We start from the raw sequence: 54971 nt of genomic DNA, 5'->3' as shown, positions 1-54971 counted from the left end.
GGAATTGAAGGTCATGGACGTCCTCTGGCGCCTGGGGGACCGCACGGCCAAGGAGATTTCCTCCATCCTGGGGGAGGAGACGGGCTGGAACGTAAACACCACCTACACTGTGATCAAAAAATGCGTCGCTAAGGGGGCCGTCCGGCGGAGCGAGCCGAATTTCCTCTGCCACGCCCTGGTCACGAAAGAAGAGATTCAAAAAGCGGAGACGGAGGAGCTCATCGGAAGGCTGTTCGACGGATCGCCGGACCTGCTCTTCGCCTCTTTGCTCAGCAGCCAGACGCTCTCGCCGGAGCAGATTGGGAGGCTTCGGGAGATTGTCAGCGAAATGAGGTGACGCGGCTATGACCTTCCTGGAACTTTCCCTCTCCGGCGGGGTCTTCGTCCTGGCCATCGCGGCCTTTCGGGGGCTGACCCTCCGGCGTCTTCCCAAGGGGACCTTTGTGGCGCTTTGGTGGCTGGCGGCGGCCCGGCTGCTGCTGCCGGTGGAGCTGGCTTCCCGGTTCAGCGTCTACACCCTGCTGGAGGCTTTGGGCCCCAAGGCGGTTCCCGTTGTCCTGGACGCTTTGCTCACCCCAGTGGTTCCTTCGGCCCCTGTGGCCCCAGCGGTCCCTGCGGCCCCCCCGGTGATTGCGATTCCCTCGCAGCCAGCCGTCGTGCCCGCTCCGGCCCCCGCGCCCTTCCCGGTTTGGACAGCCCTGTGGCTGACGGTGGGCCTGTTGCTGGCGGCGTGGTTCCTGATTCGCTATGTCCGCTGGCGGCGGCGCTTCCGGGAGGCCCTCCCGGCGGACTGCCCGGGCCTGGAAACCTGGTTCCAGCTCCGGCGGAAGGTGGAGGTCCGGGTCACGGACCAGATCGCCGCCCCGCTGACCTACGGGCTTTTCCGCCCGGTGATACTCCTGCCTAAGACAATGGATTTTAAAGACGAGGAGGCCCTGACCTGCGTCCTGGCCCATGAGCGGGCCCATATCCGGCGGCTGGACGGCCTTCTCAAGCTGGCGCTGACGGCGGCGCTGTGCCTCCACTGGTTCAACCCCGCCGTGTGGCTCCTCTACGTCCTGGGAAACCGGGACATGGAGCTGCGCTGTGACGAGGCGGCGGTGCTGGCCCTGGGGGAGGACAGCCGGGAGCGCTACGCCCTGGCCCTCATCCGCCTGGCGGAAGTACAAAATCAACAGATGTTCCTGTGCGGCTTTTCCGGGAAAAGCGGCATGGAAGAAAGGATACGAGCGATTATGAGCATTAAGAAAAAATCTTTACTGGCCTGCGTCCTGGCCCTGGCTCTCGTGATGAGCATTACCACGGCCTTCGCTACCTCCGCCAAACCCATAGAGGAGGAACCGGCCAAAGCTGAAGTCCAAGCCCCGGCGAAGAAGACGCCTGCCCCGGCGGAGAAGCCGGAAGCGCCCGCCCCTGAGAAGGAGGAGCCCCCGGCGAAGACCCCGGCCCCCGCGCCGGAGGCCGCGCCCGCCGCCAATGCGGAGGCCCCCAAGGCAGCCGCAAAGGGGGATGTCCCCGTCTACAGCGTGGGAATAGGCGTATCGACTGCCGTCGTAAAGGAAGTGGGTTCCAACGCCCAGGACGGGAACTATGTCCGCATCGCGCTGAACCAGAGCCAGACTCAGGAGGTCCTCTACGCCCATTGCCAGACCATTGAGGTGAAAGAAGGGGACACGGTGGGCCTGAGCCAGGTGATAGCCACGGTGAACAGCGCCACTACGGGGCCCCGTCTGCGCTTTGAGATGCTGGTGAACGGCAAGAAGGTGGACCCGATGGTCTTCGAGGCTGAGAATTGGAGGAAATGTGCCGCTAGTCTCCATAGCGGCTTTGTGGGTGGTGAAGGAGAGCCTATCGTATCGCTTTTGGGCGGGGGAACCGTCCTGGAGGCTGGCGAAAAAGACTATGACCAGATTACCGATTATGGGCGAACCTACCAGAAGGTCCGGGGCGCCTATCTGGAAATCGTGTATGAGAACGGCTACTCCATGCGGTTTGATAAGATAGGGAGCGTCCTGGTGAAGCCCGGAGATACCGTGCAAGCGGGCGACGTGATTGGTTACAGGGCGGGAGATATGAGTGGAACGGGCCCACTTTCCCCAAGTCACCGGGAAGATTGGAAGAGAGCGGAGGAGGAGGCCGAGGAATGGCGGCAGCAATGTATCAAGGAGTACCTGGTCAACGGGGACTATCGCCGCAACAAGCTGGGATTGACCTATGGATACGACAACCTCGCCTCCGTGGTGGGATATCTGCCGGACCTGATCCCCGTCGTGGCCACGAACGGCGAAGAGGGCTGGGCGTCCCGCCTTGCGGTCAATGGCTGCGACATAACGGCGGATATGACGCCGGAGATATTGAAGGAATATGAGGAGTCCAAGAAGGACACGTCGTATCACACATTCTACTATAATATCCCCGTCTACGACGACGAGGGCGAGGAAATCGGCGTATTCGAGTGTGCCATCCAACTGGGAGAGCACGGATACAAAACCGTAGAAGAGGTCGAAGAGGCCATACGCAACGGCGAAATCTAAAACAGAGAGAAACAGCAAGAAGCAGAAAAGAGGCGCTTATGACGTTTTTGGAACTTTCCCTCTCCGGCGGGGTCTTCGTCCTGGCCATCGCGGCTTTCCGGGGGCTGACCCTCCGGCGTCTTCCCAAGGGGACCTTTGTGGCCCTCTGGTGGCTGGCGGCGGCCCGGCTGCTGCTGCCGGTGGAGCTGGCTTCCCGGTTCAGCGTCTACACCCTGCTGGAGGCTTTGGGCCCCAAGTCGGTTCCCGCCGTCCCGGACGCTTTGCCCGCGCCAGTGGTCCCTGCGGCTCCTTCGGTCCCTGCGGCCCCCCCGGTGATTGCGATTCCCGCGCAGCCCGCCGCTGTGCCCGCCCCCGCGCCCTTCCCGGTTTGGACAGCCCTGTGGCTGACGGTGGGCCTGTTGCTGGCGGCGTGGTTCCTGATTCGCTATGTCCGCTGGCGGCGGCGCTTCCGGGAGGCCCTCCCGGCGGACTGCCCGGGCCTGGAAACCTGGTTCCAGCTCCGGCGGAAGGTGGAGGTCCGGGTCACGGACCAGATCGCCGCCCCGCTGACCTACGGGCTTTTCCGCCCGGTGATACTCCTGCCTAAGACAATGGATTTTAAAGACGAGGAGGCCCTGACCTGCGTCCTGGCCCATGAGCGGGCCCATATCCGGCGGCTGGACGGCCTTCTCAAGCTGGCGCTGACGGCGGCGCTGTGCCTCCACTGGTTCAACCCCGCCGTGTGGCTCCTCTACGTCCTGGGAAACCGGGACATGGAGCTCCGGTGCGACGAGGCGGCGGTGCTGGCCCTGGGGGAGGACAGCCGGGAGCGCTACGCCCTGGCCCTCATCCGCCTGGCGGAAAATAGAAATGTGCCTCTGTGCGGTTTCGCCCATCGAAACGGCATGGAAGAAAGGATTAAGGCAATTATGAGCATCAAGAAAAAATCCCTGCTGGCTTGCTTTATGGCCCTGGCCCTGGTGCTGGGGATCACCACGGCCTTCGCCACCTCCGCCAAACCGGCGGAGACGGACGGGCCCTATAGCGAAGACTTCACTGACCGGGACTTATACGCCCAGTCCTCGGCGGAGTCCGCCGCCCTGTGGGAGGAGACTTTGGCGCCCTACGAGCCCTTCGGCCTCACCTGGACCTTTGACGACCCGGACCTGGACGGAAACGGCCTGACCATGACTTGGGAGGGCCATGAGGTGCGGGGTATCTACGACGGGGAGAAGTTCTATTGGATCACTGAGCACGCCGGAGACGGCGCCTTCGGCCCCGACGCCGTGGAGCTCTATACCATCTATGAAAATGGCAAGCTCACCGGCCTCCGCCTGGCGACGGAGGAGGAGCAGAAGGCGTTTGACCGGGACCGGAGGCTGTCCGCCGACAGTCTGAAGGTAGAGACCCTGGCGGACAGCGTCCGCTATGACAGCGGGCACATCTACTTTACCATCCCCGAGAGCGAGGAGCCCTGGAGCATTTTCATCCGGGGGCGCGTCCTGCTGGAGGACGGCTCCGGGCAGAGTGTCCGCTACCTGGAGAAGGAGAGCGAACAGGCGGAGTGGGTCCCGCAGATGACCTATTCCTTTGAGGTGGCGGACGCCGTCTATGACGAGCTGACCATGAATGTGCGGTACGGAAACGCCGATTATTGCTATCCCCTGACCCCGCTTCTGCCGGAGAAAGCCCCCTTGCCCGTGGAACCTCTGCCGGAGGGCAAGGCGGATATTCCCGAGGGGACGGAGATGATCTGGCCGGTAGAGAGCGATCAAATCAACAATTCCTTTGGGGACCGGGCGAAGCCCGGCGGAGAAGGCGTTGTGACCCATACCGGCGTAGATATCGGAGGTATGGAGAAGGGGACCCCCGTCTATGCCGCCGGAAAAGGGACCGTGAAGGAAGCCGGATTCAACGCCCAAGACGGGAATTTCATCCGCATTGACCACGGGAACGGGCAGGAAACCTTCTATGCCCACTGCGAAAAGCTCCTGGTGAAAATCGGAGACGCCGTGGAGCTGGGGCAGACCATTGCCACTGTCGGCAGTACGGGTATGTCCACCGGACCGCATCTGCACTTTGAGTTTTGGGTGAACGGCGTTGCCCAGAATCCGGAAGCGATGCTGAAATCCGGGCAGGATATGCCGAAGGCAAAACCGGAGCCTGAGAAAAAGCCCGAACCGGAAACCAAACCTGAGCCTGTCCCTGCCGCTGAACCGGAGAGTACAATGGATCCGGTAATCCTGAAAGCGGCGCTGGAGGGGCTGGTGGATGGGGATTATCCCCGCAACAGCTTGGGAGAGACTTATGGAAGTACCCTCAGTGAGAGCATTGTAGGCTATGAACCGGACCTGATTTCCGCTGTTTCGGAGGACGGAACAGAAGGCTACATTGAGCCCCGCCGGCTATTGGGACCATACAACAGTGAGGAAGAGGCGATTGCCTGTTACAATTGGCGGAATGAGAATAAAGTCGGCTATGTCCTTGTTCCACTTTATAACTCCGAGCATGAGGAAATCGGGACCTTTATGCACAAAATTGGAAAAGGTATCTATAGCGGGGTTATAACGCTGGAGGAATTTATGGAGGCCAAGGCCCAGGGCTGGCCCTGCAAGGATGGAAGTACCCCGATTGAAGAAGAACCCATTTTCAAAAGCCTGGAGGAAGCCCAGGAAGCTGTGAAGAACGGCTGGCCTGACAATCAATAACCGGCGGAAGCCGTCCCGAAAGGGACGGCCTCTTTTTATTTTCTAAAAGAAAAAATAAAACTTGACTTTCATAAAATTAAGGTTTATATTTAATATTATGAAAGGAGGCCGCGCCTATGACCACCCCGCCCCCCTGGATAGCGGACCTGGACGAACAGGACCTGACCTTTGTGAAGCGCTTTCTCCTGGCCTCCGGCTCCTTGAAGGAGGTGGCGGCCCAGTACGGTGTCAGCTATCCCACGGTCCGCCTGCGCTTGGACCGCCTGATTCAAAAAATCCGCCTCAGCGACACGGCGGAAGCGGACCCTTACGTGGCTCTGGTGAAGCGGCTGGCGGTGGACGACAAGCTGGACTTCGACACCGCGAAGATTTTGATTGCCGCCTACCGGGAGGCCCAAAAGAAAATGGAGGTTGAATGATGGCTATTGCGTCTAGGTTTGTGATTGTTTCTCTGCTGTTCCTGCTGGTGTTTCTGATAGGCGGTGTCTTTCTTCAAATCTTCCTCTCCAAGCGGGAGAGCCGCTGGCCGGGGCTGGTTCTGCCGCTGCTGACGTTTTTGCAGTCTTTGCTGCTGGTATTGAATATTGTGGATACCGGCAGCGTGTCCCAGAACGTGCTGACGGTGCTGGTGACCTTGCTGGCGGGGAACATCCCCACCCTGGTGCTCCTGGCCATCTACTGGGCGGTCCGGGAGAAGCGGAGGGTCAGAGACCAGATTGATAAGATGAAAATTGACGAGCTGTAAAACGCAAAGCCTCCCTGTTGGGAGGCTTTTTTCATGAAAATCACTGTCAGGCCAAGACCTCCCGGCATACGCTGAGCATGTAAAAAACCTTTGGGAGGGCAAACCTATGGCACAAGTGACTAATTTTTTTGTAGGAGCCAACAGCGGCGAGGGCTTTCGGAACCTGTTTTCCGAGATGGTGGACATCGAAGATACATATGACTTCATGGTCTTAAAGGGCGGCCCCGGGGTAGGGAAGAACACCTTCATGCGGGAGATCGGCCGGGCGATGGAGGAGGCGGGCACGGCGGTGGAGTACCTCTGGTGCTCCGGGGACCCGGATTCCCTGGACGGCGTGGTGCTCCCGGAGCTCCGCTGCGCCGTGGCGGATGGGACGTCGCCCCACGTCATCGAACCCCAATACCCCGCCGCCGTGGACCGCTACGTGGACCTGGGCCGCTTCTACGATCTCACCGCCGCCAAGAACGCCGCGGAGGAAGTCAAGACCCGCACCAACGCCTACAAAGCCGCCTACGTCCGGGCCTACCACAACCTAAAAGCCGCCCGCCAGGTGGAGCTGGACGCCGTGGCCTCCGTGGCGAAGTCCTTCGACGCCGAGCGCCTGGACCGCCGGGTCCGGGGCATCATCGCCCGGGAGCTTCGTTCCAGGGGGGACCAGAGCGGGAGGACCACCCGCCGCTTCCTGGGCAGCGTCACCCACAAGGGCTGTGTCTGGCGCTTTGACAGCGTGGACGTTCTCTGCCCCAAGGTCTATGAGTTCGCCGACACCTGGGAGCTGGCGGGCGGGGCCCTGGCCCGGCTACACGCGGCGGCGGCGGAGAAGGGCTGGAATACCATCGTCTGTCCCGCTCCGGAGGACCTAAGCCGCATCGAGCACCTGCTGATTCCCGGCCTGGGGCTGGCTTTCGTCACCTCCTGCCCGGGGATGGACTACGGCAAAAAGCCCTACCGCCGCATCCGGCTGGACGCCATGACGGAGACCGAGGGCCGGTCCCGCCTCCGCTTCCAGACCCGGATGACCGCCCTGCTCCGGGAGGAGGCGATAGACGCGCTGAAAGACGCCAAGCGGAATCACGACGCCCTGGAAGCGGTCTATAACCCCTACGTGGACTTCGACGGCGTCCGGGCCCAGGCCGCCCTGGAGGCGGGAAGGCTGCTGAGCTACTTGAAATAAATAAAAGAGAAGGAAGCCTGCCGGCGGGCTTCCTTCTCTTTTGATCAGTTTAAAAAATCTTTCAGCTTTTTGCTCCTGGAGGGATGCCGGAGCTTCCGCAGAGCCTTGGCCTCGATCTGCCGGATGCGCTCCCGGGTGACGTTAAACTCCTTGCCCACTTCCTCCAAGGTCCGGGTCCGCCCGTCCTCAATGCCGAAACGAAGCTTAAGGACTTTCTCCTCCCGGGGCGTTAAAGTGGACAGCACGTCCATCAGCTGTTCCTTCAGCAGGGTGAAGGACGCAGCCTCGCTGGGCTCCGACGCCCCTTCGTCCGGGATGAAGTCCCCCAAGTGGGAGTCCTCCTCTTCGCCGATGGGGGTTTCCAGGGACACGGGCTCTTGGGCGATCTTCATGATCTCCCGCACCTTGTCCACGGGCATGTTCATCTCCGCGGCAATCTCGTTGGGGGAGGGGTCGTGTCCCAGCTCCTGGAGGAGCTGGCGGCTGACCCGGATGACTTTGTTGATGGTCTCCACCATGTGGACGGGAATGCGGATGGTCCTGGCCTGGTCGGCAATGGCCCGGGTAATGGCCTGGCGGATCCACCAGGTGGCGTAGGTGGAGAACTTGTAGCCCTTGGTGTAGTCGAACTTTTCCACGGCCTTAATGAGGCCCAGGTTGCCCTCCTGGATCAGGTCCAGGAACAGCATCCCACGGCCTACATAGCGTTTCGCAATGGAAACTACCAGACGGAGGTTGGCTTCCGCCAGCTTCTGCTTGGCGGTCTCGCCGGCGCGGTACTGCTTGCGCAGGGCCGCCTCCAGGGCGGGGTCGATCTCCGCGCCCTCTTCCCGCTGGCGGCGGAGCTCCGCCAGCTTCTCGGCCGCCTCGTTCCCGGCGGACATGGCCTGGGCCAGGCTGACCTCCTCCTCCGGCGTCAGCAGGGCCACCTTGCCGATCTCCTTTAAATACATGCGGACGGGGTCGTCGATGGAGAAGCTGTTGACCAGGGTGTTGGGGTCCACCAGCTCCTCTTCCTCCATGCCGGCGATCTCCTCGGCGGCGGGGCCCTCCTCGGGGAGCTCCGGGAGCAGGTCATCCTCGGCGCTGATGTCGATGTTCAGTGCCTCCAGGGAGTCATAGAGCTGGTCCATCTGCTCGCCCTCGAGGTTCAGATCGTCCACGGCCTCCATCAGCTCGGCGGACTCCACCTTGCCCTTTTTCTTGCTCTTGGCCAGCAGCTCCCGGAGCTTTTCGTTGTTGATGAGCCAGGAGGCGGCGGGAAGGGCGGCCACCTGCTTGTCGTCCAGCCGGACGATGCCGGCCTTCTTGGCCTCCTCGTCGGTCATGATCCGGGGAGGAGCGGGCTCTTCCGGGGCCCCCTCCGCCTCGGCGGCGGCTAAAATGGCGTCGGCCTGACGCTCCAGCTCCTTGGCATCCTGTTTATTAGACATTCCGTTTTTCTCCCTTTTTATCTTTATGTTTTTCTGCCGCCGCCAACAGGGGGTCCGTTTCTACGCCGGAGCGTTTCGCGGCCTCCGCCTGTATGACGCGTATGTAATCCGCCAGGGCCTGCCGCCCGTTTTGGACGGATTCCGGCCGCTGGCAGACAGCGGTAACGTGGTTCATCTCCTCCGCCGTCAGTTCCGCCGCCAGGGCGGGCAGGGCGGGGGCCCGGCCCTCCTCCTTCGCCCGCCACAGCAGGGCGAAGACCCGGCCCAGCAGGGGAGAGGAGAAGTCCGCCTCCTGCAAGGGCGGCTGGGCAGGGAAGAGGCTGTCGTCCAAGAGCAGCAGCCGGAGCACGCCCTCCTCCGCCCGGGCGGAGCGCACATTCTCATAGCGCAGGGCCCGTTCCTGGGGCTGGGACTGAACGGCGGGGTTCAGCTCCTTTCGGAGCTCCGCCCGGTTCTCCCTGGCGGCCTTCCGTTTCCAGGCCCGCTGGACCTCCAGCTTCATGGCGTCGGGGGTGATGCGGGCGGTCTCGGCGGCCCGGGCGGCGTAGATTTCCCGCTCCACCGCCCCGGGGAGGGAGGCCAGCAGTTCGCTGATCTCCTGGCTGTAGGCCACCCGCTGCTCGTCGCTGTCCAGATCATATTTCCCGGCCACTTGGGCCATGCGAAACTCCACGCCGTTCTCGCTGCCGCTCAGAAGCCGCTCAAAGGCGGCGGGGCCCTGGTTTTTGATGAAGTCGTCGGCGTCCTGCTTTACAAGCTCCCCGTCCCCGGTCCGCCGCCGGGGAAGCTGAAGGACCTTGACGGAGAACTCCGAGCCGTTGAGCAACTGCAAGGCCCGCTCCGTGGCGATTTTCCCGGCGTTGTCGTTGTCGTAGCACAGCACCAATTCCTTGGTAAACCGGGAGAGGAGCCGGATCTGCTCCGGCGTCAGGGCGGTGCCCATGGAGGCCACCGCGTTGTCAAAGCCAGCCTGGTGAAGGGTGACAATGTCCAGGTTTCCCTCGCAGAGGATGATGTTGGGCCGCTTGCTTTTCTTCGCCAGGTTCAGCCCGTAGAGGACCCGCCGCTTGCTGTACACCGGGGTTTCCGACGAGTTCATATACTTGGGCTCGGACTTGTCCAGCACCCGGCTGCCGAAGGCCACCACGTCCCCCCGGGTATCGATGACCGGGAGCATGAGGCGGTTTCGGAATTTGTCGTAGAACCCGCCCCGCTTGTTGTCCACAATGAGCCCCGCGGACAGCAGCTCGGCCTTGCTGTAGCCCTTGGCGGTCATCTCGTTCAGCAGTACGTCCCAGGCATCCAGGGAGGCCCCCATGCCGAAATTTTTGGCAGTGCCTTTCCGAATCTGCCGCCGGTCCAGGTACTCCTGAACAGCCCGGCCCTCCGGCTGCTGAAGGAGGCGGTAATAGAACCTGGCGGCGTCCCGGTTCAAATCCAAAAGCCGCTGGCGGCGGCGCCCGGCCTCCCGGTCGCTCTCCTCCTCCGGCACCTCCAGCCCCGCCCGCTTGGCAAGGAACCGCACCGCGTCGGGGAAGGGGAGGTTTTCCTCCTCCATGATGAAGTTGATGACGCCGCCCCCCCGCTTGCAGCCGAAGCAGTAATAAATCTGCTTGTCCGGCGAGACGGAGAAGGAGCCGGTTTTCTCGCTGTGGAAGGGGCAGAGGCCGAAGAGGTTGGAGCCCCTGCGGGTGAGCTGGACATAGCTGCCCACTACGTCCGCAATGTCGCTTCTGGCCATCAGCTCGTCCAAAAAGCTTTGGGGAAACGCCATAGCCCGCCCCCTCCTTTCGGTCAGTTTAGCCAAAATCTGCTCTGGTCATACCGAAAAAGTGAGAACGCCTGGGAAGGCGGATTTTCCGGTGATGTTTTTATATACGCCGCCGCTTTTGATTTTCCTCTTTTTTTCTCGATATTTTTTGAAAACTTTCCGGCGGGGGCTTTACAGGCTGGGGATAAGCGCTTAAAATAAGGGAGAGAAACGAAGTAAGGAGGACCGCCATGCCCATTGAATTGTGGACGGCCCGGATGGAGCGCCCCCTGTCGGAGCCGGAGCGGGAGGCCATCCTGCCCCTGCTGCCCCCGGACCGCCGGGAGCGCCTTTTGCGCATGAAGGAAGTGGAGAAGCAGAGGGAGCCCCTTTGCGCCTATTTGATTTTGTGTTTGGCCCTGCGGCAGAAGTACGGCTGGAAGGAGCTGCCGGAGGTGGCCCTGGGCCGCTTGGGGAAGCCCTATTTTCCTGGATATCCCGACGTGCACTTCAACATCAGCCACTCCAGCGGCGCGGTGCTGGTGGGGGTTTCCGACCAGGAGATCGGCGTGGACATCGAGCGTGTCCGCCCCGTGGGCCAGCGGATGATGGTCCGCCTGGCCCATGTGAGTACGGAGGAGGCCTTTTTCCAGATCTGGGTCCGCCGGGAGGCCCGGGCAAAGCGCAGCGGAAACGGTGTGGGCACCATTATGCGCTCCGAGTCCCCGCTCCAGCCGGGGGAGTACTACTACCCGCTGGACACATTCCCCGGCTACGCCGCGGGTCTGGCTACCCGCAGTAAGGAACTGCCGGGGAAGCTCCACCGCTATTCGCTGGATGATATGCTGTAAGCGAGAAACAGGCAGGGAAACATCCCCGCCTGTTTTTTTGCCCTTCCACGCAACCGGAGGCCTCCGTTTTCCGACTATATAGGTGAAAGCGGCTTTCAAAGGAGGGACCCACGTCATGGAGGACAAGGACATCATCGCCCTGTACTGGGCGCGTTCAGAGGAGGCCATCCGCCGGACGGCGGAGAAATACGGCGCTTACTGCTCCCGGATCATCTGCCGGGTGCTGGGAGACGGCCGGGACGCGGAGGAATGTCTCAGCGACACCTGGCTGGGGGCCTGGAACGCCATGCCGCCCCAAAAGCCCGCCCGATTGCCGCCCCTTCTGGGCCGCATCGCCCGAAACACGGCGCTGGACCGCTACGACTATAACAGCGCCCAGCGGCGGGACGGCGGCTTCGAGGCGGTGCTGGAGGAGCTGGGGGACTGTGTGGGCGGCACGCCGCTGGAGGAGGACTTCGATTTCCGCCGGTTGGGGGAGGCCATCTCCGGCTTTCTGGATACCGCGTCTCCGGCGGCCCGGCTGGTGTTTTTGCGGCGGTACTGGTACTGCGACGGTGTGGCGGAGATCGCCGCCGGGACGGGGTACAGCCAATCCAAAGTGAAATCCCTGCTCCACCGGACCCGGCGGGGTCTGAAGGAGCATCTGAGGAAGGAGGGCTATGACCTATGACCAGAGAAGAACTGTTCCGCGCCGTGGGGGAGGTCCGGGAGGACCAAATCGAGGCGGCGGAAATCGTGAAAAAGCAAATCCACCCCTGGCGGCGCTTCGGCGCGCTGGCGGCGTGCCTGGCGCTGGTGGTGACGGTGGCCGCGGCGCCGGAACTGCGGGAGGCGGACCACTGGAAATGGACGGCTATCGTCAAGAGCTTCAATCCGGGCGCTGAAGCGGGCGAGGACCCCGACGTCTGGAAAGCCGCCGTCCGGCCGTTCAATCCTGGGGAGGCGGATTCCGGCGGCGAAACGGCGGCAGGGGGCCTGGACGGCTCCGATTATTGGACGGACAGCCCGAACCGGCCCACCCATCCCGACTATTCCACCGGCGTGGAGATCGGCCAGCTAAGCGGCCCGGGAAGCGGCGATGAGATGATAGGCATGTCGTCCTGCCTTGCCTGGCTGTCCCCGGAGGAGATTTTCGCCCAGGATACGGTGATTTTCCGGGGAACCGTCCGGGAGCTGCACTATTTTATGGTGGAGCCGGACGCTGGGGATATGGAGCACTATTATACCCGCGCCCTCGTTGAGGTTACAGACTCCATCCGAGGCGGCCTGACAGTGGGGGAGACCTACAGCCTTCTCTGGCTGGGAGCCAGGGGCTATATGTCCACCTCCATCTCCGGGGCCCTGGAGGACCTGGACGTGGGCGGCGAGGCCATCTTCATGCCCGCCCGGACGGACCAGGACACGGGCTGGAAGCAGGGAAGTTCGTATTTCTGCTACGCCGACCTGGCGGACTTCTACCTGGGAGAGGGGACCCGCTACGTTTTTGCCGATACGGCGGAGGGCCTAGTCTTTGACCGGAGCACCTACGAGGAAATCGCCGGGGCGGAGACTCTGGACGAGATTGCGGCCTATATCCGGGAGCAGATCGGGGAAGAGGAGCCCCAGCGGTGGGTCGTCATTGGCGAAGAGGAGGAGCCGGAGTCCGGCGGGTATGTCTTTGTAGAAGGTACGGAGCAGACCCAGCCCGCCGCGGTGCCCGCCGCGCCCCAGACGGAGCCTTCTGAGACGGTGAACGCCGGACCTTCCGCTTCCGGCCCCAGCGGGGCTTTGGAGCTCCCTGGCGGCGCTTATGTGTCCGAGTAAAAACCGGGCGTCAGCCCGTAAAAAGCCCTCGGCAGAGTTTCGCTGCCGGAGCGGCGAAAGAAATTGAAATCTGTTTTTCATGATGGCATGCGCGTCATGAAAAACACATCTCACCCCCCGAAGTGTGCGAAGCCCCCACCCGCCTTAGCGGGTGGGGGCTGAGTGCGCGTGGGGGAGTGCAAGCTTCCCTCGTCCAAAATCCGCAGATTTTGGACGAAATCAGCCCGGAGGCCAGGTCATATCCCGGCCGGACAGGACATGAAAGTGCAGGTGGAAGACGCTCTGGCCCGCCTGTTCGCCGATGTTGGAGACTACCCGGTAGCTCTCCAAACCAAGCTCCTTGGAGAGCTTGGCGATAACCTCGAAGATGTGGGCCACCACGCCGCCGTTGTCCGCCGTCACCTCGGAGACGGAGCCGATGTGGGCCTTGGGGATCACCAGGAAGTGGGTGGGGGCCTGCGGCGCGATGTCGTGGAAGGCGAAACAGACCTCGTCCTCGTAGACCTTATTGCTGGGGATCTCCCCGGCGGCGATTTTGCAGAATAGGCAGTCGGACATGGAAAAACCTCCTTTGTGTGAAGAATTAGATGAATTGATTCCGGCTGGGACTGTAGTGGTAGCCCAGTCCTGCCAGTACGGATTCCAGTTCCGCCCGGTCCGCGTCCAGGGCGGCGCAGAGCTCGGACAGGCTGGGGTATTCGTCCCGGAGCTTGGTATTAACGCAGCTCAGCAAAATGGCCGGGTCCTTGGGAAGCGTCATTCTGCGCAGTGCTCCGGCACAACCGCGAAGAACCGCAGATCCTCGCCGCCCTCAGGGCTGTCGTTCATCAGGCTGTGGGCGTGGCCCTTGGGGCAGTAGTGGCAGGAACCGGGCTCCAGGGGTTCACAGCCGCCGTCATAGAGAATTTTTCCCTTACCGGAGAGGATATAGATGATTTCGCTGCTGGTCTCATGGGTGTGCATCCCGATGGAGGCGCCGGGGATCAGCCGCCCCCGCATGATCTTGTTCTGCGGGTCGGTGTACATTCTGGCTCGTACTTCCTTTTCGCCGCCCCGCATGTGGGGGATGATCTGGGGCTCCATCTTGTCAAATTCAATCAGCATGGGAATACTCCTTTCAGCTCAGCTTCTCAGTTCAGCTTCCCGGCCACAAAGTCGTCCACCATGGCCAGGGCATCGTCCAGTTTTAAAACGTCCGTGCCGCCGCCCATGGCACTGTCCGGCTTTCCGCCGCCCTTGCCGCCGCAGACGGGGGCGATGGCCTTGATGATGTCTCCGGCCTTCACGCCCCGGGCCACGGCCTCCTTGCCGCAGACCGCCTGGAAGGTGATTTTTCCGTCGTTGACGGAGGCCATGACGCCCACCACGCCGGGCTCCTTGTCCCGGAGGAAGTCGCCCATCTTCCGCAGGGCGTTGGCGTCCAGGCCGTCCCGCTGGGCGGTGAGGACCTTGAGGCCCTTCACGTCCTTGGCGCTCATGAGGAAGTTCCGGGCCTCGCCCAGGGAGGCCTCGGCCTTGAACTTGTCCAGGGCCTGGCGCAGCTCCTTGGTCTCGGCCAGCTGCTGTTCGATGCGGCCCTCCAGCTCCGCCGGAGAGGTTTTCAGCATCTGGGCGGCGTGGAACAGCATCTGCTGGTTCCGGTTCACCGTCTCCAGGGTCAGCTTGCCCACGGTGGCCTCGATGCGGCGCACGCCGGAGGCCACAGACCCCTCGGACTTGATGCGGAAGGGACCGGCCTTGGCGGTGTTGTCCAGGTGGGTGCCGCCGCAGAATTCCATGGAGAAATCGCCCATTTCCACCACGCGCACCACGTCGCCGTACTTCTCGCCGAACATGGCCACCGCGCCCTTGCGCTTGGCCTCCTCAATGGGCAGGACCTCCGTCACCACGGGCAGTCCCTCCAGAATGGCGTCGTTCACCAGCCGGTCAATCTCGCTGAGCTGGTCCGGGGTGATGGCCTCGAAGTGGGTGAAGTCAAAGCGGATGCGGTCCGGCTCCACCAGGGAGCCCGCCTGATGCACATGGCCGCCCAGGACCTTTTTCAGCGCCGCGTCCAGCAGGTGGGTGGCGCTGTGGGCCCGGCGGATGGCCTTGCGGCGCTCCGGGTCGATCTGGGCGCAGACCGTGTCGCCGACTTTCAGCACGCCCTCCGTCATCCGGCCGGAGTGGAGGAACTTGCCGCCCTTGTTCTTCTGCACGTCGAAGACCTCGAAGCCCATTTTACCGGCCAGAAGTACGCCGTGGTCCGCCGTCTGGCCGCCCATCTCGGCGTAGAAGGGGGTCTTGTCCAGAACGACGGCCGCCTCCACGCCGGAGACGATCTCGTCCACCTGCTCTCCCTCGGCCACGATGGCGACCACCTTCGCGTCCGGGATGCGGTCCTGTTCATAGCCCGCGAACTCCGTGGCGGGGACCTCGCTTCCGAACTCAATACCGGCCCAGCCCAGGTCGCCCAGGGCCTCCCGGGCCTTTCTCGCCCGGACCCGCTGCTCCTCCATCAGCTGGTTGAAGCCGTCCCGGTCCACGGTCATGCCTGCTTCCTCCACCATCTCCGCGGTCAGGTCAATGGGGAAGCCGAAGGTGTCATAGAGCTTGAAGGCGTCCGCGCCGGAGAAGACGGTTTCGTTCCGCTGCTTGTGGGCGGCGAGGAGGTCGTTGTAAATCCGCATGCCGCCGTCGATGGTTTTGGCGAAGTTCTCTTCCTCGGTGCGGATGACCTTGGTGATATAGCCCTGCTTCTCCCGGAGGTCGGGGTAGGCGGACTCGTTTTCGCGGACCACCGTGTCCACCACGTCGAAGAGGAAGGGCTTTTCCACGCCCAGCAGCCGCCCATGACGGGCCGCCCGGCGGAGGAGGCGGCGGAGCACGTAGCCCCGGCCCTCGTTGGAGGGCAGCACGCCGTCGCAGATCATCATGACGGAGGAGCGGATATGATCCGTGATGACCCGGAGGCTTACGTCGGTTTTGTGGCTTTCCCCGTAGTGGGCGTGGGTGATTTCAGAGACCTTGTTGGTGATGTTCATCACCGTGTCCACGTCGAAGAGAGAGCCCACGTTCTGGCACACACAGGCCAGCCGTTCCAGGCCCATGCCGGTGTCGATGTTTTTGTTTTTCATCTCCTCATAGTGTCCTTCGCCGTCGTTGACGAATTGGGAGAAGACGTTGTTCCAAACCTCGATATAGCGGTCGCAGTCGCAGCCCACGGTGCAGGTGGGCTTGCCGCAGCCGTGCTCCTTGCCCCGGTCGTAGTAGACCTCGGAGCAGGGGCCGCAGGGGCCCGCGCCGTGCTCCCAGAAGTTGTCCTCCTTGCCGAAGCGGAAGATGCGCTCGGCGGGGATGCCGATGTCCTTGTTCCAGATTTCAAAGGCCTCGTCGTCGTCCAGGTAAATAGAGGGGTAGAGCCGGTCCTCCTCCAGGCCGACAACCTTGGTCAAAAACTCCCAGCAGTAGGGGATGGCGTCCTTTTTAAAGTAGTCGCCGAAGGAGAAGTTGCCCAGCATCTCGAAGTAGGTGCCGTGGCGGTCGGTTTTGCCGATGTTTTCAATGTCCCCGGTGCGGATGCACTTCTGGCAGGTGCAGACCCGGTTCCGAGGGGGCTCCTCCTCCCGGGTGAACCAGGTTTTCATGGGGGCCATGCCGCTGTTGATGAGGAGCAGGCTGGCGTCGTTGGCGGGGGGGATCAGGGAAAAGCTGGGCAGGCGGAGATGGCCCTTGCTCTCGAAGTAGCTGAGGAACATCTCCCGCAGCTCGTTCAGGCCGTGGTAGGGGTGTGACATGTGTTTCTTCCTCCAATATTGAAATGATGTGGGAAAAATAAAAATGCCCCGCCCCGGCATAGGGGCGAAGGCTTGCTTCGCGGTACCACCCTAATTATCCCCGGATAAAAGGGGGACATCTTGAGCCATCCGATAACGGGGATGAGCCGTTCCGCTCTTCGCGGACCGCTCCAAAGTGGCGGCCTTGCGGCGTGGACGAGGGGCTTTCACCGTCCCCCTCTCGCTGAGGAACCGTCTCGCAGGGCTGGCTTTTTCACGGCGTTTGGCTTTTTGAACCGTAGTTATTATATCGTATTCCCGGCGTTTGTCAATGGGGAGATTTGAGTTTTTTCCCGCGGGAAAAAGAACCTGCGGCCAAGGTCCCGCCGGTCCGGAAAGAACGGCGGATAAGATTTGGCTGTCAGGGAGGAGCATACTGGCATAAAAGCGCGTTGTTCCGATCGCGGCGGAGGCAGGCGGCAGGATTTTTTCAAAAGATTAACTATTTTTACCAAATGGCGGTTGGTGGTATTTACCGTGCAAGAAATTAAAAGATTTTAAAAACCGGATAAAAATGGAAAAAAAGAAGGAATAAGCGCCCCCTTGCTGCCGGAATCAAGAAAAAATGGAAAAAGCTGTTTTTCCATTTTTGCACTTTTTCAGGCAAAAAACGTTAATTTTTTAAAAAAGCTTGATAATTTCGACATTGTTCGCTATAATAATGAAATAGAGTTTTCGTAGTGAGGCCTTGGACAGAGCATGAGGTCCTCCGGAAAGCGAGGCCCGCTGCCGGCAGATTCAAAGCGTTGACGGAGATTCAAGGGGGAAGGTCAAGATGAAAAAACGGCGGTTGAAGGTGTTCGCACTTGGAGCGGCGTTGGTATTTTTTGCGGCATTGCTTCCGGTGACGGCGCTGGCCGTCGAAGAAGAGGAGCTTCCCGCGTCCTCCGGCGGTTTGGAAGACGGCCTCCATGGGTCTGCGCCCGAGGACGACAATTCCGGAGCGCCGCCGGAATTCGGGGAGCCGGAGGGCGGCAATCCCACGGAGCCCGCGCTGAAGCCGGAAACGCCGGAGGGCGGCGCGGAAAGCGGCGGATCTGCGGAGTCTGCGCCGGAACCTGAAAAACCCGGAAACGGAGCGGAGGACGGCGGATCTGCAGAATCTGCTCCGGAGCTTAAACCGCCGGAAGACGGGGAGAAGGAAGACGGCTCCCCGGAACCCGCGCCGGAACTGCCGGGGGAGGGGGAACCGCCGGAGAATATGATAGGTCCTGAAACGCCGGAGGGCGGCGGGGAAACCGGCGGCCCGCCGGAGGAAGCGCCGCCGGAGGACGCGGAAATCGGGGAACCGCCGCCTGAGGGGCCGGAGGCTCCGGTAGCGTTCCTCTCCGCCGATACCCAGGGCAGAATTACGCTGGACGGCTCTTTGGAGGATTGGGCAATGGTCCCGGGGATGGACCATGGAAATCCTAAGATTGAAAGCTGGAAGGCGGCCCGGGATCTGGAGGGAAATGTGTACGTATGCTATACCGGAACGGCGGAAACGCCCTACGACACGCACTATAAGTGGAATCCCATTGTCGTTACCCAGGACGGAGTTACGCGGCAGGCTGTCCAGGACGACCTGGCCCAGGTTTTTCCCGGCGCGGAGATGGCGGTGAAGAACCTGGCCAACGGGCAGAGCGCCGCGCCGTACTATGTGGAGCTGATGATTCCCGCCGTCCATGTTTCCGGGGAGGGGTGCGTTCTTTCCCTGGGCTGGGCGGGTCAGCCCGTGCCTGTGTCCGGCCTTCCGGTGCTGGACGGGCAGGAGCTTCCTAAGGAAGAGCCCGTCTACCGCGGCATTGTCATCGACGGAGATTTCTCCGACTGGGACGCAGTGGGGAAGGTCCCCATCCGGGATTCCAACACCGTCAATAACAACCTGGACAGCGCCGCCTTCATCTTTGACGGCGATCTGTACATTTACATCAAAGAGACGCCGGGCGGCGACGCGGCGTCGGCAGGGTCCCACAGCACCGGCAACTATGTCATCACGACGGACCTGGGCCGGGCGCTGAAGTTCCAGCTGAAAAAGGAAAACGGAGGCTCCGTCTACGGCGTGAAGGGGGCGGAGGCCCGCCATGTGGGCAGGCAGTGGGAGATTCGGATTCCCGCCGGCGAACTGCCATATTACCAGAAGACCGTGTCCTTCGGCCTCTATCTGGAGGAGCCTGCCATCTCCGGGGTTTCCGATTTGCAGGGCGGCGGCGGAACGGGCGGCAGCTTTACCGGAATTGAGATTGACGGCGCTTATGATGATTGGAATGCCTACCCCCATAGCATCATTCAATACGCCACCCCCGGCAGCCAGGCCGAGGACACGGACAGCCAGGGGGCCCTGTATTTCGAGGATGGCATCCTCTATGGGCATGTGGCGACCACCATGCCGGAGCATCTGAATTCCTGGGGCGGGGATTTCCTGGCGGACATTGAAATCGCGTTTAACGGCGACCGGGAGTACAAAAGCTTCTTTGAAGAGGGAAATTTCTATCCCCATATGATTACGGAGGACGGATACAGCGTCAACGAGTATACAAAGCTTGAGCCCGGAATACATACGTTTCTCATCTGTGACGGGCGTACCTTGGGCGATCCGGAGAAGCAGATATTCGGCACAATGAAGGTAAAAATAGACGGGGACAGGCTTCCTGGGCGTGGTGTGCAACCCTATTTCGTTCTCTAACGGATACCCGGAGCTGGATACCGTGGACGGCCTTTTAAATACGGACCTCTTCCCGCCCGGGCACACCGACTGGGACTGCGTGTATCTGGAAGGGCTGGACCAGTGCTGGGGAACCGTTCTGGATGATGGACTGGAGCTTGATTTTTACGGCACCGTAAAAAACGAGAATCTGATTGTGGTCGGCCTGAACCTCACCTATTTTTTCAGCCTGACGAAAGATCCCGTGGTAGAGCGGCTGCTGAGTTATGCCATGGAGCTGCCCCCCGACCTGCTGCCCCAGAGGGAGATCGTTCCTCTAAAGGTGGAGATCGCGGGGCGGCGGATTACCGTGGACTCTCCCCGGCCTGGGGTCAGCACGACCCTGGCCTATCACGAGAACTTTGAAAGCGGCCGGGCGGTTTCTTCCCGCAATCACCTGACGGTGGTGGGGGAGGGCGTGACGACGATTACGCTTCGCTACCCATATCTGAAGGAGGGCGCGGCGGGGGCGCTGCTGCTGGTGCTCCTGCTGTGGCGGAAAAGAGGAGATGACGCATGGAAAACAGAAGAGAAAACGGAGCCGGAACAGACGGATCGGCCCGGCTCGGCGTCCTGATTCCCGCCTATGAGCCGGGCCGGGGACTCAGCGGCCTGGTGCGGCGGCTGAGTGAAGCGGGCCTTCCTGTGGTAGTGGTGAACGATGGAAGCTCTGCCGCGGCGGAGCCGGTCTTTCAGGATCTGGGGGCCGCGGTGGTTCTGCGCCATAAGAAAAACTGCGGCAAGGGACGGGCCTTGAAGACCGGAATCGCCTATATGGCGGCGCAGGGCTTTGAGGGCGTCGTCACGGCGGACGCGGACGGACAGCACAGTCCGGAGGATATCCTCCGGGTGGCGGAGGCGTTGTCCGCCTCCGCCACTCAATTGGTTCTGGGGACCAGGGACGTGTCCCGGATGCCGCCCCGATCCAAAACGGGCAACGGACTGACAAGAGTGCTGTTCCGTCTGCTGTATGGTGTCCGGCTGCGGGACACCCAGACCGGCCTGCGGGGCATTCCGCTGACAGAGCGGAGCCTGCCCGGCCTGCTGGAGCTGCCCGGCGAGGGCTATGAGTATGAGATGGAGATGCTGGCCCAGTCGGCGGCGCTGTTTCCGGCGGGCGTTGAGGAGGTGGAAATCCAGACCATCTATTCGGAGGATTCCGACGCCGAGTCTCACTTCCGCCCGCTTCGGGACGGTATGCGGATATACGCCGTCCTGTTCCGGCGGTTTCCCAGGTTTCTGCTCTCCTCGCTGCTGGCGTTCCTGGTGGACTACCTGGCGTTTAATCTGCTGTACTACCTGGTTTTGGGCCGGAGCGTTCCGGCGGCGGTGCTGGCCCGCGTCATTTCCGGGACGGTGAATTACAACGTCAACCGCCATATGGTGTTTGGCGGCGCTTATCACCTGGGCGGCTATTTGAAGATTCTGCTCCCGATTCTGCTGGCGGATTGCGGGCTGATATACCTTTTGGTGGACTGCCTGGGGCTTCCCGCCTTCTTGATAAAGCCGCTGGTGGACGGGGGGCTGTATGCCGTCAGCTTCGTGTCCCAGAATCGGATGGCCCAAGGAGAAAGACGGCGGCCGGACGTGCTCAGCGGGCGTCCGCGGCAGTGTTAGCGTACCAGTAGGCGCTGTCCTTCAGGATGCGCCGCTGGCTGGGGTAGTCCACATACACCAGCCCGAACCGCTGGCCATAGCCGCTGTACCACTCGAAATTGTCTGTCAAGGACCAGTGGAAGAAGCCCCGGATGTCGGCCCGCTCCGCGCCCCGCCGGAGGGCGTCCAGGTATCGGGACAGGAAATCGATCCGGTCCGGATCGTGGACTTTGCCGTCCAGGAAAATATGGTCGCTGCAGCTCAGGCCGCATTCCGTGACGTACAGGGGCAGGCCGTATCGCTGATAGAGATCCGCGTAGCCGTATTCCATAATCTCCGGCGTGATGGGCCAGTTCAGCGCCGTCCTGGGAAAGCCGGGACAGCGGGGGAGGTATATGGGCTCTCCGTCCGGCCCGGCGGCGATTTCATGCCCATTATAGGAGTTGACGCCGATCATGTCGGGCACGACGTGCATGATTTCCCACTCCTCCGGCGTTATGGCATCCATCAGCGCGGCGAGGCGGGGGCCCTCCGGCTCCACCCGGCCGAAACACGCCGCGTCCAGCCCGCAGGGATGGGTAAACATCCAGTCCTCGTCCGGCATGGCGAACGCCGCCTTTGTGGATGCCGCCCGATCCTCCGGGGCGTGGGGCCAGCAGAGCCGCCCGGTAGAGGCCAGGCCCACCTGGGCGGCGGGATCGGCCCCGCGGACGGCCCTGGCCGCCAGGCCGTGGGCCATCATCAGGTGTTTCCAGCAGCAGGCCAGCCGGGGAAGATCGTACTGCTTTCCCGGTGCGTGCAGTCCCTGGGCATAGCCCAGGCTTAAGACAATCTGCGGCTCGTTAAGCGTGAAATAATGGCTGACGCGGCCGCGGAAGTGGGCCGCCATCATCCTGGCGAAGCGCCCAAAGGACGCGGCCGTCTCCGGAAGGAGCCAGCCGCCCCGGTCCTCCGCCGCCTGAGGCAGCTCCCAGTGGTAAAGCGTCACCCAGGGAGTGATTCCCCGGGCGAGGCAGGCGTCCACCACCCGGTCGTAGTAAGCCAGGCCGCCGGCGTTCCAATTCCCGTCGCCCAAAGGGTCCACCCTGGCCCAGCTGGTGGAGAAGCGGTAGTGCCGGATGCCCAGCTGGACCAGGATGTCCAGGTCCTCTTCGAAGTGGTGGTAGGCGTCGCAGGCGATGGACCCGCCGCCCGCGTCCGCAATGGCTCCCGGACGGCGGCAGAAGGCGTCCCAAATACACTCTCCGCCGCCGTCCAGCCGGGAGTGTCCCTCCGTCTGATAGGCGCTGGAAGCGGCGCCCCAAACAAAATCCTTTCGAAATCCCATGGCGTTATCCCATAATGACTCGGACGGATACGGTTTTTCCCGCTTCGGCGGGAGGGATTACGGTTCCCTTAAGCCGTGCGCCGTCCGCATAGAGTTCTTTCACGCCGTGCTGCACGCCCTTCGGGTTTTCCACCTCGATCTGGTAGACCGCGCCCCGGAAGCGGCGGCTGACGGTGAATCCGGGCCAGCCGGAGGGAATGCACGGGTCGATCCGCAGACCCTCCAGCTCCGGATGGATACCCAGAATGGCCTGGGAGATTGCGGTAAAGCTCCAGGCGGACGCGCCTGTGAGCCAGCTGTTCTTGGCCTCGCCGAAGACGGCCGCGTCCTTTCCCGCCACCATTTGGCTGTAAACATAGGGCTCCGTACGGTGGATTTCACTGACATTTTCCAGATAGGCCGGACAGAGCTTTCGGTAGGTTTCAAAGGCCCGGTCCCCGTGGCCGAGCCGGGTCTCCGCCCAGGTAATCCAGGGATTGTTGTGGGAGAAAATGCCCGCGTTTTCCTTATAGCCCGGCGGATAGCTGCTGATTTCTCCCAGCTCCAGCCGGTAGCCGGTATAGGGAGGCTGGTGAAGCACGATTCCAAATTGGGTATCCAGCCGCTCTTCCACACTCTTCAAGGCCCTGGCCGCCTGCCCGGTTTCTATTCCGATGCCCGCCATGACGCACATGCCCTGCGGCTCAATGTAAATCTGGCCTTCCTCGCATTCCCGGCTGCCTACCGGAGCGCCGAAGGCGTTATAGGCCCGGAGAAACCAAACGCCGTCCCAGCCGGAGGTGAGGACGGTTTTTTCGGCGTCACCGACTTCTCCAACGCCTATCCCTATACGGTCCAGGCGGCTTCCGACGCCAGTGGCGTGGTGAAGGGCGTGTCCTTCCAGTGCTGCCCCGCCGCTATGATTTACCGCCGCTCCATTGCCAAAGACGTGCTGGGCACCGACGATCCCGCCCAGGTCCAGGCCGCCGTCTCCGATTGGGACAAGTTCAACGCCGTGGCCGAACAGGCCGCCGCCAAGGGTTACCTCATGACCGCCTCGGAGGCCGCCACCTACCGGGTGTTTTCCAACAATGTCTCCGCTCCCTGGGTAGACGGGAACAACAACCTCCAGATCGATGAGAATATCCAAACGTGGATGAAACAGGCCAAAGACTTCTCCGATAAGGGCTACACCCAGGACTGTGACATTTGGTCCGACGAGTGCACCGCCCAGATGTTCGCCTCCGGCAAGGCCATGTGCTACTTCGGCCCCGCGTGGTACTTCAACTTCTCCATGGGCAACGCGCAGGACGCGGAAAAGGGCTGTTCCGGCGACTGGGCCATCTGCCAGGGTCCTCAGGCCCACTTCTGGGGCGGCACCTGGCTGCTGGCCGCCGCCGGTTCCGACAACCCCACCATGCTGGCGGACGTCATGAACACCTTCATCAACGACGAGGAAGTCTGCTCCCTGCTGGTGGAAAAGGAAGCCCAGTTCTCCAACAACAAGGCTGTCAACGCCAAATTCGCCGAGGACCCCAACTTCGGAAACGATTTCCTGGGCGGGCAGAACGACACGGCCATGTTTGTCGAAATGGCCGGAAACATCAAATTTGAGAACCAGACCATCTATGATCAACTCCTCAATGAAGGCCTTCAGTCCAACTGGCGGGAGTACTGCAAGGGCACCGTTTCCGAGGAAGAGGCCATGAGCAACTTCTACAAATATGTCAATGAGAAGTATCCCAGCATCGTTACCCCGTAAAATCGGATAAGAACCCCTTAACGGGACAAATCGCCGGCCGGGGCAGGGGAAAGCCCTGCCCCGGCCGGCCATATCCCCGCTGATTTTCAATAGAAGGAGGAATCCGCCATGGGAAAGCAGCCGCTGCGCCGGAAGGGCGTCAGCTATGCCAAGTGGGGTTATATCTTCATTGCGCCGTTCTTTATCGCTTACGCGGTTTTTCACCTGGCCCCCCAGGTGCTGACCGTCTACAACAGCTTTTTCGAAAACTACCGGGAGGGCCTGACCCAGGTGGGGCCGAACTTCGTGGGGCTGAAAAACTACGCCACCCTGTTTACGCCCGATTCCAGCGGCAGTGTGGACATTTTGAAGTACGCGGGCAACACCGTGGCCCTTTGGGTGGGGGGCGCGGTGCCTCAAATCCTCACCGCCCTGTTGCTGGCGATTTTCTTCACCAGCTGCCGGCTGCGGATCAAAGGACAGGCGTTTTTTAAGGCGGTCATCTATCTGCCCAATCTTATCATGGCCTCCGCCTTCTCCATGCTGTTTTACACTCTCTTTTCCAACGTGGGCCCGGTGAATCAGCTTTTGATGCAGCTGGCTGGTCGGACCATGTGATTGACTTTTTCGCCGTCAAGTTTACCGTCCGGGGTTTGATCTGCCTGATGAATTTTCTGATGTGGTTCGGCAACACCACGATTCTGCTGATGGCGGGCATCATGGGCATTGACCAGAGCCTCTTCGAGGCGTCCACCATTGACGGGGCCAGCTCCCTCCAGACCTTCTTCCGGGTGACGCTGCCCCTGCTGATGCCCATTCTGGTTTACACCATTATCACGGCCCTGATCGGCGGCCTCCAGATGTTCGACGTTCCCCAGGTCCTCACCAACGGCTTGGGCACGCCTAACCGCACGTCCACGACGCTGATTATGTACCTGAACAACTACCTGGGCACCAGCAAAAACTACGGCATGGCCGGGGCCATTTCGGTGGTGGTCTTCATCCTCACCGCCCTGCTCAGCATCCTGGTGTTCAAGTCCCTGACCCGGCAGCGGGAGCAGTGAGGAGGCGGAAGAGATGAAACACGGGAATACCTCCGAGAGCCGCCGGGCTCGGGCCATGCTGACAGCCACCCGGGCCGTGGTTTACGCGATTTTGATTTTCCTAAGCGCGCTGTGCCTGTTTTCCTTCTATCTGCTGATTGTCAACGCCAGCCGGAGCAACGCGGACCTGCAGGGCGGCTTCCGCTTTCTGCCCCAGGGAAATTTCCTGACAAACCTGAGGAACTCCTGGAACGACGCCTCCATCAACATCCCCCGGGGAATGCTGAACAGCTTCGTCGTGGCCCTCTGCACCTCCGTGCTGACCATTTATTTCTCCGCCCTGACGGCGTACGGTCTCCACGCCTATGAATTCCGGCTGAAGCGGGCGGCCTTTACCTTCATTATGGCGGTGATGGTCATTCCTAAACAAGTCTGCGCCGCGGGCTTTGTGCAGCTTTGCTACAAGTTCCATTTGACCAACAGCTATTTGCCCCTGATTCTCCCCGGCATTGCCGCTCCCATCGTGTTTTTCTATATGAAGCAGTATATGGAAAGCACTCTTCCGATGGAAATTATCGACGCCGCCCGGGTGGACGGCTCCGGGGAATTCTATACCTTCAACCGCATTATCCTGCCCATGCTGAAACCGGCTTTGGCGGTGCAGATGATTTTCTCCTTCGTGGAGTCCTGGAACAACTACTTCCTGCCCGCCCTGCTGCTGGACAGGGCGGAGCTGAAAACGGTGCCCATCATGATTGCCCAGCTCCGGGCGGCGGACTACTCCAAGTTTGACCTGGGCAAGGTGTACATGTTTATTCTCCTGGCAATTCTCCCGGTTTTGGTGGTCTATATCTTCCTATCAAAATCCATCATTAAGGGTGTCACCGCAGGGTCCGTCAAGGGCTGAGGGGTGAAAAAAAGAACACGCCGCGGGACATGTTCCGCGGCGTGCTTTTTGCGCGCAGTTTTCTCCGGTCCGCTTTTAGGACCGTTAAAGTGAATCCTGAGGCTTTTTATCTAAGGACTTCTTCTGGTTTTTCAGAAGCACGCATTCCCCGGTTCGGACGCATTCCCCGCAGCCGATGCAGTGCGTGGCTCCGCTCTTATCGGAGTAAAGAAATCCGCAGATGATCGCCGGAACTGCCAGAACCGCCAGCAACAACAGCCAACCATACCAAGCCATGACAGTACCTCCATTCTTTACTGAAAATTTACCATAAGAAAGGCGGTTCTGTCAGTGGCATCTGCAACAGGCGAAGCCCCAGAAGAGGAAGTATTGCTTCCGCCGGGCCGGGGAGAGACGAAAGTGGGAATTCCTGCGCGTCAATGATATGCCCATCCGGCCGGGGAAGGGCCCGCTGGACGCAGAGCACCGGCGATCTCAAGCTGGAAAGGGTAAGGCTGTCCCGAGGGGAGAGGCCGTAGGAAATTACCGTCTCCGCCTGGAGGCGGGGAGGAAGAGCCTGGAGTTCTCCGGGGGCCAGCAGGAGGCGGCAGGCGATTTTCCCGTCATCGGCTTGGTTTTCCGCCAGCGCCTGGCAGCCTTCCGGCGTCAGAGCCAGCAGGGGCCAGATATGCTCTGTCAGCTCCCTGTCCCGCCGGATTGGGCACACTCCCGGCGGGAGAAAACGTACCCATTCCATGGGGCAGTCGAAAATCGCAGCGTCCATCCCATCCCCCCCGTTTCTTTTGACGGAAATTAGTGTTTGCGCCGGCGGAGATTCCATGCAGAATTTCCTCGTCTTTTTCCGCCGGATGTGGTACAATACAGAAAACAGGCTTTGGGGACGCCGGAAAACCGCACAGAAGAGGGGACTCTGAATGGATGGAAACATCTCGGTTCGATATTTGCAGGAATATATCAGAAAAAAAGATTATAAGCCGGAATTGCTGAAAGACTACTTTTTGAAGCTGTCGGAGGAAGTGGGCGAGTTGTCCCGGGCGATGCGGAAAGGGCTCAGGGCGGCGGACAAAGGAGAAATCAGCGGCACGGTTGACGAAGAAGTGTGGGATGTCATGTACTATGCCATTGCGATTGCCAATTTGTACGGCGTGGATCTGGAACGGGTCATCCAAGTAAAGTCGGAGATAAGTCAAAGCAAATATCCCTCCGCCGCTGTGTTTGAGGAAAACCGGTAGGCTTTATAAAAACAACCAGACCGAGGGGACGCAGTATGGACTTTTGGAAACACTTAAAGACCGTAAACCGCCACCGCGCCCTGGTGCGGAAGCATTGCTTTCGGCTGGGGCTCTACTGGCAGGGGCTGACCCATGACCTCTCCAAATACTCCCCGGTGGAGTTCTGGCCGGGGGTAAAGTACTTCCAGGGGGACCACAGCCCCAACGACCAGCAGAGGCGGGAGGAGGGGTGCAGCGCTGCCTGGCTCCACCACAAGGGGCGGAACAAGCACCATTTTGAATATTGGACCGACTACCAGATGGACGGCAGCGGCATCGGCGGCGTGGAGATGCCGCCCAAGTACGTGGCGGAGATGTTCTGCGACCGGCTGGCCGCCAGCAAGGTCTACCAGGGGGAGAATTTTGACACCGGACATCCCTACAAGTTCTTTGAGCGGGGGAAGGGGCGGCGGCTTCTGCTTCATCCCCGTACGGCGGCGCTGCTGGAAAAGATTTTGATAATCCTCCGGGATGAGGGGGAGGATGCGGCCTTCGATTTTGTCCGCCGGGAGGTCCTGGGAAAGAAATGACGCGCGGAGGGTTGACCTCCGCGCGTCATTCTCATTTGATGTTCGCCCCGAAGACGGCCAGCAGCTTCAAAAGCGGTTTCCAGAGGCTGGGGTGGTGCTCCAGAAGGAACGCCTCCACCTCCGGCTGGGTCAGGCCGTTTCCCCAGAGGAGAACGTGCTTTCCGGCGGCGTCGTAACCCACGGCGGTTTCCCCAACGGCGGCCACGCCCACGGCGATCTTCCCGCCCAGGGCGGCCACGCCCCCGGCGTACCACAGGCCCAGCGCCACCGGGCCGAAAGCCAGCAGTCCGGCGGCCACCGGCCCCAATGCCGCCAGCCCAAAGGCCAGAGCGCCCAGGGCGACAGCTCCTATGCTGAAGGCGCCGATGCTGAAAACACCCAAGCTGAGGCCCCCCAGAGCCACCACGCCGACGGCGATATTTCCAATAGCGATGATGCCCCGGGCAGTTTTTCGACTGCCCAGCATATGGGGATAGAAGGACAAGCAAATGGAAATCAATGGAAGGCCAAAAAGCGTGGCCTTGCTTTCCCAGGTCCAGGCCCGGAAGAACCGGGAAATTTCCTCTATCTGCTCTTCCAGCTTTGCCGTGGAGGGAGGCGGAGCTTCCGTGGGGCGTTCGGGATTCTCCAAGCGGTCCTTGACCAGATAGTCCACGCTGACGGAGAACAGCTCCGACAGGGCGACGAGCTTGGACAGCTCCGGCGCCGCCGCGCCGCTCTCCCATTTGCTGACGGACTGCCGGGTCACCCCCAGCCGGTCCGCCAGCTGCTCCTGGGATAAGCCTTCCCGGCGGCGGAGCTCCAGCAGTTTTTCAGAAAATGTCTTCATGGAATCCTCTCGCTTTCTCTTGAGTTGGCCTTATGCTAGCCCGCTTTACCGAAAAAAGCAAGAACGCGGCGGGTGGAACTTTGTCAACCGTTGGTTGCGGCCGCTGCGGCACAAGGGTTTCCGGATTTTTAGGAATCAGGCGGAAGAGCCGAAGGCCCGGACGGGCCTTCACCGCTATTATAGAAGCTTTCCCGGGAAAATCAAGCGTCCTGCGTCCCTTTCCCGGCACGGGCGGAGTTTATGGACATTATGTACAAAGGTTTTCCGGCATTTTTTGAATTATCGGAAAAAAATTTCTCCGGATTTTGGATTGGGCCCTTGTTTATTTTCGCCGTAAATGTTACACTAAAAGCAACACCCCTAGGGGGGATTTGCGGATACCTTATGTTTTAGAGGAGGATGTTTATATGAACGCCTATCTTTCCAGTGTCATCGAGCATGTAAAGACCCGGCACGCCAACGAGCCGGAGTTTGTCCAGACGGTGGAGGAGGTTTTGTCCTCTTTGGAGCCCGTCATCGAGAAGCACCCTGAATATGAAAAGGCCGACCTGCTGACTCGCATGGTGGAGCCGGAGCGGATGTTCACCTTCCGGGTCTGCTGGATGGCGGACGACGGCACCTGGCACACCAACATCGGCTACCGCTGCCAGTTCAACGGGGCCATCGGCCCCTACAAGGGCGGCCTGCGGTTCCAGAAGAACGTGTACCCCGGCATCATCAAGTTCCTGGGCTTTGAGCAGGTCTTCAAGAACAGCCTCACCGGCCTGCCCATCGGCGGCGGCAAGGGCGGCAGCGATTTCGACCCCGCCGGGAAATCCGACGCGGAGATCATGCGTTTTTGCCAGAGCTTCATGCAGGCCCTGTACCGCTACATCGGGCCCGATGTGGACGTGCCCGCCGGAGACATGGGCGTGGGGGCCAAGGAAATCGGCTACCTGTACGGCGAATACCGCCGCCTGAAGGGCGCGTTTGAGAACGGCGTGCTGACCGGCAAGGGCTTCAGCTACGGCGGCTCCCTCATTCGTCCCGAGGCCACGGGCTTTGGCGCGGTGTACTACTTGGAGAATGTCCTCAAGCACGAGGGCGAGGAACTAAAGGGCAAGACCATTGCCTGTGCGGGCTTCGGCAACGTGACCTGGGGCATCTGCAAGAAGGCCACGGAGCTGGGGGCCAAGGTCGTCACCTTGTCCGGTCCCGACGGGTATGTGTACGATCCCGACGGCGTGGCCACGGCGGAGAAGATCGCCTATCTGGTGGAGATGCGGAACAGCGGGCGGAACGTGGTGAAGGACTACGCGGACAAGTTCGGCGTGGAGTTCCACGCGGGGGAGAAGCCCTGGGGCGTGAAGGTGGACGTGGTAATGCCCTCCGCCATGCAGAACGATGTGCACATGGAACAGGCGAAGCAAATTGCCGCCAACGGAGTGAAATACTATATCGAAGTGGCGAACATGCCCACCACCAACGACGCGCTGAAATTCCTGATGGAGCAGCCCGGTGTGATTGTGGCTCCTTCTAAGGCGGTCAACGCGGGCGGCGTGGCCACCTCCGCCCTGGAGATGGCCCAGAACAGCGAGCGGCTGGTGTGGACCGAGGAAGAGGTCGACAAGCAGCTCCACCAGATCATGGACACGATTTACAGCATGAGCGTGGAGGCCGCGGAAATGTACGGCCTTGGCTACAACCTGGTGGCAGGCGCCAACATCGCGGGCTTCCAGAGAGTGGCCGACGCCATGATGGCGCAAGGCGTATTTTAATCATCGTTCAGATAATAAAGCAGCCGGTCGATGTCTTTATCGACCGGCGCTTTTTTTATAGGTCAGATAGCCCTCCAAGATTAGGGACGCCGCTACGGCGTCTACAGTCTTCTTCCGCTGTCTGCCGTTTTTTCCGGCGTTGAAGAGAATCTGGTGGGCGTCAATGGTGGTCCTGCGTTCGTCCCAGAGGACCACCGGCAGGCCGGAGACCTCCCGGAGCAGCTCCGCCAGGGCCTCCGCCTTCTCGGCCCGGGGGCCCCGGGTGCCGTCCATGTTCCGGGGATGGCCCAGCACCAGTTCCTCCGCGCCGTGCTCTCGGGCCAGGGCGGTGATTTGCTCCGCCACCGTTTCCGGCCGGTAGGCGGTGATGGTAGTAGTAAAGCCCGTCAGGAATCCGGTGGGGTCGGAGATGGCGATGCCGGTGTGGGCGTCGCCGTAGTCGATGGCCATGATGCGCATGGGAGCCCTCTTTCCGCGGCCTGGGCCGCTGGTGATGCCGCCGGACCCGGCGGGAAGGGAAAAAGAGGCCATGGCGGACTGCCACGGCCTCTTTTGAATGTGCGGATAAGCGGAATTACTTCAGCTCGACCTTGCCGCCGGCTTCCTCGATCTGCTTCTTGAGAGCCTCGGCGTCGTCCTTGGAAGCGCCTTCCTTGATGGTGGCGGGAGCGCCTTCCACGGTGGCCTTGGCCTCGGCCAGGCCCTGGCCGGTGATCTCGCGGACAACCTTGATGACCTTGATCTTGGCGGCGGCGTCGAAGCCGGTCAGGACCACGTCGAACTCGGTCTTCTCTTCAGCGGCGGGAGCAGCGCCACCGGCGGCGGGAGCGGCCATGGCGGCGGCGGAAACGCCGAACTCCTCCTCCAGGGCGTGGACGAGCTCACTGAGCTCCAGAACGGTCAGGCCCTTGATCTCTTCGATCATGGCGGTAACTTTCTCAGACATTGTATGGAACCTCCTGATAGTAAATTTTTATGAAAGGATGGGAGGCCGCTTACTCGGCGGCGGGGGCTTCTTCGGCGGGCGCGCCCTGCTTCTCGGCAATCTGCTTCAGGACCACGGCCAGGCCGGTGATGGGGGCCAGCATGGTGCCCAGGACCTGGGCCTGGAGGACGGGCAGAGCGGGGATGGAGGCCAGGGACTTGATGGTGGCCAGGTCCACGGGCTTGCCGTCCATAAAGCCGCCCTTGATCTCGAACTTGTCCTTCAGTTTCTCGGCGTAGTTGTTCATGACCCGGGCGGGAGCCACGGGATCATCGCACAGCGCCAGGGAAGTGGTGCCGTTGAGCAGATCGTCCAGATCGCTCAGGCCGGTGTTGTTGAAAGCGAAGCGGAGCAGCGTATTTTTGATAACGGCGTAATCCACCGCGTTCTCACGGCACTCCCGGCGCAGGGCGGTATCCTCTTCGACGGTGATTCCCTTATAGTCGACAATGACGCCCGCGGTGGCCTTCTGGATCTTCTCGGTCAGTTCGGCGACGATGGCCTGCTTCTCGGATAAGACTTTCGCGTTAGGCATGGTTGTTTTCACCTCCATAGGAATGGGAATGCGCGTTCTAAAAAAAGGAACGCCCCTGTGTCCGCGAAGACACAAGGACGCATAGCAAATACACATTTGCCGCCCTCGGCAGGATTTACAGGCAAAGCCCACCTGCTGTCTTTGGAACGCAACTGTTATTATATGCATGCGGAGGGGAATTGTCAATACCCAAAACAAAATTTTCCGTAACGGGTTGTAAAAAAATGTTACCGTTTTGAGATTACAGCGGAGCGGGCGGGACGTATACTGCTGATACAATATTATTATAAAGGAGCGGGGAGCATGAAAAGACTGCTGGGCGTTTTGGCGCTGGTGCTGCTGCTGGCGGCTTGCGGGCAGGCGAAGATGTCGGAAACGCCGCCGGAGGAGGTGGACGAATATGAGGCTCTGATTGCGGCTGCGCCGGTTGCCCAGGTAGGAGGGGAGCCTCTTTCGCCGGATGGACGCTTTGAGGCCAGGGCCGAGGGGGCCAGCGGTGAGTATGTCAGCGGCATACAACCCCCGGAGCATCTGCAAATCATAGACCGGGAGACGGGGAAGGTGCTGTGGCAGGATCATGGCTGGCTGGAGCAGTCCATCCTTTGGTCCCCGGAGGGGGGCTTTGCCGCCCTGGCCCGGAGCGCCCGGACGTGGTGCTGTATCACTATTCTTGAGACGGAGAACTGGACCAGCTGGGACGTTGCCCTGCCGGACGGAAGCTCTATCCCGGAGTATACGTTTTTGCCGTACAACGAGCCATGGGGAGAGTGGAAATCCGAGAACAGCCTGGATTTGACCATTGGCTGGGGCGGAGACGCTGGAGAGCAGAGCTTCTATCAGTGCGATGTTTGGGTGAAACCAGACGGTGTGACCGGGGAGTCCCGGGAGAGGACCCTGGAAACCCTGGGAAGCTGGGATTTTACCCACGACGGACAACCGGAGACGGTGGAGCTGGAGACGCTCCTGTTTCCCGGTGGAGAAGCGCCGGAATACTTGGAGCTGCGGGTCCTGGACGGAAAGGAGGTTCTCTGGCAGGATACCGCTTCGGCGCATCATGTGGGTGAAAACAGCTTTTACGCCCTTCAATTGGACGGGCAGGACTACCTGCTCCAGTATGTTCCCAGCATGGGCCAGGGATTCGGTTCCTACCAGTATCGGATCTTCTCTCTGGACAGCGCGGGGGAGCCGGTGATTTTCCGGGAAAACCATATGGAGTTCGACATCAACTTCGGCAGTCCGGTCCATGAGAGCTTTGACAATCCGAAGATCGCCGCCTTCTTGCGGGAGGTCCACGGGTATCTGGACCAGGGCCAGGAGCTGGTGAACACGCTTTGGGGAGAAATCGACTTGGGCAATGTGGACTACAGCGATGTCACCGCACTGGAACAAGCGCTGAAACAATTTCAGAAAGAATACGGGGGACCAGTAGAATAAGAGACTGCCGCCCAAGAATCCCTGGACGGCATTTCTCCTTTACACCGCAAGCCCATACTGGGACAACGCGGTTTTTATGCGTTCCAGATTTTCGGGCACAGGCGGGCACATGGGAGAGCGGAGCGCTCCGACCCGCCAGCCCAGCAGAGAAAGGGCGGTCTTTACCGGGATGGGGTTCACCTCGCAGAACATGGCGTCGCAGAAGTCCTTTAAATGCACCTGCAATTCCCCGGCGGCGGCGAAGTCGTTTTTCAGGCACAGCTGAGTCAGCCGGTGCATTTCCGCCGGGAGGATATTCGCCGCCACGGAGATAACCCCCTTGCCCCCCAGGGCGCAGATAGGGACGGTTTCGTCATCGTTGCCGGACCAAATGGTGAAGTCCTTTGGGCAGAGGGCCCGGGTCCGCTGGATGTTCCCCAGATTTCCCGACGCCTCTTTGACTCCCGCGATGTTGGGGTGTTCCGCCAAGGCGGCGTAAGTTTCCGGGGCAACGCTGACCCCGGTGCGGGAGGGGACGTTGTACAGGATGATGGGCAGGGAAACCGCGTCCGCGATGGTCCGATAATGCCGGAGCAGCCCCGCCTGGGTGGCTTTGTTGTAGTAGGGCGTCACCACCAGCAGGGCGTCGGCCCCCCGGCGCTCCGCCTCCCGGGAGAGGGTGACGGCGTTTTCCGTAGAGTTGGACCCGGACCCGGCAATGACCGGAACCCGGCCTCCCACATGCCGGACGCAGAAGGCGACGGCCTCCGACCGCTCCTGGTAGGTCATGGCGCTGGCCTCGCCGGTGGTACCGCAGACGACCACGGCGTCCGTCCCGTTCTCCAGCTGGAAGTCCAGCAGCTCCCCCAAGGTCTCAAAGTCCACGCCGCCGTCCTTGAACGGCGTGACAATTGCAACCGCAGAGCCTGTAAAGATAGGATGCTTCACAGATAAAACTCCTTTCTTTGTATAGAAAAAGGCTCGCCGCGCGTCTGCGGCAAGCCTCTTCCTTGGTAAAAACGGACTTATTTCGCCTCAATATAGCCCTTTGCGCACAGCAGTTCGGCCAGGAGTACCGCGCCGCCCGCCGCGCCCCGGAGGGTATTGTGGCTCAGGCCCACAAACTTATAGTCATATTGGGTATCCTCCCGCAGACGGCCCAGGGAGACGGCCATGCCGTTTTCCAGGTTCCGGTCCAGCCGGGTCTGGGGGCGGTCCGGCTCTTCGAAGTAGTGGAGGAACTGCTTGGGGGCGGAGGGAAGGCTCAGCTCCTGGGCGGGGCCCCGGAAGGCGGCCCAGTCGGCCTTAATCTGCTCGATGGAGGGTTTTTTGCCCTCTCGGAATTTTACAAATACCGCCGCCATGTGACCGTCCTGGCAGGCCACCCGGAAGCACTGAGCGGTGATGGCGGGGCCCTGAGCCTTGACGATTTTGCCGTCTTCCACCTTGCCCCAGAGTTTCAGAGGCTCCTGTTCGCTCTTTTCCTCCTCGCCGCCGATGTAGGGGATGCAGTTGTCCACCATCTCCGGCCAGCGCTCAAAGGTTTTCCCCGCGCCGGAGATGGCCTGATACGTACAAACCAGGGCCTTTTCCACACCGTATTTCAGCAGGGGATGCAGGGCCGGGACATAGCTCTGGAGGGAGCAGTTGCTTTTCACGGCGATGAACCCCCGTTTGGTGCCCAGGCGCCTGCGCTGGGCCTCGATGACCTCAATGTGCTCCGCGTTCAGCTCCGGTACCACCATGGGTACGTCGTCCGTCCAGCGGTGGGCGGAGTTGTTAGAGACAATGGGGCACTCCAGCTTGGCGTATTTCTCCTCCAGAGCCCGGATGTCTTCCTTTTTCATGTCCACGGCGCAGAAGCAGAAGTCCACCTGGGACGCCAGTTTCTCCGCGTCGGCTTCAGCGTCCAGAATGACCAGGTTCTTGGCCTCCTCCGGCATGGGGCAGGTCATGGCCCAGCGGGGGGCCGCGGCCTCCTCGTAGGTTTTTCCGGCGCTGCGGGCGCTGGCGGCCACCGCCGTCAGCTGGAACCAGGGATGGTTTTCCAAAAGGGTGACAAAGCGCTGGCCCACCATGCCGGTGCAGCCGATCACGCCGGCCTTGTACTGTTTCATAGTATGCTCCTCCCGCCGCGCTGGTGCTTGTACGCTCTCGGATTTCCTGGTTGAATTCAACGCGGTCTTGTATTATAATATGGGCATGTGACAACAATTGTTCCTGACATGTGGACAAATGTTTTCTGTACGTAATGGTATCATGATTTTCCCGGCGCGTCAAGCCGGGGAACATTGGGAGGTTCCATGAAAAATAAGCTGCTGCCCCTCTTTTTCGTTGTGACATTTTTTCTCCTCAGCGCGCCGTCCGCTTCCGCCGTGACCAACGGCGTGGTAAAGGTGGGGCTGCGCTACGGCAGCTCTGCCCTGGCCTCCGCAAACCTGGAGAACGCAGAGGGGGCGGGTTATGAGTTCGGCTATTATGACGGGGACCGGAGGTTCGTGGCCCTGGGACAGACGGATGTAACCACTATCACCATGAGCCCCTCCGGAGGCTCCGCCGTTACCGTGACCCGGACCGGCACCTCGGAGGTCCTCTATGAGCACTTTGATCGAGACCATCTGCTGGGCGTCCGCCCCTTTGGAACGATTACCTGGTTCAAGGGCTGCCGGTATGCCGGAGGCTTTGAGTATGTCCCGGAGAGTGCGGGAAGCCTGAGGGTCATCAATGTAGTGGACCTGGAGGACTATGTAAAAGGCGTGGTTCCCTATGAGATGCCGGGGGACTGGCCCCTGGAGGCTCTGGAGGCCCAGGCCGTCTGCGCCCGGACCTTTGTCCAGGGACACAGCAAGCACTTGCGGGAGTATGGCTTCGACGTGTGCGGCGGCGTGGACTGCCAGGTCTACAACGGCCACGGCAGCGGCGGGGCGGGCCCCTCGGAGACCAGTGACAGGGCGGTGGAAAACACCGCGGGGCTTTGCATCTACTACAACGGAACCTTGGTGCAGGACGCGGTCTACCACTCCTCCGACGGCGGGGCTACGGAGGACGGGGCCAACGTCTGGGGCACGGAGACCGGGTATTTGAAAGGGAAGGCCGACCCCTACGAGGCCCAGACCTCCGTTCCCAACAACAGCTATTCCGTCACCTATACCGCCGGGGAGCTGAGCTGGATTCTGGATCAAAAGGGCCATTCGGTGGGCACGGTCCAGGATGTCTATGTCTCGGAGTACACCCCCCTGGGGAACGTGAAGCAGGTGACCTTTGTGGGAACCGCCGGGACGAAGACCTTCACCGGCGACGACTGCCGGATGATCTTTTACAGCAGCACCTATCAAAAATCCGTCAGCAGCATGCGTTTCGACATCAACGGCCGGAGGGGCGGAACCGGAGGCCTCTCCGTCAACGGCACCGGGCAGCTTTCCTCTTTGGACGGCGTTTCCGTGATTTCCAGTGGCGGAACAGTGAGCACGCTGTGGGGAAACTCTGCCTCAGCCATGACGTCCTCCGGCAGCGTGACGGTTTCCGCCGAGGTCCGCCAGCCCTCCGGCGGGGGAAATTCCAACGGGACCTTCGTTATCACCGGCACCGGAAACGGACACAACGTAGGCATGAGCCAGTACGGGGCCAAGGCCATGGCGGAACTGGGCTACAGCTTTCAGGAGATTTTGAACTTCTACTACACAGATATTACCATCAGATAAGGATATGACATGAAGACAAGCGATTTTTACTATGACCTCCCCCAGGAGCTCATCGCCCAGACGCCCATGGAAAAGCGGGACGGCTCCCGGCTGATGACCCTGGACCGCCGGACGGGGGAGACGGGACACCGGCATTTTTACGACCTGCCGTCCCTGCTGCGGCCCGGGGACTGCCTGATTATGAACGACTCCCGGGTCCTGCCCGCCCGGCTTCTGGGGCGGAGGCTGCCAGGAGGCGGGGCCTGTGAGGTGCTGCTGCTGACCGATAAGGGGGAAAATGTCTGGGAGTGCCTGGTCCGGCCTGGGCGGAAGCTGCGCGCCGGGGCCCGGATGACCTTTGGCGACGGCTCCCTTACCGCCGAGGTGGCGGAGGAGCTGGCGGACGGAAACCGCCTGGTCCGCTTTGCGTATGAGGGAATTTTCCTGGAGGTGCTGGAGCGCCTGGGGAAGATGCCCCTGCCGCCTTACATCAAGGAAGAGCTCCAGGACCAGGAGCGGTATCAGACGGTTTACTCCAAGGTTCTGGGCAGTGCCGCCGCCCCCACGGCGGGGCTCCATTTTACGCCGGAGCTGCTGAGGGAACTTGAGTCCAAGGGTGTGAACCTGGGCTATGTGACTCTCCATGTGGGACTGGGAACCTTCCGCCCGGTGAAGGAGGAGGCCATCGAGGATCACGATATGCACAGCGAGTTCTGCACGGTTCCGCCGGAGACGGCGGAGCTTATCAACCGCACCAAAGCGGCCGGAGGCCGGGTCATCTGCGTGGGAACCACCTCCTGCCGGACGCTGGAGAGCTGGGCAGGGGAGGACGGGCACATGGAGGCCCGGTCCGGCTGGACGAATATCTACCTTTATCCCGGCTCCCGGTTCAAGGTGATGGACGGCCTGGTAACGAACTTCCACCTGCCGGAGAGCACTCTTATCATGCTGGTGTCCGCCTTCGCGGGACGGGAGGCGGTGCTGGCCGCCTACCGGGAGGCGGTGAAGGAGCGATACCGCTTTTTCTCCTTCGGCGACGCCATGTTTATCTCGTGAGGGAGGGCTTTTCATGCTCCTGACGGATTTGCCCAACGTGGGCCTCAAGCTGGCGGAAAACCTCCGCCGGGTGGGATTGGAAACCCCCGAGGATTTCCGAAAAGCGGGGGCCCGGGAGGCCTTTCTCCGTATCCGGGCCCAGGTGGACCCCACGGCCTGCTTCCATCAGCTCACCGCCCTGGCCGGGGCGGAGCTGGGCGTTCCAAAGAAAGCGATTCCCGCAGAGGAAAAGGCGGAGCTAAGGGCCTTTTTCGACAACTTATCAATAAAATAGGAGAGACAGATGTTCAAACTGCTGAAGACAGAGGGCCGCGCCCGGCGCGGACAGTTTTCCTGCGCCCACGGCGGCATGGTCCAGACGCCGGTCTTTATGAACGTGGGCACGCAAGCTGCTATCAAGGGAGGCGTGGACGCCTTTGACCTCCGGGAGGTCCGCTGCCAGATTGAGCTGAGCAATACCTACCATCTTCACCTCCGTCCCGGCGACGGGCTGGTGAGGCAGATGGGGGGGCTCCATAAGTTCATGAACTGGGACGGCCCCATTTTGACGGATTCCGGCGGCTTCCAGGTCTTTTCCCTGGCCCCCCTCCGGCGGATCAAAGAGGAGGGAGTCTATTTCTCCTCTCACATCGACGGGCGAAAGATTTTCATGGGACCGGAGGAGTCCATGCGCATCCAGTCCAACCTGGGCAGCGACGTGGCCATGGCCTTTGACGAGTGCGTGGAGAATCCGGCAACTTATGAATATGCCAAGGCTTCCTGTGAGCGGACCCTCCGCTGGCTGGAGCGCTGCAAGCGGGAGCACGACCGGCTGAACGCTCTGCCGGACACCGTGAATCCTGAACAGCTCCTCTTCGGCATTAACCAGGGGGCCACGTTTGCGGACCTTCGCGTCTGGCATATGGACGAGATCGCCAAGCTGGACTGCGACGGCTACGCCATCGGCGGCCTGGCGGTGGGGGAGCCCACCCAGGTGATGTACGATATCATTGACGCGGTGGAGCCCCACATGCCGAAGGACAAGCCCCGGTATCTCATGGGCGTGGGCACCCCCAGCAACATCATCGAGGGCGTGGCCCGGGGAGTGGACTTCTTCGACTGCGTGATGCCCTCCCGGAACGGGCGGCACGGGAAGCTCTTTACCTGGGAGGGGACGGTCAATATCCTCAACGCCAAATACGCCATGGACAGCCGTCCCATCAGCGAGAGCTGCGGCTGTCCCGTGTGCAAGCGGTTCTCCCGGGCTTACCTCCGGCACCTGTTCAAGGCGGAGGAGACCCTGGCCCTGCGGCTGGCGGTGCTGCACAACCTCTACTTTTATAATGAGCTGACCGCAAAAATCCGGGAGGCCCTGGATGCGGGGCGCTTTGGAGAATTCCGGGCGGAGTACAGCGAGAAGCTGGCGGAGCGGGTCTGAAGGCCGGCAAAAATGCCCGGACATCAAGTCCGGGCGTTCTTAGCAGGGAGGACGAATGAAAAACCCTTGGGAAGAAATTTCACTGGAGGATTATGAAAATCACATGAGGCTGGATTCTGTCCTCCAGCTCCAGGCGCTGAACGAAATGATGAAAGGACAGCTTGAGGATTATCCGGCCTCCAAGGTTATGATACTGGGGGTCGCGGGCGGAAACGGCCTGGAGCATATCCGAAGGGACCGCGTGGAAAAGGTGTACGGGGTGGACGTCAACGCCGCTTATCTGGAGGCGGCCGCCGCCCGGCATCCGAATTTGGCGGGCGTGCTGGAATGCCTTCGGGTGGATTTGAGGGAGGAGCCCTGCCGCCTTCCGGCGGCGGAGCTGGTGATTGCGAACCTGCTTGTTGAATACATAGGCTGTTCGTGTTTTCAAAGGCTAATCGGGCAGGTTGGGCCGGAATATGCCTCCTGCGTCCTTCAAATCAACGCGGAAGACGGCTGGGTATCCGATTCGCCGTATCTGCACGCGTTTGACGTTTTGGAGGCGGTGCACCACGACTTAGACGGTAAGGCCCTGGAGAAAACCATGCTGGCGATAGGCTACCGTGTGATTCAGCGGACGGAGCGGGGGCTCCCGAACGGAAAGAAATTCCTGCGGATGGATTTTCGGTGCCCGTAGGGCAGGGGAGCGCCGGTTTATCCGCCCGGGATAAAAAAGCTCCCGGACAAAAAGTCCGGGAGCTTTTTTCGCTCTCATTAGACCGCTCTGGTAACCTTGCCGGAGCGCATGCACCGGGTGCAGACATATACGTGGCGAGGGGAACCATCCACGATCGCTTTGACACGTTTCACGTTGGGCTTCCAGGGACGGTTGGAACGCCGGTGAGAGTGAGAGACCTGAATACCAAAGGTCACGCCTTTGCCGCAATACTCGCACTTAGCCATCCATTGCACCTCCCTGCTGTCACATAATATGTGCGTGCTTCCACAAGCACAAGTGGTATCATAACAGAATCCATCGAAAAATGCAAGAAGAATTTTCAAAAAAACCGAAGTTTTTTTATACCATTTTAATATGCGGCTTTTTCGAGGAATATTTTTGAAAAAAGTGTTGACCCTTACAGAAACGTGTGCTATACTCGATGTTACCTGTGAGCGGGGCTTTTTTGTTGTGCGCTTTTTCGCTTTTCAAGCCACGGCGGACAGGTCCCGGCAGGGAGGCAGTCGGCTTTCCCTGGAGGAAGGCGAATATAAGGAGGTGCCGAAAGAATGCGAGTAAAAGTGACCCTGAGATGCAACGAGTGCAAGCAGAGAAACTACAATACCATGAAAAACAAGAAAAACACACCGGACAAGCTGGAGCTGAACAAGTATTGCCGTTTCTGCCGGAAGCACACGCTCCACAGCGAGACGAAGTAAATGAAGAAAGGGCGTATTTGAACAATGGCAGAAGCGAAAAAGAAGGATCGCGGCCTTTGGTTCCGCGAAATGAAAAGCGAACTGAAGAAAGTCGTTTGGCCCAATAAGCAGACGGTGATGAAAAACACGGGAACCGTGCTGCTGTGCTCCGCCATCATCGGCGCGTTTATCTGGGTGTTTGACTTTGTGTCCGTTTCCCTGGTCCAGATGATTCTAAGCGCTTTCGGCGCCTGAGGAACACGAGATGGCAGACAGCGCGAAATGGTATGTTGTGCATACCTACTCCGGCTATGAAAACGCCGTCAAGACCAGCATTGAAAAGCTTGTCGTCGGGCGGAGCATGGAGGATATGATCCTGCGGATGGAAATCCCCATGGAAAACGTCACGGAGATCACGGAGAGCGGCGCGTCCAAGGAAGTGGCCCGAAAGGTCTTTCCCGGTTACGTGCTGATCAAGATGATCATGACGGACGAAACCTGGCACCTGGTGCGGAACGTGCGGGGCGTCACGGGTTTTGTGGGCACCGCCAATAAGGCCATCCCCCTGACGGAGGAAGAGGTCCTGGCCATGGGCATGGAGAAGCACGAGATCGTTGTCAAGTACGGCTTGGGCGACCATGTGCGGATCATGGACGGCCCGCTGGCCAGCTTCACCGGCGTGGTGGAGGAGATCGAGCCGGAGAAAAACCGGGTCAGCGTCATGGTTTCCATGTTTGGCCGGGAGACCCCGGTGGACCTGGAGCTGGATCAGGTCGAGGTTTTGAACTGAGAGCCTGTACGCACAACTGCCGGACACAGGTTCTGACCGCGCGTCGGCGCGCAGGTGGGAGGGACGAGTACCGTCCCGCCAAACCACATTTTAAATCGTAGGAGGTGCCGCTCCATGGCACAGAAGATCACTGGTTATGTAAAGCTGCAAATCCCCGCGGGCAAGGCGACGCCCGCCCCCCCCGTCGGCCCCGCTCTGGGCCAGCACGGCGTAAACATCGCCGCGTTTACCAAAGAGTTCAATGAACGCACGAAAAACGACGCGGGCATGATCATCCCCGTCGTCATCACCGTATATGCGGACCGTTCCTTCTCCTTCATCACCAAGACGCCTCCGGCGGCGGTGCTGATCAAAAAGGAGTGCAACATCGAATCCGGCTCCGGCGTTCCCAACAAAACCAAGGTGGCTACCATCTCCAAGGCCAGCATCCAGAAGATCGCCGAGATCAAGATGCGGGATCTGAACGCCGCCAACCTGGAGTCCGCCATGAGTATGATCGCCGGGACCTGCCGGTCCATGGGCGTCATCGTCGGCGACTGACCAATATTTTAAGAGCGGCCGGATCGCCGCTCCATACAGTGGGAGGATTCCGTTCCGAAGAACCACTATGAGGAGGAAGTAACAGTGTTTAGAGGCAAAAAATATCAGGACAGCGCCAAGCAGATTGACAAGAACACCCAGTATGAGCCCGCCGAGGGCCTGGCGCTGGTCTGCAAAACCGCTACCGCCAAGTTTGACGAGACCGTCGAACTGCATGTGAAGCTGGGCGTGGACTCCCGGCACGCCGACCAGCAGGTCCGCGGCGCCATCGTTCTGCCCCACGGCACCGGCAAGACCGTCCGGGTGCTGGTGTTCGCCAAGGGCGACAAGGCCGAGGCCGCCAAGGCCGCCGGAGCCGATTACGTGGGCGAGATGGATCTGGTTGAGAAGATCCAGAAGGAAAACTGGTTTGATTTCGACGTGGTGGTCGCCAGCCCCGACATGATGGGCGTGGTGGGCCGTCTCGGTAAGGTGCTGGGTCCCAAGGGCCTGATGCCCTCTCCCAAGGCGGGCACCGTGACCCCTGATGTAGCCAAGGCCGTGCAGGAAGTCAAGGCCGGTAAAATCGAATACCGCCTGGACAAGACCAACATCATCCACTGCCCCATCGGCAAGGTCTCCTTCGGTCCCGAGAAGCTGACGGAGAACTACAACACCCTGATGGGAGCCATTGTGAAGGCGAAACCCGCCGCGGCTAAGGGTCAGTATATCCGCAGCTGCGTCGCCGCCGCCACCATGGGCCCCGGCGTGCGGATGAACACCGCGAAATTGGTCTAATGACTTGAAAGGGGGGGTGACGCCCCCCCTTTTTTTGCGTTCCTTGCGCCGCCGGTGCCGGTTTCTAGTGCGTGTGTCCAAGGCGCGCAAGTATTAAAATGTTTGCCTCAAAAGCCGCGGTGCTGCGCACGGTGGTTTTTGAGGTTTTTTTCACGGCATTTCCTGGGGATCTTCTGCTTGGAAAGTGTTGCGGAATCGGTAGACTTCATATATAATGGAAACGGATGCGTGAAGGACGCGAAAACCAAGGACGCCCGGTCTTCTGGCGGGAAAAGGAGAAACGCCATGCGTGAGAATGGTTTAAAGGTAAAGAATTTTGTATCCCTTTTCAATTTGGAGGTTTTGAACCAGGGCAGTGATTTCGACAGCGCCCTGCTGACGGTGCCGGATTTAAACCGGCCAGGCCTCCAGTTTCACAGCTTTTACGATTATTTTGACCCCTGCCGCCTTCAGGTGATCGGCAAGGCGGAGGTTACCTATCTCCGGGGACTGAGCGACGCTCAGCGCCGCAAATGCTTCGACGACCTTTTTCTCTACGACATCCCAGCGCTGGTGATAGCCCGGAGCCTGGACTGCTTCCCGGAATGCATCGAAAGCGCCAGGGAGCACCAGAAGACCCTGCTGCGGACGAACGAGGTGACCGTGGCCTTCACCAGCCGCACCATTGAGTATTTGAACCGGGTGCTGGCGCCCTGCGTCACCCGCCACGGCGTGCTGCTGGACATTTATGGCGAAGGCGTTATGATTACCGGCGACTCCGGCGTGGGCAAGAGCGAGGCGGCCATTGAGCTGATCATGCGGGGCCACCGGCTGGTGGCCGACGACGCGGTGGAGCTGCGGCGGGTCTCCGGCCGTCTGATGGGCTCCGCACCGGAGGTCATCCGCAATTATATTGAGCTGCGGGGCATCGGCGTCATTAATGTGCAGCAGCTTTTCGGCGTCCGGGCTGTTAAAAATGAGGCTCAGCTGGATCTGGTGGTAAATTTTGAGCCTTGGGATAGTGAGAAGTTTTATGACCGTCTGGGCATCGAGGACCACTATGTGGATATTTTGGACATTCAGGTCCCCACGCTGACCATCCCGGTGCGCCCAGGGCGGAACCTGGCCAGCATCGTGGAGGTGGCGGCCATGAACAACCGGCACCGGAAGTTAGGATATAACGCAGCCCAGGAGCTGGCCCAAAAGGTAGACGCCCGGGCGGATGGAAAGCTGTAAGGAGGAAACGCTATGTATATCGGCATCGACGTAGGCGGAACGAATCTAAAGGCCGGACTGGTAGACGAGGCGGGCAATATTGTCAAGGTAGAACGAGTCCCCCTGGATTTTCAAGGCCCGGAGCGTTTTGCGGAGATTCTGGCGGAGCTGTCCAAGAGAGTCATTCAGGAGAAGGTCCGGTGGGTAGGCGTAGGTCTGCCCGGTGCGGTGGACGGCGGCGACGTGCTCTTCACCACGAACATCCCCATGGAGAATGTCCCGCTGGAGCGGCTCTTCCGCAAGCATTTGGATCTGCCCCTGCTGCTGGGCAACGACGCGGACTGCGCCGCCGTGGGCGAGTTCTTCGGCGGCGCGGGGAAGGGAACCCGGGATTTTGCCGTGGTAACCCTGGGCACCGGCGTGGGCGCGGGCATCATCGTGGACGGAAAGCTCCGGGGCGGCCTGGCCTCCAGCGAGGCGGGCCATATGGTCATCATTCAGGACGGGGAACCCTGCAACTGCGGCCGCCGGGGCTGCTGGGAGCGCTACGCCTCCGCCACCGGCCTGATCCAGCAGACGAAACGGGCTATGGAGGCACACCCGGAAAGCTTGCTTCATGAGATTGCCGCGGAAAGCGGCGTAGAGGGCCGGACGGCCTTCCAGGCGGCGGAGGCAGGGGATGAGGCCGCCTTGGAGGTCTGCCGGAATTACGTGAACTATTTGGCCGGCGGCTTGACAAGCCTCATCAACATCCTGCGCCCAGAGGCCGTGGCCATCGGCGGCGGCGTGGCGGCGGCACCGGAGCGGCTGCTGCTGGAGCCCCTGCGGGAGGCCGTGGCGAAGGAGAGCTTTTCCCGCCATGGAGGACGGATCACAAAAGTTCTCCGGGCTGAGCGCGGAAACGACGCGGGCATCATCGGCGCGGCGATGCTGGGCCGGGTGATGTAAGCGCTTTGCGGAAGTATCTTGAATATAAGGAGGCCCTTACATGGACTGGGCGGAGCGGCTTGACAAACAGATACGAGACTACTTACCAGATGTGAGCGTCTTGAAGGAGGAGCCCATGGCAAAGCATACCTCCTTCCGGGTGGGTGGTCCCGCGAAGCGGATGGCGTTCCCGGAAAAGAGCGAGCAGCTGGTGCTGCTGCTGTCCATGGCCCGGGAGTGCGGGGCCCGGCCCTTGATCATCGGCAACGGCACGAACCTGCTGGCCCCGGACGGGGGACTGAACCGGCTGGTCATCGGGACCGATCGCCTCTGCCGCCTGGAGATGGGGGAAGAGCCGGATTCCATTGTCGCCGGGTGCGGCGTCCCCCTGGCCCGTCTGGCGGATTTCGCCTGCCGGCAGGGGCTGGCGGGGCTGGAATTTGCCCACGGCATCCCCGGAACCGTGGGCGGCGGCGTGTGCATGAACGCCGGGGCTTACGGCGGGGAGCTGAAACAGGTGGCCGCCGGTGTGTCGGCGCTGTTCCCGGAGGAGGGCGTGCGGTTTCTCTCTGGGGGGGAACTGGCTTTCGGCTACCGCCGGAGCTTCCTCACGGAACATCCGGAGGCGGCGGCGCTGCACGCGGTGTTCCGCTTGACCCCTGGCAGCCCGGAGGAAATCCGGGAGACGCAGCGGTCCCTGATGGCCCGCCGGAAGGCCAGCCAGCCGCTGGAATGGCCCAGCGCGGGCAGCACCTTCAAGCGCCCGGAGGGGTATTTCGCCGGGACCCTCATAGACCAGTGCGGTTTAAAAGGCCGGACGGTGGGCGGGGCCCAGGTATCGGAAAAGCACGCGGGCTTCATCATCAACCGGGGCGGGGCCTCCTGTGCCGACATCAAGGAGCTGATCCGGCAGGTGCAGGCGGTTGTCGGGGAAAAGACCGGCGTCCGGCTGGAGCCGGAGGTCAAGTTTGTGGAGTGAGGGGGAGTCGTGCCATGGAAATTCTGATTATCTCCGGCCTGTCCGGCGGAGGGAAGAGCAAAGCGGCGTCCTTTTTGGAGGACAGCGGCTTTTATATCGTGGATAATATGCCTGCGGCCATGATCTTGAAATTTGCGGAGTTCTGCGCCGGGGGCGGCGGGCGCTATGCCCGGGTGGCGCTGGTGTACGATGTGCGAACGGCGGAGTCGTTCAGCGAGCTCTTTGACGTGCTGGACAAACTGAAGGGGATGGAGGGCGTCTGCCGGATGCTGTTTTTGGAGGCGTCCCCGGCGGCCATCATCAAGCGCTACAAGGAAACCCGCCGCCGCCACCCTTTGGAGAAGGAGACGGATTCCCTGGAAGAGGCTGTGGAGAAGGAGCGGGAACTGATGCTCCCGGTAAAGCAGAGGGCGGATTTTATCATCGACACGACCCGGCTTTCAACGGCCAAACTGAGGAGCGAGCTGCTGCGCATCTTCAACGGCGAGGAAGAGCAGGCGGGGATGACGGTAAGCGTCACGTCTTTCGGTTTCAAGCATGGCCTGCCCTTAGAGGCGGATCTGGTCCTGGACGTGCGGTTTATGCCGAACCCGTTCTACATTGAGGAGCTGCGCCACCAGACCGGCCTGGACAAGCCGGTTTCGGATTATGTATTCAGCTTTCAGCAGACGCGCGACTTCCTCCTTAAGGTGGAGGATCTGCTGCGCTTTACCCTGCCGCTGTATGCGGAGGAGGGAAAAACCGGCCTGGTGGTTGCCGTAGGGTGCACCGGGGGACACCACCGTTCCGTAGCCATCGCCCACGCGCTGACGGAGTTTATCCGGGAGCAGGGCTATCAAGCAGCGGAGCATCATCGGGACATGGAACGGGCCGTTTGAGCCGGAAAGGAACCCTATGGAATACCAACCTTACCGCGCGCCTCGGAAGCATGGGCCCCGGATTGCCGTCGTCGGCGGCGGGCATGGGCTGTCCAATATGCTGCGGGGCTTGAAGGATTATACGGAAAATCTCTCCGCCATCGTCACGGTGGCGGACGACGGCGGCGGCTCCGGCGCTCTGCGCCAGGATTTGGGAATGCCGCCGCCGGGGGATATCCGAAACTGCCTGGTGGCTCTGGCCAACACGGAGCCGCTGATGAAACAGATGATGGACTACCGCTTTCAGGAGGGAACGCTGGCGGGGCAGAGCTTCGGAAATTTGTTTCTGGCGGCGCTGAACGGCATTTCCCCCAACTTCGACACGGCGGTCCGCCGAATGAGCGAGGTCCTGGCCATCACCGGACGGGTGCTGCCCGTTACCACCGCCGACGTGCAGCTGGAGGCGGAATTTGAGAATGGCGCCAGCGTCGTCGGCGAGTCCAAAATCTTCTACTGCAAGAAAAAAGAGGACTGCCGGATTACCAAGGTGCGGCTGCTGCCGGAGCATCCCAAGGCTCTGCCGGAGGCCCTGGCCGCTATTTACGAGGCGGATATGATCGTCCTGGGGCCCGGAAGCCTTTACACCAGTATCATTCCAAATCTCCTGGTGGACGGCATCGTGGACGCCATCCGGGAATCCTCCGCTCTGAAAATCTACGTCTGCAACGTTATGACCCAGGAGGGGGAGACGGAGGGCTACACCGCCTCGGACCATATCGCGGCCCTGTTTCAGCACTCGGTGAATGGGCTGTTTCACCTGTGTCTGGTGAACTCCTCGCCCATTCCCAAGGACGCGGCGGACCGCTATGCCCAGGAGGGGGCGGAGATGCTGCGCTACGATACGGACCGTTGCGCCGCTTTAGGCGTGGAGCTGATCGGCCGGCCCATCGCTACGGTACAGGACGGTTATGTCCGGCATCATCCCGACAAACTGGCCCAGGAATTGATCCTGCTCCATGCGGAGCGCAACGTGCGCATTGCGGGGGGACGCTATCGGAAAGAGTAATGGGATAGTCCTTTATATTATCTGCTGCCGAGGAGGTTTTGCCGGTGTCCTTTTCTTTTGAGACGAAAAATGAGCTTTGCAGGCTGCCGGTTCAGCGGCGCTGCTGCGCGCAGGCGGAGGCTTACGGCATTTTGCTGTACTGCCGTACCTTCTGCTCTTCCGAGGTCCGGATTATTACGGAGAATCCCCATTTTGCCGCGAGGCTTCCCCGGCTGTTCCTCCGGGCGTTTGACCTCCGGTTTGACAGGCAGCCAGATATTTCCGGCGGGGAAACGCCGGAGGGGAAGATGGTCTTTCAGATTACGGAGGGGGAGAAGCTGGACCATATCATCGACCTCCTGGGCTACGACCCCCGGCAGAGCCTGGCCCTTCATGTCAACTTCGCCATGCTGGAGGAGGACTGCTGCCGGGCGTCCTTTCTCCGGGGCTGTTTTTTTGCCGGGGGAAGCGTCACAGATCCCTCCAAACGGTATCATCTGGAGTTGACCAGCTCTCATCTCCAGGCCAGCCGGGAATTGGAGGTCCTGCTCCGGGAGAGCGGCTATCCTCCCAAGAGCGTGACCCGAAACGGCAGCGCCGTCACTTATTTTAAGCAAAGCGACCAAATAGAGGACTTCCTCACCCTCATCGGCGCACCGGCGGCGGCGATGCGAATCATGTCCACCAAGGTGGAAAAGGGCATCCGCAACAGTGTGAACCGCCGCTTGAACTGTGACAGCGCCAACCTGGACAAGGCGGTGGAGGCCGCCCAGAGCCAGGGGGCCGCCATCCGGCGGCTGGAGGCGTCGGGGCAGCTTGAGCGGCTGCCGGACAAGCTTCGGGAGACGGCGGCTCTGCGGCTGGAGTATCCGGAGCTGAGCCTGTCGGAGCTGGCGGAAACGTTTGACCCGCCGGTGACGAAATCCTGTCTGAACCACCGTCTCCGCAAGCTGGTGGAGCTGGCGGAGGGACTTTGAGAGAACATTTTTTGAAGAGGAGATACAACGCCATGAAAAGGCCGAAATTCTCCCTGGCTCACAAAATCGCGCTGCTGCTGATTAACGCAGGGGTGATTCTGGCGCTGCTGTGCATGTATTTCCGCAGCCGTGACCCGGGGTCGCTATGGACAGGGGCGGTCGCGCTGCTGATTCTTCCGGTGCTGGCGGGGGTGGCGATTGCCCGAAGGAGCATCGTCTGCCCCCACTGCGGCGCACAGCTGTTCCGGGGACGGTTTGCAGGCCTTTTCCTGCCGGAGCGCTGTCCCGCGTGTAAGAAAGAACTGACGAAAGAACAAGGGTAGGAGGAAAGAAACGATGCAGGATGCGAAAACCTGGGCCCAGCGGTTTCCCATGGACCGCCCGCCTTCTATGGAGGAGCTTGACCGCTATGCGGACAACCCCCTCTGGCCGGAGCTGCGGCGGTATTTGAAGGACGCCTACGGCGCGGAGCCCCGGACGGAGTACAGCCGCTGCGGTTTGGAGCCGGGGTGGAACGTGAAGTTCAGGAAGGGTAGCAAATCCCTGGCTACCGTGTACCTCCGCCCCGGTTATGTGACGGCGATGATTTCCATCGCGCCCAAGGACGAACCGGAGGCGGAAGGAGTGCTTTTGACCTGTACGGAGTACACCCGGACGCTGTACCACAACACGGCCTCCTCAAAAATGGGACGCTGGCTGATGGTGGATCTAACCTCCCCGGAGATTCTGGAGGACATCAAGTCCCTGCTGGCCCTCCGGGCAAAACCGGCAAAACAATAAGGCAAGCTATAGAAAAGGGGGAGGGGCCATGTCCTTTGTTCATCTGCATGTCCATACGGAGTACAGTCTGCTGGACGGCGCGTGCCGCATCCGGGACCTGCCGAAAATCGTAAAAGAAATGGGGCAGACCGCCTGTGCCGTCACGGACCACGGGGTCATGTACGGCGCGGTGGATTTCTACCGGGCCTGCAAGGCGGAGGGGATTAAGCCCATCATCGGCTGCGAGGTCTACGTCACGGCAGAGGGCCGCCGCCTGACCGACAAGGTCCATGAGTTCGACTCCGAGAGCCGCCATCTGGTGCTCCTCTGCGAGAACGAGGAGGGCTACCGGAACCTCTCCTATATGGTCTCCCTGGCCTGGACCGAGGGCTTTTATATCAAGCCCCGGATTGACCTGGAGCTGCTGCGGGAACACAGCCGGGGCCTGGTGGCCCTCTCCGCCTGCCTGGCGGGGGAGATTCCCCGGCGGCTGCGGAACGGGGAGTATGAGAACGCCAAGCGTTACGCCCTGGAGCTGGCGGAGATTTTTGGCCCGGACCACTTTTATCTGGAGCTTCAGGATCACGGCATCCAGGACCAGGCGGTGGTGAACCGGGGCATTCTGCGCATTCACGGGGAGACGGGGCTGCCCATGGTCTGCACCAACGACGCCCACTACCTCCGAAAGGAGGACGCGGAGGCCCACGACGTGCTCCTTTGCATCCAGACGGGAAAGATCCTGGACGACGAGAACCGGATGCGCTACGAACCCCGGAATTTCTACCTTCGCAGCGAAGCGGAGATGGCGGAGCTGTTTTCCGGTTACGATGGGGCCTTGGAGAACACGGCGAAGGTGGCGGACATGTGCAGCATGGATTTCACCTTTGGCAAATACCATCTGCCGGAGTTTCAGCTTCCCCCGGGCTACGACAGCTTTTCCTATTTAAAAAAGCTCTGTGATGAGGGCTACCGGGCCCGCTACGGGGAGGATGAGGCCCACCGGGAGCAGCTCCGGTACGAGCAGGACATGATTGAGAAAATGGGCTTTACGGACTATTTCCTCATCGTCTCCGACTTTGTCCGCTACGCCCGGAGCGTGGGGATTCCCGTGGGGCCGGGCCGGGGCAGCGCGGCGGGCTCTATGGTCAGCTACTGTCTCTATATCACGGACATCGACCCGGTGAAATACGGACTCTACTTCGAGCGCTTTTTGAACCCGGAGCGGGTGAGCATGCCGGATATCGACATGGACTTCGGCGACACCCGGCGGGGGGAGGTCATCGAGTATGTCCGCCGGAAGTACGGCGGGGACCATGTGGCCCAGATCGTCACCTTCGGCACCATGGCCGCCCGGGGCGTGGTGCGGGATGTGGGCCGGGTAATGAACCTGCCCTACGCCGAGGTGGACCAGATTGCAAAGCAGATTCCCAACTCCCCCGGGGCCCACATTACCCTGGCGGACGCCCTGCGGCTGACGAAGTCCCTCAGCGACCTCTATAACCGTGACGAGACGGTGAAGCGGCTCATTGACACCGCCCAGATGCTGGAAGGCATGCCCCGGAACGCCTCTACCCACGCCGCCGGGGTGGTGATTACCAAGCGGCCCGTGTATGAGTATGTGCCCTTGGCGAAAAACGACGACATTGTGGTCTGCCAGTACGGCATGGTAACCCTGGAGGAGCTGGGGCTTTTAAAGATGGACTTTCTGGCCCTGCGGAACCTGACGGTGCTGGAGGACGCGGTGCAGCTCCTCAAGGAGCAGCAGCCGGACTTCCGCCTGGCGGATATCCCGGAGGAGGACCCCGAGACCTATGAGATGCTGGCGGCGGGAAAGACATCCGGCGTGTTCCAGATGGAGTCCACCGGCATGACCGGGGTATGCGTGGGGCTGAAGCCCCAGAATATTGAGGACATCACCGCCATCATCGCCCTCTACCGCCCCGGACCCATGGACTCCATCCCCCGGTTCATCGCCTGTAAGCAGGACCCAAAGCTCATTAAGTACCGCCATCCCTCTTTGGAGCCCATTTTGTCCGTCACCTACGGCTGCATCGTGTATCAGGAGCAGGTCATCAAGATCTTCCAGGACCTGGCGGGCTACTCCCTGGGCCAGGCGGACATGGTGCGCCGGGCCATGAGCAAAAAAAAGGCCAAGGACATCGAAAAGGAGCGGGAGGCCTTTCTCCACGGCGACCCGGAGCGGAACATCTCCGGTTGTGTGGCGAACGGCATCCCGGAGGCCACGGCGGAGGCCATTTACCAGGAAATTTACGATTTCGCCAACTACGCCTTCAACAAAGCCCACGCGGTGAGCTACGCCGTGGTAGCCTATCAGACGGCCTACTTCAAGTGCCACTACACTCGGGAGTACATGGCGGCCCTGCTGACCTCCGTGCTGGACAACTCGGATAAGGTGGCGGGCTATATCAACGAGTGCCGGGACTGCGGCATCGCCCTGCTGCCCCCGGACATCAACCGCTCCCTGGACCGCTTCACCGTGGAGGAGGGAGGCATCCGCTTCGGGCTGGTGGCCATTAAAAACATTGGCCGGGGCTTTATCCAGGCCGTCATGAAGGAGCGGGAGGCGTCCGGCCTTTTCCGGTCCCTGCCGGACTTCTGCCGCCGCATGGCGGGCAGCGACATGAACAAGCGGGCGCTGGAAAATCTGATCCGGGCCGGGGCCTTCGACTCCACCGGGGCCCGGCGCTCCCAGCTCATCCAGATCTATGAGAAGGTGCTGGACGCCGCGGCGGCCCGCCAGAGGCAGAACCTGGAGGGACAGCTGGACTTTTTCGGCATGTCCCAAAGCCGGGGCCAGGCGGCGGAGGACGTTCATCTGCCGGATATCCCGGAGTTCACGGCCCAGGAGCGGATGACCATGGAGAAGGAAACCACCGGCCTCTATCTCTCCGGGCATCCGATGGACGCTTACCGGGATATTGTGCGGCGGCTGCGGGTCCCCCAGATTGGAAAGGTGCTGGAGGACTTCAACCAGGAGAACGGCCCCGCCCGCTTTGCCGACGGGCAGTATCTGACCCTGGCGGGGGTGGTGACCTCCAGCAAGACCAAGACCACAAAAAACAACAGCCTCATGGCTTACGTGGTGGTGGAGGACGAGACCGGGTCCATTGAGATGCTGTGCTTCAGCCGGACGCTGGACGTCTGCGGGCCCTACCTCCGGGAGAACCAGGCCGTGGTGGTGAAGGGGAAGCTGTCCGTCCGGGACGAAAAGGCCCCACAGCTCATGTGCGATTCCGCATATCCGCTGGAGACGGCGGAAGGGGGGCTCCCGGCCCGGCTTCCCGCCGCGAAAGAGGACAAGCTGGTGAAGGGGGAAACCCTGTATTTGAAATTCCCCTCCCTGGACCACCCGGCGGTCCGGCACCTGAAGCTGGTGTTCACCATGTTCCCGGGAGACGCCCAGGTGAAAATGGTTATGGCGGACACCCGGAAGGTGTACGGTACGCGGGCAATGCTCCACAGGGCCCTGATTGAAGAGGCCAAGGAAACGCTGGGAGCGGAAAATGTAGCCGTCAAATAAAAAGCGCGGGTACGGAATCTTCCGTACCCGCGTTTTCTATTCGTTTTCCGCCGTCAAGGCTTGGATGATCCGGCCATAGAGCTTTTGCGGCGCTTCCTGGAACCGTTTGGCCACCGCCTTGGCCTGAGCCTGGTCCACCATCATCAATTTGAGATCTATCACGCCGCCCTTGTCGTCGGTGAGCTGGAGGCGCACCGTATAGGTCCCGTTTGGCCTCTGCTCGACGGAGGCCTTTACCTGCCGCCGGCGGAGGAGCTTACGGTTCCACTCCTCCAGGTTTTTGTCACAGCGCTGGCGGATAGAGTAGGGGAGGCTGGACTCACAGGCGGCGCCGTTCCTACGTCCCTTGTCCGTAAGAGCGTAGAGGCCGGAGGCGGAGAGGGTCAGGTGCCCGGTGCGGACCAGGTCGGCCAGGCAATCGGAAAAGTCAAAGTAGTCAATGGCGTCGTCGCAGAGGGTCAGGTCCAGGATGGCGTCAAAGGGCGCCGGTTCCTCAATTCTGGCGGCGATGTAGAGAATCAAAAATTTAATTTCCAGTTTGTCCTGGATAAAGCCCGGCATAGCGGCGGCCTCCTCTCCGGTTTTCTCGCAAGAAGCGTGGTGTTTTTTTATTATACCCCGCCGGAGGGAAAAAGACAAGTCTGCCTGAACAGGCGGAGGTGGAAATTTGTCGAAATTTACCGGAAAGCACCTTGACGGCTCTTGCCGACATTGGTATCATAGGGACAGTTCTAAACTGGAAAGGCGGCGGCAAGATGAAAAGAAGAACGCTGGCGATCTTATTAGCGGCGTGGATGCTCTTGACCCTGGGGGGCTGCGGGGGGAAGACAGACCCGGTCCCGGAGCCTGAGCCCGCAGAGAAAACGGACCCGCTCCCAACGCCTGAACCGGAGCCGGAGCCGGAACCCGCTGTTCCGGCGGGGATGAATCCGCTGACAGGCCTGCCTATGGAGCCGGAGTATGAGAACCTGCGGCCCATTGCCATCATGCTGAACAACCTGAAGGCGGCGCAGCCCCAGCTGGGCATCTCCCAGGCGGATATTATCTACGAGGTCCCGGTGGAGGGGGGCATCACCCGGATGCTGTGCCTTTACCAAACGGTAGAGGGTGTGGATATTCTGGGAAGCGTTCGCTCCGCCCGGCCTTACTTTGTGGAGCTGGCCCTGGGACATGACGCGGTGTATGTCCACGCCGGCGGCAGCCAGGAGGCTTATTCCAATCTGCGGAGCTGGAAGGTGGACCATATGGACGGCGTCCGGGGCGGAGAGGACGCAAAGATTTTCTGGCGGGACCCGGACCGGAGAAAGAATAACGGCTATGAACACAGCCTGATTACCTCCGGGGAGAAAATTTTAGAGTACCTGGAAAAGGGCAAGATCTCCACGGAGCACGCGGACGGCTGGAATTCTATCCAGGCGTTCACGGAGGACGGAACCCCGGCGGCGGGGGAAGCGGCGGAGCATATCAAGGTCCGCTTCTCCAGCTATAAGACTGGGACATTTGACTACGACGCGGCCACAGGGAAGTATCTGGTGGGCCAGTACGGCAAGGAACATGTGGACGGCAGCACCGGGGAGCAGGTCGGCGCTGTCAATGTGCTGGTGCTGAAGACCTCCACCGCCGTCCTGGATGAAGTGGGCCGCCTCCGG

Annotated in this window: 55 protein-coding genes, 2 pseudogenes and 1 other annotated feature (2 of these 58 only partly in view); of the genes and pseudogenes, 39 read left to right on the top strand and 18 right to left on the bottom strand. The window is 60.9% G+C overall.

Annotated elements, in window-relative coordinates:
• The 6 genes from Q1M04_RS02755 to Q1M04_RS02730 form a co-directional block, all read left to right on the top strand.
• Positions 1 to 337, top strand: partial view of a BlaI/MecI/CopY family transcriptional regulator gene (locus Q1M04_RS02755; RefSeq protein ID WP_204791214.1) — the 3' portion only. The gene continues 23 nt to the left of window position 1, outside the view; the window shows 337 of its 360 coding nt (coding positions 24–360); its start codon lies beyond the left edge, outside the window; its stop codon occupies positions 335 to 337.
• Between the two features lie 7 nt (positions 338 to 344).
• The gene (locus Q1M04_RS02750) at positions 345 to 2534 is read left to right on the top strand and encodes a M56 family metallopeptidase (RefSeq protein WP_300446409.1); all 2190 of its coding nucleotides are present in this window, start codon (positions 345 to 347) and stop codon (positions 2532 to 2534) included.
• Positions 2535 to 2572: 38 nt separating this feature from the next.
• Entirely contained in the window at positions 2573 to 5221 is a 2649-nt protein-coding gene (locus Q1M04_RS02745) for a M23/M56 family metallopeptidase (protein ID WP_300446406.1), read from the top strand.
• A 116-nt stretch (positions 5222 to 5337) separates the two neighbouring features.
• Entirely contained in the window at positions 5338 to 5640 is a 303-nt protein-coding gene (locus tag Q1M04_RS02740) for a DUF2089 family protein (RefSeq protein ID WP_297997971.1), read from the top strand.
• Entirely contained in the window at positions 5640 to 5966 is a 327-nt protein-coding gene (locus Q1M04_RS02735) for a hypothetical protein (protein ID WP_295755190.1), read from the top strand. The genes Q1M04_RS02740 and Q1M04_RS02735 overlap by 1 nt, the downstream gene beginning before the upstream one ends.
• 106 nt (positions 5967 to 6072) lie before the next feature.
• Positions 6073 to 7140, top strand: a complete 1068-nt coding sequence (locus Q1M04_RS02730; RefSeq protein ID WP_297997970.1) for a hypothetical protein — start codon at positions 6073 to 6075, stop codon at positions 7138 to 7140.
• A gap of 44 nt (positions 7141 to 7184) precedes the next feature.
• On the opposite strand, the gene rpoD is transcribed toward Q1M04_RS02730, so the two are convergent.
• A complete protein-coding gene (gene rpoD, locus Q1M04_RS02725) occupies positions 7185 to 8573 on the bottom strand; it encodes an RNA polymerase sigma factor RpoD (RefSeq protein WP_243414136.1) in 1389 nt (462 codons plus the stop codon).
• Positions 8566 to 10347 (bottom strand): DNA primase, encoded by a 1782-nt coding sequence (gene dnaG / locus Q1M04_RS02720; protein ID WP_297997967.1) that lies wholly within the window; start codon positions 10345 to 10347, stop codon positions 8566 to 8568. Before dnaG ends, rpoD begins: the two co-directional genes overlap by 8 nt.
• Positions 10348 to 10574: 227 nt before the next feature.
• On the opposite strand from dnaG, the gene Q1M04_RS02715 reads away from it, so the two are divergent.
• The 3 genes from Q1M04_RS02715 to Q1M04_RS02705 all read left to right on the top strand — a co-directional run bounded on the left by Q1M04_RS02715 (position 10575) and on the right by Q1M04_RS02705 (position 12977).
• Positions 10575 to 11174 carry a 4'-phosphopantetheinyl transferase superfamily protein gene (locus Q1M04_RS02715; protein ID WP_204789356.1) on the top strand — a complete coding sequence of 200 codons (600 nt, stop codon included), beginning with the start codon at positions 10575 to 10577 and terminating at the stop codon, positions 11172 to 11174.
• A 115-nt stretch (positions 11175 to 11289) separates the two neighbouring features.
• Complete coding sequence (locus Q1M04_RS02710) at positions 11290 to 11844, top strand: RNA polymerase sigma factor (RefSeq protein WP_297997963.1); 555 nt, start codon at positions 11290 to 11292, stop codon at positions 11842 to 11844.
• Positions 11841 to 12977, top strand: coding sequence for a hypothetical protein (locus Q1M04_RS02705; protein ID WP_297997962.1), 1137 nt, complete (start codon positions 11841 to 11843; stop codon positions 12975 to 12977). The genes Q1M04_RS02710 and Q1M04_RS02705 overlap by 4 nt, the downstream gene beginning before the upstream one ends.
• A 219-nt stretch (positions 12978 to 13196) precedes the next feature.
• Here the strand turns inward: Q1M04_RS02705 and Q1M04_RS02700 are convergent, their stop codons facing one another.
• From Q1M04_RS02700 to alaS, 4 genes are read right to left on the bottom strand one after another with little or no spacing between them, the layout of a single operon-like run.
• Positions 13197 to 13535, bottom strand: a complete 339-nt coding sequence (locus Q1M04_RS02700; protein ID WP_297997960.1) for a histidine triad nucleotide-binding protein — start codon at positions 13533 to 13535, stop codon at positions 13197 to 13199.
• A gap of 25 nt (positions 13536 to 13560) precedes the next feature.
• Positions 13561 to 13737, bottom strand: a complete 177-nt coding sequence (locus Q1M04_RS02695) for a DUF4250 domain-containing protein (protein WP_295755177.1) — start codon at positions 13735 to 13737, stop codon at positions 13561 to 13563.
• Positions 13734 to 14081, bottom strand: a complete 348-nt coding sequence (locus Q1M04_RS02690) for a cupin domain-containing protein (protein ID WP_297997958.1) — start codon at positions 14079 to 14081, stop codon at positions 13734 to 13736. The genes Q1M04_RS02695 and Q1M04_RS02690 overlap by 4 nt, the downstream gene beginning before the upstream one ends.
• Positions 14082 to 14107: 26 nt before the next feature.
• Complete coding sequence (gene alaS / locus Q1M04_RS02685; protein WP_297997955.1) at positions 14108 to 16753, bottom strand: alanine--tRNA ligase; 2646 nt, start codon at positions 16751 to 16753, stop codon at positions 14108 to 14110.
• Between the two features lie 814 nt (positions 16754 to 17567).
• On the opposite strand from alaS, the gene Q1M04_RS02680 reads away from it, so the two are divergent.
• Genes Q1M04_RS02680 through Q1M04_RS02670 form a run of 3 tightly spaced genes read left to right on the top strand, consistent with a single transcriptional unit; the run spans position 17568 to position 21092 of the window.
• Entirely contained in the window at positions 17568 to 19457 is a 1890-nt protein-coding gene (locus Q1M04_RS02680) for a hypothetical protein (protein ID WP_297997953.1), read from the top strand.
• A 22-nt stretch (positions 19458 to 19479) separates the two neighbouring features.
• Positions 19480 to 20052 (top strand): hypothetical protein, encoded by a 573-nt coding sequence (locus Q1M04_RS02675; protein WP_297997951.1) that lies wholly within the window; start codon positions 19480 to 19482, stop codon positions 20050 to 20052.
• The gene (locus Q1M04_RS02670) at positions 19992 to 21092 is read left to right on the top strand and encodes a glycosyltransferase (RefSeq protein WP_297997949.1); all 1101 of its coding nucleotides are present in this window, start codon (positions 19992 to 19994) and stop codon (positions 21090 to 21092) included. Before Q1M04_RS02675 ends, Q1M04_RS02670 begins: the two co-directional genes overlap by 61 nt.
• On the opposite strand, the gene Q1M04_RS02665 is transcribed toward Q1M04_RS02670, so the two are convergent.
• Positions 21067 to 22398 (bottom strand): glycoside hydrolase family 1 protein, encoded by a 1332-nt coding sequence (locus tag Q1M04_RS02665; protein ID WP_297997947.1) that lies wholly within the window; start codon positions 22396 to 22398, stop codon positions 21067 to 21069. The two genes, Q1M04_RS02670 and Q1M04_RS02665, sit on opposite strands and share 26 nt — an antisense overlap.
• A 4-nt stretch (positions 22399 to 22402) precedes the next feature.
• Positions 22403 to 23185 (bottom strand): annotated as a pseudogene (locus tag Q1M04_RS02660) (glycosyl hydrolase family 65 protein); the annotation flags it as partial.
• Between the two features lie 348 nt (positions 23186 to 23533).
• On the opposite strand from Q1M04_RS02660, the gene Q1M04_RS02655 reads away from it, so the two are divergent.
• The 3 genes and pseudogenes from Q1M04_RS02655 (at position 23534) to Q1M04_RS02645 (ending at position 26068) form a co-directional block, all read left to right on the top strand.
• The gene (locus Q1M04_RS02655) at positions 23534 to 24139 is read left to right on the top strand and encodes a hypothetical protein (RefSeq protein ID WP_297997945.1); all 606 of its coding nucleotides are present in this window, start codon (positions 23534 to 23536) and stop codon (positions 24137 to 24139) included.
• A gap of 108 nt (positions 24140 to 24247) precedes the next feature.
• Positions 24248 to 25182 (top strand): annotated as a pseudogene (locus Q1M04_RS02650) (sugar ABC transporter permease).
• Positions 25183 to 25195: 13 nt separating this feature from the next.
• Entirely contained in the window at positions 25196 to 26068 is an 873-nt protein-coding gene (locus Q1M04_RS02645) for a carbohydrate ABC transporter permease (RefSeq protein WP_297997942.1), read from the top strand.
• Between the two features lie 84 nt (positions 26069 to 26152).
• Here the strand turns inward: Q1M04_RS02645 and Q1M04_RS02640 are convergent, their stop codons facing one another.
• Positions 26153 to 26344 carry a hypothetical protein gene (locus tag Q1M04_RS02640; RefSeq protein ID WP_297997938.1) on the bottom strand — a complete coding sequence of 64 codons (192 nt, stop codon included), beginning with the start codon at positions 26342 to 26344 and terminating at the stop codon, positions 26153 to 26155.
• Between the two features lie 28 nt (positions 26345 to 26372).
• Positions 26373 to 26831 (bottom strand): hypothetical protein, encoded by a 459-nt coding sequence (locus Q1M04_RS02635; RefSeq protein ID WP_297997936.1) that lies wholly within the window; start codon positions 26829 to 26831, stop codon positions 26373 to 26375.
• Between the two features lie 151 nt (positions 26832 to 26982).
• Here Q1M04_RS02635 and Q1M04_RS02630 point away from each other — a divergent pair, with 151 nt between their 5' ends.
• Both Q1M04_RS02630 and Q1M04_RS02625 read left to right on the top strand, forming a co-directional pair.
• Positions 26983 to 27300 carry a MazG nucleotide pyrophosphohydrolase domain-containing protein gene (locus Q1M04_RS02630; protein ID WP_295737210.1) on the top strand — a complete coding sequence of 106 codons (318 nt, stop codon included), beginning with the start codon at positions 26983 to 26985 and terminating at the stop codon, positions 27298 to 27300.
• A 35-nt stretch (positions 27301 to 27335) separates the two neighbouring features.
• The gene (locus Q1M04_RS02625; RefSeq protein ID WP_297301843.1) at positions 27336 to 27869 is read left to right on the top strand and encodes a DUF5662 family protein; all 534 of its coding nucleotides are present in this window, start codon (positions 27336 to 27338) and stop codon (positions 27867 to 27869) included.
• 31 nt (positions 27870 to 27900) lie between these two features.
• Here the strand turns inward: Q1M04_RS02625 and Q1M04_RS02620 are convergent, their stop codons facing one another.
• Positions 27901 to 28698 (bottom strand): helix-turn-helix domain-containing protein, encoded by a 798-nt coding sequence (locus tag Q1M04_RS02620; RefSeq protein WP_297997934.1) that lies wholly within the window; start codon positions 28696 to 28698, stop codon positions 27901 to 27903.
• 407 nt (positions 28699 to 29105) lie between these two features.
• Between Q1M04_RS02620 and gdhA the strand changes: the two genes are divergently transcribed.
• A complete protein-coding gene (gene gdhA, locus Q1M04_RS02615) occupies positions 29106 to 30455 on the top strand; it encodes an NADP-specific glutamate dehydrogenase (protein WP_204789370.1) in 1350 nt (449 codons plus the stop codon).
• 36 nt (positions 30456 to 30491) lie between these two features.
• Here the strand turns inward: gdhA and ruvX are convergent, their stop codons facing one another.
• The 3 genes from ruvX to rplJ all read right to left on the bottom strand — a co-directional run bounded on the left by ruvX (position 30492) and on the right by rplJ (position 31975).
• Positions 30492 to 30914, bottom strand: a complete 423-nt coding sequence (gene ruvX / locus Q1M04_RS02610; protein WP_297997931.1) for a Holliday junction resolvase RuvX — start codon at positions 30912 to 30914, stop codon at positions 30492 to 30494.
• Between the two features lie 115 nt (positions 30915 to 31029).
• A complete protein-coding gene (rplL, locus tag Q1M04_RS02605; protein ID WP_204789372.1) occupies positions 31030 to 31401 on the bottom strand; it encodes a 50S ribosomal protein L7/L12 in 372 nt (123 codons plus the stop codon).
• Between the two features lie 49 nt (positions 31402 to 31450).
• Positions 31451 to 31975 carry a 50S ribosomal protein L10 gene (gene rplJ, locus Q1M04_RS02600; protein ID WP_293280305.1) on the bottom strand — a complete coding sequence of 175 codons (525 nt, stop codon included), beginning with the start codon at positions 31973 to 31975 and terminating at the stop codon, positions 31451 to 31453.
• Between the two features lie 35 nt (positions 31976 to 32010).
• Positions 32011 to 32138: a sequence feature (ribosomal protein L10 leader region), on the bottom strand.
• Positions 32139 to 32278: 140 nt separating this feature from the next.
• Between rplJ and Q1M04_RS02595 the strand changes: the two genes are divergently transcribed.
• Complete coding sequence (locus tag Q1M04_RS02595; protein ID WP_297997929.1) at positions 32279 to 33409, top strand: hypothetical protein; 1131 nt, start codon at positions 32279 to 32281, stop codon at positions 33407 to 33409.
• 39 nt (positions 33410 to 33448) lie between these two features.
• Here Q1M04_RS02595 and dapA read toward each other — a convergent pair whose 3' ends face one another.
• Both dapA and asd read right to left on the bottom strand, forming a co-directional pair.
• The gene (gene dapA / locus Q1M04_RS02590; RefSeq protein WP_297997927.1) at positions 33449 to 34336 is read right to left on the bottom strand and encodes a 4-hydroxy-tetrahydrodipicolinate synthase; all 888 of its coding nucleotides are present in this window, start codon (positions 34334 to 34336) and stop codon (positions 33449 to 33451) included.
• A 77-nt stretch (positions 34337 to 34413) separates the two neighbouring features.
• Complete coding sequence (gene asd / locus Q1M04_RS02585) at positions 34414 to 35505, bottom strand: aspartate-semialdehyde dehydrogenase (protein ID WP_297997924.1); 1092 nt, start codon at positions 35503 to 35505, stop codon at positions 34414 to 34416.
• A 186-nt stretch (positions 35506 to 35691) separates the two neighbouring features.
• On the opposite strand from asd, the gene Q1M04_RS02580 reads away from it, so the two are divergent.
• The 5 genes from Q1M04_RS02580 (at position 35692) to Q1M04_RS02560 (ending at position 40217) form a co-directional block, all read left to right on the top strand.
• Positions 35692 to 37089, top strand: coding sequence for a SpoIID/LytB domain-containing protein (locus Q1M04_RS02580; RefSeq protein WP_297997922.1), 1398 nt, complete (start codon positions 35692 to 35694; stop codon positions 37087 to 37089).
• Positions 37090 to 37098: 9 nt separating this feature from the next.
• The gene (gene queA / locus Q1M04_RS02575; protein WP_297294633.1) at positions 37099 to 38124 is read left to right on the top strand and encodes a tRNA preQ1(34) S-adenosylmethionine ribosyltransferase-isomerase QueA; all 1026 of its coding nucleotides are present in this window, start codon (positions 37099 to 37101) and stop codon (positions 38122 to 38124) included.
• Between the two features lie 13 nt (positions 38125 to 38137).
• Positions 38138 to 38398, top strand: coding sequence for a TfoX/Sxy family protein (locus Q1M04_RS02570; protein WP_204789378.1), 261 nt, complete (start codon positions 38138 to 38140; stop codon positions 38396 to 38398).
• A gap of 9 nt (positions 38399 to 38407) precedes the next feature.
• A complete protein-coding gene (gene tgt / locus Q1M04_RS02565) occupies positions 38408 to 39541 on the top strand; it encodes a tRNA guanosine(34) transglycosylase Tgt (protein ID WP_297997918.1) in 1134 nt (377 codons plus the stop codon).
• A gap of 103 nt (positions 39542 to 39644) precedes the next feature.
• Positions 39645 to 40217: a methyltransferase type 11 gene (locus tag Q1M04_RS02560; protein WP_297997916.1), complete on the top strand. Its 573-nt coding sequence runs from the start codon at positions 39645 to 39647 to the stop codon at positions 40215 to 40217.
• Between the two features lie 77 nt (positions 40218 to 40294).
• On the opposite strand, the gene rpmB is transcribed toward Q1M04_RS02560, so the two are convergent.
• Entirely contained in the window at positions 40295 to 40483 is a 189-nt protein-coding gene (gene rpmB, locus Q1M04_RS02555) for a 50S ribosomal protein L28 (RefSeq protein ID WP_204789381.1), read from the bottom strand.
• 324 nt (positions 40484 to 40807) lie between these two features.
• Here rpmB and rpmG point away from each other — a divergent pair, with 324 nt between their 5' ends.
• The 14 genes from rpmG (at position 40808) to Q1M04_RS02485 (ending at position 53322) form a co-directional block, all read left to right on the top strand.
• Positions 40808 to 40957, top strand: a complete 150-nt coding sequence (gene rpmG / locus Q1M04_RS02550; RefSeq protein WP_016323379.1) for a 50S ribosomal protein L33 — start codon at positions 40808 to 40810, stop codon at positions 40955 to 40957.
• A 24-nt stretch (positions 40958 to 40981) separates the two neighbouring features.
• Positions 40982 to 41191 (top strand): preprotein translocase subunit SecE, encoded by a 210-nt coding sequence (gene secE, locus Q1M04_RS02545; protein WP_204789382.1) that lies wholly within the window; start codon positions 40982 to 40984, stop codon positions 41189 to 41191.
• Positions 41192 to 41201: 10 nt separating this feature from the next.
• Positions 41202 to 41726, top strand: a complete 525-nt coding sequence (nusG, locus tag Q1M04_RS02540) for a transcription termination/antitermination protein NusG (RefSeq protein ID WP_295755046.1) — start codon at positions 41202 to 41204, stop codon at positions 41724 to 41726.
• 114 nt (positions 41727 to 41840) lie between these two features.
• A complete protein-coding gene (gene rplK / locus Q1M04_RS02535) occupies positions 41841 to 42266 on the top strand; it encodes a 50S ribosomal protein L11 (protein WP_204789384.1) in 426 nt (141 codons plus the stop codon).
• Between the two features lie 84 nt (positions 42267 to 42350).
• Positions 42351 to 43043: a 50S ribosomal protein L1 gene (gene rplA / locus Q1M04_RS02530; RefSeq protein ID WP_293279832.1), complete on the top strand. Its 693-nt coding sequence runs from the start codon at positions 42351 to 42353 to the stop codon at positions 43041 to 43043.
• A 285-nt stretch (positions 43044 to 43328) separates the two neighbouring features.
• A complete protein-coding gene (gene hprK, locus Q1M04_RS02525) occupies positions 43329 to 44258 on the top strand; it encodes an HPr(Ser) kinase/phosphatase (RefSeq protein ID WP_297997913.1) in 930 nt (309 codons plus the stop codon).
• Positions 44259 to 44270: 12 nt separating this feature from the next.
• A complete protein-coding gene (locus tag Q1M04_RS02520; protein ID WP_297997911.1) occupies positions 44271 to 45185 on the top strand; it encodes an ROK family protein in 915 nt (304 codons plus the stop codon).
• A gap of 40 nt (positions 45186 to 45225) precedes the next feature.
• Positions 45226 to 46143 (top strand): UDP-N-acetylmuramate dehydrogenase, encoded by a 918-nt coding sequence (gene murB, locus Q1M04_RS02515; RefSeq protein WP_297997909.1) that lies wholly within the window; start codon positions 45226 to 45228, stop codon positions 46141 to 46143.
• Between the two features lie 14 nt (positions 46144 to 46157).
• Positions 46158 to 47021 carry an RNase adapter RapZ gene (rapZ, locus tag Q1M04_RS02510; protein ID WP_295755050.1) on the top strand — a complete coding sequence of 288 codons (864 nt, stop codon included), beginning with the start codon at positions 46158 to 46160 and terminating at the stop codon, positions 47019 to 47021.
• A gap of 16 nt (positions 47022 to 47037) precedes the next feature.
• Entirely contained in the window at positions 47038 to 48066 is a 1029-nt protein-coding gene (locus Q1M04_RS02505; protein ID WP_293279827.1) for a gluconeogenesis factor YvcK family protein, read from the top strand.
• Positions 48067 to 48110: 44 nt separating this feature from the next.
• Positions 48111 to 49022, top strand: coding sequence for a DNA-binding protein WhiA (gene whiA, locus Q1M04_RS02500; RefSeq protein WP_295755051.1), 912 nt, complete (start codon positions 48111 to 48113; stop codon positions 49020 to 49022).
• Positions 49023 to 49054: 32 nt separating this feature from the next.
• Positions 49055 to 49345 carry a hypothetical protein gene (locus tag Q1M04_RS02495; RefSeq protein ID WP_297997907.1) on the top strand — a complete coding sequence of 97 codons (291 nt, stop codon included), beginning with the start codon at positions 49055 to 49057 and terminating at the stop codon, positions 49343 to 49345.
• A 13-nt stretch (positions 49346 to 49358) separates the two neighbouring features.
• A complete protein-coding gene (locus Q1M04_RS02490) occupies positions 49359 to 49802 on the top strand; it encodes a DUF3788 domain-containing protein (protein WP_297997906.1) in 444 nt (147 codons plus the stop codon).
• Between the two features lie 28 nt (positions 49803 to 49830).
• Positions 49831 to 53322, top strand: coding sequence for a DNA polymerase III subunit alpha (locus Q1M04_RS02485; protein WP_297997905.1), 3492 nt, complete (start codon positions 49831 to 49833; stop codon positions 53320 to 53322).
• 36 nt (positions 53323 to 53358) lie between these two features.
• Here the strand turns inward: Q1M04_RS02485 and Q1M04_RS02480 are convergent, their stop codons facing one another.
• Positions 53359 to 53883: a DUF4364 family protein gene (locus Q1M04_RS02480; protein ID WP_204791160.1), complete on the bottom strand. Its 525-nt coding sequence runs from the start codon at positions 53881 to 53883 to the stop codon at positions 53359 to 53361.
• A gap of 194 nt (positions 53884 to 54077) precedes the next feature.
• On the opposite strand from Q1M04_RS02480, the gene Q1M04_RS02475 reads away from it, so the two are divergent.
• Positions 54078 to 54971: the 5' portion of a DUF3048 domain-containing protein gene (locus tag Q1M04_RS02475; RefSeq protein WP_297997903.1), read on the top strand. It continues 192 nt past the right edge of the window; 894 of the gene's 1086 nt are visible here — the first part of the coding sequence; the start codon lies at positions 54078 to 54080; its stop codon lies beyond the right edge, outside the window.

It is taken from the genome of uncultured Oscillibacter sp., assembly GCF_950073225.1.
Taxonomy (GTDB): Bacteria; Bacillota; Clostridia; order Oscillospirales; family Oscillospiraceae; genus Oscillibacter.
This window is presented reverse-complemented; position numbering and strand designations above follow the sequence as displayed.

Excerpts from the sequence above, each read along its gene's own strand:
- Q1M04_RS02645 (WP_297997942.1), top strand. The coding sequence starts at position 25,196 with ATGAAACACGGGAATACCTCCGAGAGCCGCCGGGCTCGGGCCATGCTG.
- Q1M04_RS02495 (WP_297997907.1), top strand. The coding sequence starts at position 49,055 with ATGAAAAGGCCGAAATTCTCCCTGGCTCACAAAATCGCGCTGCTGCTG.
- Q1M04_RS02680 (WP_297997953.1), top strand. The coding sequence starts at position 17,568 with ATGAAAAAACGGCGGTTGAAGGTGTTCGCACTTGGAGCGGCGTTGGTA.
- queA (WP_297294633.1), top strand. The coding sequence starts at position 37,099 with ATGAAGACAAGCGATTTTTACTATGACCTCCCCCAGGAGCTCATCGCC.
- Q1M04_RS02655 (WP_297997945.1), top strand. The coding sequence starts at position 23,534 with ATGAAACAGGCCAAAGACTTCTCCGATAAGGGCTACACCCAGGACTGT.
- Q1M04_RS02480 (WP_204791160.1), bottom strand. The coding sequence starts at position 53,883 with ATGCCGGGCTTTATCCAGGACAAACTGGAAATTAAATTTTTGATTCTC.
- gdhA (WP_204789370.1), top strand. The coding sequence starts at position 29,106 with ATGAACGCCTATCTTTCCAGTGTCATCGAGCATGTAAAGACCCGGCAC.
- rpmB (WP_204789381.1), bottom strand. The coding sequence starts at position 40,483 with ATGGCTAAGTGCGAGTATTGCGGCAAAGGCGTGACCTTTGGTATTCAG.
- ruvX (WP_297997931.1), bottom strand. The coding sequence starts at position 30,914 with ATGCGCATCATGGCCATCGACTACGGCGACGCCCACACCGGCATCGCC.
- hprK (WP_297997913.1), top strand. The coding sequence starts at position 43,329 with ATGCGTGAGAATGGTTTAAAGGTAAAGAATTTTGTATCCCTTTTCAAT.
- Q1M04_RS02700 (WP_297997960.1), bottom strand. The coding sequence starts at position 13,535 with ATGTCCGACTGCCTATTCTGCAAAATCGCCGCCGGGGAGATCCCCAGC.
- Q1M04_RS02740 (WP_297997971.1), top strand. The coding sequence starts at position 5,338 with ATGACCACCCCGCCCCCCTGGATAGCGGACCTGGACGAACAGGACCTG.
- Q1M04_RS02505 (WP_293279827.1), top strand. The coding sequence starts at position 47,038 with ATGGAATACCAACCTTACCGCGCGCCTCGGAAGCATGGGCCCCGGATT.
- Q1M04_RS02620 (WP_297997934.1), bottom strand. The coding sequence starts at position 28,698 with ATGAAGACATTTTCTGAAAAACTGCTGGAGCTCCGCCGCCGGGAAGGC.
- asd (WP_297997924.1), bottom strand. The coding sequence starts at position 35,505 with ATGAAACAGTACAAGGCCGGCGTGATCGGCTGCACCGGCATGGTGGGC.
- rplK (WP_204789384.1), top strand. The coding sequence starts at position 41,841 with ATGGCACAGAAGATCACTGGTTATGTAAAGCTGCAAATCCCCGCGGGC.
- rplJ (WP_293280305.1), bottom strand. The coding sequence starts at position 31,975 with ATGCCTAACGCGAAAGTCTTATCCGAGAAGCAGGCCATCGTCGCCGAA.
- Q1M04_RS02595 (WP_297997929.1), top strand. The coding sequence starts at position 32,279 with ATGAAAAGACTGCTGGGCGTTTTGGCGCTGGTGCTGCTGCTGGCGGCT.
- rpmG (WP_016323379.1), top strand. The coding sequence starts at position 40,808 with ATGCGAGTAAAAGTGACCCTGAGATGCAACGAGTGCAAGCAGAGAAAC.
- Q1M04_RS02635 (WP_297997936.1), bottom strand. The coding sequence starts at position 26,831 with ATGGACGCTGCGATTTTCGACTGCCCCATGGAATGGGTACGTTTTCTC.
- dnaG (WP_297997967.1), bottom strand. The coding sequence starts at position 10,347 with ATGGCGTTTCCCCAAAGCTTTTTGGACGAGCTGATGGCCAGAAGCGAC.
- alaS (WP_297997955.1), bottom strand. The coding sequence starts at position 16,753 with ATGTCACACCCCTACCACGGCCTGAACGAGCTGCGGGAGATGTTCCTC.
- Q1M04_RS02705 (WP_297997962.1), top strand. The coding sequence starts at position 11,841 with ATGACCAGAGAAGAACTGTTCCGCGCCGTGGGGGAGGTCCGGGAGGAC.
- Q1M04_RS02560 (WP_297997916.1), top strand. The coding sequence starts at position 39,645 with ATGAGGCTGGATTCTGTCCTCCAGCTCCAGGCGCTGAACGAAATGATG.
- rpoD (WP_243414136.1), bottom strand. The coding sequence starts at position 8,573 with ATGTCTAATAAACAGGATGCCAAGGAGCTGGAGCGTCAGGCCGACGCC.
- Q1M04_RS02630 (WP_295737210.1), top strand. The coding sequence starts at position 26,983 with ATGGATGGAAACATCTCGGTTCGATATTTGCAGGAATATATCAGAAAA.
- rapZ (WP_295755050.1), top strand. The coding sequence starts at position 46,158 with ATGGAAATTCTGATTATCTCCGGCCTGTCCGGCGGAGGGAAGAGCAAA.
- Q1M04_RS02485 (WP_297997905.1), top strand. The coding sequence starts at position 49,831 with ATGTCCTTTGTTCATCTGCATGTCCATACGGAGTACAGTCTGCTGGAC.
- secE (WP_204789382.1), top strand. The coding sequence starts at position 40,982 with ATGGCAGAAGCGAAAAAGAAGGATCGCGGCCTTTGGTTCCGCGAAATG.
- Q1M04_RS02715 (WP_204789356.1), top strand. The coding sequence starts at position 10,575 with ATGCCCATTGAATTGTGGACGGCCCGGATGGAGCGCCCCCTGTCGGAG.
- Q1M04_RS02520 (WP_297997911.1), top strand. The coding sequence starts at position 44,271 with ATGTATATCGGCATCGACGTAGGCGGAACGAATCTAAAGGCCGGACTG.
- Q1M04_RS02640 (WP_297997938.1), bottom strand. The coding sequence starts at position 26,344 with ATGGCTTGGTATGGTTGGCTGTTGTTGCTGGCGGTTCTGGCAGTTCCG.
- Q1M04_RS02750 (WP_300446409.1), top strand. The coding sequence starts at position 345 with ATGACCTTCCTGGAACTTTCCCTCTCCGGCGGGGTCTTCGTCCTGGCC.
- Q1M04_RS02690 (WP_297997958.1), bottom strand. The coding sequence starts at position 14,081 with ATGCTGATTGAATTTGACAAGATGGAGCCCCAGATCATCCCCCACATG.
- Q1M04_RS02490 (WP_297997906.1), top strand. The coding sequence starts at position 49,359 with ATGCAGGATGCGAAAACCTGGGCCCAGCGGTTTCCCATGGACCGCCCG.
- murB (WP_297997909.1), top strand. The coding sequence starts at position 45,226 with ATGGACTGGGCGGAGCGGCTTGACAAACAGATACGAGACTACTTACCA.
- Q1M04_RS02665 (WP_297997947.1), bottom strand. The coding sequence starts at position 22,398 with ATGGGATTTCGAAAGGATTTTGTTTGGGGCGCCGCTTCCAGCGCCTAT.
- Q1M04_RS02710 (WP_297997963.1), top strand. The coding sequence starts at position 11,290 with ATGGAGGACAAGGACATCATCGCCCTGTACTGGGCGCGTTCAGAGGAG.
- Q1M04_RS02625 (WP_297301843.1), top strand. The coding sequence starts at position 27,336 with ATGGACTTTTGGAAACACTTAAAGACCGTAAACCGCCACCGCGCCCTG.
- Q1M04_RS02580 (WP_297997922.1), top strand. The coding sequence starts at position 35,692 with ATGAAAAATAAGCTGCTGCCCCTCTTTTTCGTTGTGACATTTTTTCTC.
- nusG (WP_295755046.1), top strand. The coding sequence starts at position 41,202 with ATGGCAGACAGCGCGAAATGGTATGTTGTGCATACCTACTCCGGCTAT.
- tgt (WP_297997918.1), top strand. The coding sequence starts at position 38,408 with ATGTTCAAACTGCTGAAGACAGAGGGCCGCGCCCGGCGCGGACAGTTT.
- Q1M04_RS02570 (WP_204789378.1), top strand. The coding sequence starts at position 38,138 with ATGCTCCTGACGGATTTGCCCAACGTGGGCCTCAAGCTGGCGGAAAAC.
- Q1M04_RS02670 (WP_297997949.1), top strand. The coding sequence starts at position 19,992 with ATGGAAAACAGAAGAGAAAACGGAGCCGGAACAGACGGATCGGCCCGG.
- Q1M04_RS02745 (WP_300446406.1), top strand. The coding sequence starts at position 2,573 with ATGACGTTTTTGGAACTTTCCCTCTCCGGCGGGGTCTTCGTCCTGGCC.
- rplL (WP_204789372.1), bottom strand. The coding sequence starts at position 31,401 with ATGTCTGAGAAAGTTACCGCCATGATCGAAGAGATCAAGGGCCTGACC.
- Q1M04_RS02695 (WP_295755177.1), bottom strand. The coding sequence starts at position 13,737 with ATGACGCTTCCCAAGGACCCGGCCATTTTGCTGAGCTGCGTTAATACC.
- Q1M04_RS02730 (WP_297997970.1), top strand. The coding sequence starts at position 6,073 with ATGGCACAAGTGACTAATTTTTTTGTAGGAGCCAACAGCGGCGAGGGC.
- Q1M04_RS02735 (WP_295755190.1), top strand. The coding sequence starts at position 5,640 with ATGGCTATTGCGTCTAGGTTTGTGATTGTTTCTCTGCTGTTCCTGCTG.